At 64.0% G+C, this 55,356-nt stretch carries 54 protein-coding genes, 5 tRNA genes and 1 riboswitch (1 of these 60 running past the window's edge); of the genes, 31 read left to right on the plus strand and 28 right to left on the minus strand.

The window, feature by feature from the left end:
• The 6 genes from KUV26_RS20055 to KUV26_RS20080 form a co-directional block, all read right to left on the minus strand.
• Window positions 1-468 carry the 5' end (the start) of a UDP-N-acetylmuramoyl-L-alanyl-D-glutamate--2,6-diaminopimelate ligase gene (locus KUV26_RS20055; protein WP_222505474.1) on the minus strand. 1,020 nt of this gene lie to the left of the window's left edge, so only the first 468 of its 1,488 coding nucleotides appear in the window; the start codon lies at window positions 466-468; its stop codon lies off the left edge, out of view.
• A gap of 17 nt (window positions 469-485) precedes the next feature.
• Window positions 486-2,270 (minus strand): peptidoglycan D,D-transpeptidase FtsI family protein, encoded by a 1,785-nt coding sequence (locus tag KUV26_RS20060; protein ID WP_222509710.1) that lies wholly within the window; start codon window positions 2,268-2,270, stop codon window positions 486-488.
• Window positions 2,267-2,617 carry a cell division protein FtsL gene (locus tag KUV26_RS20065; RefSeq protein WP_222505472.1) on the minus strand — a complete coding sequence of 117 codons (351 nt, stop codon included), beginning with the start codon at window positions 2,615-2,617 and terminating at the stop codon, window positions 2,267-2,269. Before KUV26_RS20065 ends, KUV26_RS20060 begins: the two co-directional genes overlap by 4 nt.
• Window positions 2,614-3,606 (minus strand): 16S rRNA (cytosine(1402)-N(4))-methyltransferase RsmH, encoded by a 993-nt coding sequence (gene rsmH, locus KUV26_RS20070; protein WP_222505471.1) that lies wholly within the window; start codon window positions 3,604-3,606, stop codon window positions 2,614-2,616. The genes KUV26_RS20065 and rsmH overlap by 4 nt, the downstream gene beginning before the upstream one ends.
• A gap of 3 nt (window positions 3,607-3,609) precedes the next feature.
• Window positions 3,610-4,113: a division/cell wall cluster transcriptional repressor MraZ gene (gene mraZ, locus KUV26_RS20075; RefSeq protein WP_222509711.1), complete on the minus strand. Its 504-nt coding sequence runs from the start codon at window positions 4,111-4,113 to the stop codon at window positions 3,610-3,612.
• 906 nt (window positions 4,114-5,019) lie between these two features.
• The gene (locus tag KUV26_RS20080; RefSeq protein WP_222509712.1) at window positions 5,020-6,084 is read right to left on the minus strand and encodes an Mrp/NBP35 family ATP-binding protein; all 1,065 of its coding nucleotides are present in this window, start codon (window positions 6,082-6,084) and stop codon (window positions 5,020-5,022) included.
• Between the two features lie 341 nt (window positions 6,085-6,425).
• On the opposite strand from KUV26_RS20080, the gene KUV26_RS20085 reads away from it, so the two are divergent.
• Complete coding sequence (locus tag KUV26_RS20085) at window positions 6,426-6,635, plus strand: DUF1127 domain-containing protein (RefSeq protein ID WP_222509713.1); 210 nt, start codon at window positions 6,426-6,428, stop codon at window positions 6,633-6,635.
• 357 nt (window positions 6,636-6,992) lie between these two features.
• Here KUV26_RS20085 and KUV26_RS20090 read toward each other — a convergent pair whose 3' ends face one another.
• The gene (locus tag KUV26_RS20090) at window positions 6,993-9,350 is read right to left on the minus strand and encodes an ATP-dependent helicase (RefSeq protein ID WP_222509714.1); all 2,358 of its coding nucleotides are present in this window, start codon (window positions 9,348-9,350) and stop codon (window positions 6,993-6,995) included.
• A 205-nt stretch (window positions 9,351-9,555) separates the two neighbouring features.
• Here KUV26_RS20090 and KUV26_RS20095 point away from each other — a divergent pair, with 205 nt between their 5' ends.
• From KUV26_RS20095 to KUV26_RS20105, 3 genes are all read left to right on the plus strand, one after another.
• The gene (locus KUV26_RS20095; protein ID WP_222509715.1) at window positions 9,556-11,346 is read left to right on the plus strand and encodes a sensor domain-containing diguanylate cyclase; all 1,791 of its coding nucleotides are present in this window, start codon (window positions 9,556-9,558) and stop codon (window positions 11,344-11,346) included.
• A gap of 73 nt (window positions 11,347-11,419) precedes the next feature.
• Window positions 11,420-12,565 (plus strand): alpha-hydroxy acid oxidase, encoded by a 1,146-nt coding sequence (locus tag KUV26_RS20100; protein WP_222509716.1) that lies wholly within the window; start codon window positions 11,420-11,422, stop codon window positions 12,563-12,565.
• A 323-nt stretch (window positions 12,566-12,888) separates the two neighbouring features.
• Window positions 12,889-16,332 (plus strand): pyruvate carboxylase, encoded by a 3,444-nt coding sequence (locus KUV26_RS20105; protein ID WP_222509717.1) that lies wholly within the window; start codon window positions 12,889-12,891, stop codon window positions 16,330-16,332.
• Window positions 16,333-16,535: 203 nt separating this feature from the next.
• Here KUV26_RS20105 and KUV26_RS20110 read toward each other — a convergent pair whose 3' ends face one another.
• Entirely contained in the window at window positions 16,536-16,721 is a 186-nt protein-coding gene (locus KUV26_RS20110) for a hypothetical protein (protein WP_222509718.1), read from the minus strand.
• A gap of 156 nt (window positions 16,722-16,877) precedes the next feature.
• Here KUV26_RS20110 and KUV26_RS20115 point away from each other — a divergent pair.
• The 7 genes from KUV26_RS20115 (at window position 16,878) to KUV26_RS20145 (ending at window position 21,301) form a co-directional block, all read left to right on the plus strand.
• Window positions 16,878-16,952 (plus strand) — tRNA-Gly (locus KUV26_RS20115).
• 143 nt (window positions 16,953-17,095) lie between these two features.
• Window positions 17,096-18,055 carry a DNA cytosine methyltransferase gene (locus tag KUV26_RS20120; RefSeq protein WP_222509719.1) on the plus strand — a complete coding sequence of 320 codons (960 nt, stop codon included), beginning with the start codon at window positions 17,096-17,098 and terminating at the stop codon, window positions 18,053-18,055.
• A 57-nt stretch (window positions 18,056-18,112) separates the two neighbouring features.
• Entirely contained in the window at window positions 18,113-19,015 is a 903-nt protein-coding gene (locus KUV26_RS20125) for a NaeI family type II restriction endonuclease (RefSeq protein WP_222509720.1), read from the plus strand.
• Complete coding sequence (locus KUV26_RS20130) at window positions 19,000-19,413, plus strand: very short patch repair endonuclease (protein WP_222509721.1); 414 nt, start codon at window positions 19,000-19,002, stop codon at window positions 19,411-19,413. The genes KUV26_RS20125 and KUV26_RS20130 overlap by 16 nt, the downstream gene beginning before the upstream one ends.
• 90 nt (window positions 19,414-19,503) lie before the next feature.
• Window positions 19,504-19,578: transfer RNA gene (locus tag KUV26_RS20135), tRNA-Gly, on the plus strand.
• A 143-nt stretch (window positions 19,579-19,721) separates the two neighbouring features.
• A tRNA-Gly gene (locus tag KUV26_RS20140) sits at window positions 19,722-19,796 on the plus strand.
• Window positions 19,797-19,948: 152 nt separating this feature from the next.
• Window positions 19,949-21,301, plus strand: a complete 1,353-nt coding sequence (locus KUV26_RS20145) for an aminotransferase (RefSeq protein WP_222505459.1) — start codon at window positions 19,949-19,951, stop codon at window positions 21,299-21,301.
• Window positions 21,302-21,676: 375 nt separating this feature from the next.
• Here KUV26_RS20145 and KUV26_RS20150 read toward each other — a convergent pair whose 3' ends face one another.
• Window positions 21,677-21,916, minus strand: coding sequence for an Lrp/AsnC family transcriptional regulator (locus KUV26_RS20150; protein WP_222505458.1), 240 nt, complete (start codon window positions 21,914-21,916; stop codon window positions 21,677-21,679).
• A gap of 192 nt (window positions 21,917-22,108) precedes the next feature.
• Between KUV26_RS20150 and hisB the strand changes: the two genes are divergently transcribed.
• Together hisB and hisH are read left to right on the plus strand one after the other, a co-directional pair.
• Window positions 22,109-22,696, plus strand: a complete 588-nt coding sequence (gene hisB / locus KUV26_RS20155) for an imidazoleglycerol-phosphate dehydratase HisB (RefSeq protein ID WP_222509754.1) — start codon at window positions 22,109-22,111, stop codon at window positions 22,694-22,696.
• A 1-nt stretch (window position 22,697) separates the two neighbouring features.
• On the plus strand, window positions 22,698-23,336 hold the full coding sequence (gene hisH / locus KUV26_RS20160) for an imidazole glycerol phosphate synthase subunit HisH (protein WP_222509722.1): 639 nt from the start codon (window positions 22,698-22,700) through the stop codon (window positions 23,334-23,336).
• A 66-nt stretch (window positions 23,337-23,402) separates the two neighbouring features.
• Here hisH and KUV26_RS20165 read toward each other — a convergent pair whose 3' ends face one another.
• Complete coding sequence (locus KUV26_RS20165) at window positions 23,403-24,134, minus strand: AraC family transcriptional regulator (protein WP_222509723.1); 732 nt, start codon at window positions 24,132-24,134, stop codon at window positions 23,403-23,405.
• 112 nt (window positions 24,135-24,246) lie between these two features.
• On the opposite strand from KUV26_RS20165, the gene KUV26_RS20170 reads away from it, so the two are divergent.
• Both KUV26_RS20170 and KUV26_RS20175 read left to right on the plus strand, forming a co-directional pair.
• Window positions 24,247-24,783 (plus strand): peroxiredoxin-like family protein, encoded by a 537-nt coding sequence (locus KUV26_RS20170; protein WP_222509724.1) that lies wholly within the window; start codon window positions 24,247-24,249, stop codon window positions 24,781-24,783.
• A 107-nt stretch (window positions 24,784-24,890) separates the two neighbouring features.
• Window positions 24,891-25,142 carry a WGR domain-containing protein gene (locus KUV26_RS20175; protein ID WP_222509725.1) on the plus strand — a complete coding sequence of 84 codons (252 nt, stop codon included), beginning with the start codon at window positions 24,891-24,893 and terminating at the stop codon, window positions 25,140-25,142.
• Window positions 25,143-25,156: 14 nt separating this feature from the next.
• Here the strand turns inward: KUV26_RS20175 and KUV26_RS20180 are convergent, their stop codons facing one another.
• Complete coding sequence (locus KUV26_RS20180; protein ID WP_222505453.1) at window positions 25,157-25,543, minus strand: DUF2147 domain-containing protein; 387 nt, start codon at window positions 25,541-25,543, stop codon at window positions 25,157-25,159.
• 134 nt (window positions 25,544-25,677) lie between these two features.
• Between KUV26_RS20180 and hisA the strand changes: the two genes are divergently transcribed.
• On the plus strand, window positions 25,678-26,400 hold the full coding sequence (hisA, locus tag KUV26_RS20185) for a 1-(5-phosphoribosyl)-5-[(5-phosphoribosylamino)methylideneamino]imidazole-4-carboxamide isomerase (RefSeq protein ID WP_222505452.1): 723 nt from the start codon (window positions 25,678-25,680) through the stop codon (window positions 26,398-26,400).
• A gap of 33 nt (window positions 26,401-26,433) precedes the next feature.
• Window positions 26,434-26,724, plus strand: a complete 291-nt coding sequence (locus KUV26_RS20190) for a hypothetical protein (protein ID WP_222509726.1) — start codon at window positions 26,434-26,436, stop codon at window positions 26,722-26,724.
• A 32-nt stretch (window positions 26,725-26,756) separates the two neighbouring features.
• Here KUV26_RS20190 and KUV26_RS20195 read toward each other — a convergent pair whose 3' ends face one another.
• Window positions 26,757-27,203 (minus strand): DUF302 domain-containing protein, encoded by a 447-nt coding sequence (locus tag KUV26_RS20195; RefSeq protein WP_222509727.1) that lies wholly within the window; start codon window positions 27,201-27,203, stop codon window positions 26,757-26,759.
• A gap of 227 nt (window positions 27,204-27,430) precedes the next feature.
• On the opposite strand from KUV26_RS20195, the gene hisF reads away from it, so the two are divergent.
• Both hisF and KUV26_RS20205 read left to right on the plus strand, forming a co-directional pair.
• Window positions 27,431-28,192 (plus strand): imidazole glycerol phosphate synthase subunit HisF, encoded by a 762-nt coding sequence (hisF, locus tag KUV26_RS20200; RefSeq protein ID WP_222509728.1) that lies wholly within the window; start codon window positions 27,431-27,433, stop codon window positions 28,190-28,192.
• An 11-nt stretch (window positions 28,193-28,203) separates the two neighbouring features.
• Window positions 28,204-28,521, plus strand: coding sequence for a phosphoribosyl-ATP diphosphatase (locus KUV26_RS20205; RefSeq protein WP_222509729.1), 318 nt, complete (start codon window positions 28,204-28,206; stop codon window positions 28,519-28,521).
• 233 nt (window positions 28,522-28,754) lie between these two features.
• Here KUV26_RS20205 and KUV26_RS20210 read toward each other — a convergent pair whose 3' ends face one another.
• The 3 genes from KUV26_RS20210 to rlmB form a co-directional block, all read right to left on the minus strand.
• A complete protein-coding gene (locus KUV26_RS20210; RefSeq protein WP_222509730.1) occupies window positions 28,755-29,225 on the minus strand; it encodes a CoA-binding protein in 471 nt (156 codons plus the stop codon).
• A gap of 206 nt (window positions 29,226-29,431) precedes the next feature.
• The gene (locus KUV26_RS20215) at window positions 29,432-29,860 is read right to left on the minus strand and encodes a YHS domain-containing (seleno)protein (protein ID WP_261398954.1); all 429 of its coding nucleotides are present in this window, start codon (window positions 29,858-29,860) and stop codon (window positions 29,432-29,434) included.
• 134 nt (window positions 29,861-29,994) lie between these two features.
• Window positions 29,995-30,771 (minus strand): 23S rRNA (guanosine(2251)-2'-O)-methyltransferase RlmB, encoded by a 777-nt coding sequence (rlmB, locus tag KUV26_RS20220; protein WP_222509731.1) that lies wholly within the window; start codon window positions 30,769-30,771, stop codon window positions 29,995-29,997.
• A 120-nt stretch (window positions 30,772-30,891) separates the two neighbouring features.
• Here rlmB and KUV26_RS20225 point away from each other — a divergent pair.
• Window positions 30,892-30,975: transfer RNA gene (locus tag KUV26_RS20225), tRNA-Tyr, on the plus strand.
• Window positions 30,976-31,101: 126 nt separating this feature from the next.
• Here the strand turns inward: KUV26_RS20225 and KUV26_RS20230 are convergent.
• The 12 genes from KUV26_RS20230 to bioB form a co-directional block, all read right to left on the minus strand.
• Entirely contained in the window at window positions 31,102-31,626 is a 525-nt protein-coding gene (locus KUV26_RS20230; protein ID WP_222509732.1) for a DUF2478 domain-containing protein, read from the minus strand.
• A gap of 62 nt (window positions 31,627-31,688) precedes the next feature.
• Complete coding sequence (locus KUV26_RS20235) at window positions 31,689-32,351, minus strand: NnrU family protein (RefSeq protein WP_222509733.1); 663 nt, start codon at window positions 32,349-32,351, stop codon at window positions 31,689-31,691.
• Window positions 32,352-32,474: 123 nt separating this feature from the next.
• Window positions 32,475-34,511, minus strand: coding sequence for an ABC transporter permease (locus KUV26_RS20240; protein ID WP_222509734.1), 2,037 nt, complete (start codon window positions 34,509-34,511; stop codon window positions 32,475-32,477).
• Window positions 34,511-35,563 (minus strand): glycine betaine/L-proline ABC transporter ATP-binding protein, encoded by a 1,053-nt coding sequence (locus KUV26_RS20245; protein ID WP_222509735.1) that lies wholly within the window; start codon window positions 35,561-35,563, stop codon window positions 34,511-34,513. Before KUV26_RS20245 ends, KUV26_RS20240 begins: the two co-directional genes overlap by 1 nt.
• A 10-nt stretch (window positions 35,564-35,573) precedes the next feature.
• Window positions 35,574-36,539 (minus strand): ABC transporter substrate-binding protein, encoded by a 966-nt coding sequence (locus KUV26_RS20250; RefSeq protein ID WP_222509736.1) that lies wholly within the window; start codon window positions 36,537-36,539, stop codon window positions 35,574-35,576.
• A 385-nt stretch (window positions 36,540-36,924) separates the two neighbouring features.
• Window positions 36,925-37,893, minus strand: a complete 969-nt coding sequence (locus KUV26_RS20255) for an ABC transporter substrate-binding protein (protein WP_222509737.1) — start codon at window positions 37,891-37,893, stop codon at window positions 36,925-36,927.
• A 183-nt stretch (window positions 37,894-38,076) separates the two neighbouring features.
• Window positions 38,077-38,868 (minus strand): malonyl-ACP O-methyltransferase BioC, encoded by a 792-nt coding sequence (gene bioC / locus KUV26_RS20260; RefSeq protein WP_222509738.1) that lies wholly within the window; start codon window positions 38,866-38,868, stop codon window positions 38,077-38,079.
• A complete protein-coding gene (locus KUV26_RS20265; protein ID WP_222509739.1) occupies window positions 38,868-39,482 on the minus strand; it encodes a pimeloyl-ACP methyl esterase BioG family protein in 615 nt (204 codons plus the stop codon). The genes bioC and KUV26_RS20265 overlap by 1 nt, the downstream gene beginning before the upstream one ends.
• Before the next feature lie 2 nt (window positions 39,483-39,484).
• Entirely contained in the window at window positions 39,485-40,783 is a 1,299-nt protein-coding gene (bioA, locus tag KUV26_RS20270) for an adenosylmethionine--8-amino-7-oxononanoate transaminase (RefSeq protein WP_222509740.1), read from the minus strand.
• The gene (gene bioD / locus KUV26_RS20275) at window positions 40,780-41,406 is read right to left on the minus strand and encodes a dethiobiotin synthase (RefSeq protein ID WP_222509741.1); all 627 of its coding nucleotides are present in this window, start codon (window positions 41,404-41,406) and stop codon (window positions 40,780-40,782) included. The genes bioA and bioD overlap by 4 nt, the downstream gene beginning before the upstream one ends.
• Complete coding sequence (locus KUV26_RS20280; protein ID WP_222505435.1) at window positions 41,403-42,542, minus strand: 8-amino-7-oxononanoate synthase; 1,140 nt, start codon at window positions 42,540-42,542, stop codon at window positions 41,403-41,405. Before KUV26_RS20280 ends, bioD begins: the two co-directional genes overlap by 4 nt.
• Complete coding sequence (bioB, locus tag KUV26_RS20285) at window positions 42,542-43,519, minus strand: biotin synthase BioB (protein ID WP_008556688.1); 978 nt, start codon at window positions 43,517-43,519, stop codon at window positions 42,542-42,544. Before bioB ends, KUV26_RS20280 begins: the two co-directional genes overlap by 1 nt.
• A gap of 213 nt (window positions 43,520-43,732) precedes the next feature.
• Window positions 43,733-43,861: riboswitch (TPP riboswitch) on the plus strand.
• A 119-nt stretch (window positions 43,862-43,980) separates the two neighbouring features.
• On the opposite strand from bioB, the gene thiC reads away from it, so the two are divergent.
• From thiC to KUV26_RS20325, 8 genes are all read left to right on the plus strand, one after another.
• Entirely contained in the window at window positions 43,981-45,807 is a 1,827-nt protein-coding gene (gene thiC, locus KUV26_RS20290) for a phosphomethylpyrimidine synthase ThiC (RefSeq protein ID WP_222509742.1), read from the plus strand.
• The gene (locus tag KUV26_RS20295) at window positions 45,804-46,772 is read left to right on the plus strand and encodes an FAD-dependent oxidoreductase (RefSeq protein WP_222509743.1); all 969 of its coding nucleotides are present in this window, start codon (window positions 45,804-45,806) and stop codon (window positions 46,770-46,772) included. Before thiC ends, KUV26_RS20295 begins: the two co-directional genes overlap by 4 nt.
• Entirely contained in the window at window positions 46,741-46,938 is a 198-nt protein-coding gene (gene thiS, locus KUV26_RS20300) for a sulfur carrier protein ThiS (RefSeq protein WP_222509744.1), read from the plus strand. The genes KUV26_RS20295 and thiS overlap by 32 nt, the downstream gene beginning before the upstream one ends.
• A gap of 1 nt (window position 46,939) precedes the next feature.
• Window positions 46,940-47,707, plus strand: coding sequence for a thiazole synthase (locus KUV26_RS20305; protein ID WP_222509745.1), 768 nt, complete (start codon window positions 46,940-46,942; stop codon window positions 47,705-47,707).
• Entirely contained in the window at window positions 47,707-48,312 is a 606-nt protein-coding gene (locus tag KUV26_RS20310; protein ID WP_222509755.1) for a thiamine phosphate synthase, read from the plus strand. The genes KUV26_RS20305 and KUV26_RS20310 overlap by 1 nt, the downstream gene beginning before the upstream one ends.
• The gene (locus tag KUV26_RS20315; RefSeq protein ID WP_222509746.1) at window positions 48,309-49,277 is read left to right on the plus strand and encodes a HesA/MoeB/ThiF family protein; all 969 of its coding nucleotides are present in this window, start codon (window positions 48,309-48,311) and stop codon (window positions 49,275-49,277) included. Before KUV26_RS20310 ends, KUV26_RS20315 begins: the two co-directional genes overlap by 4 nt.
• Window positions 49,274-49,978, plus strand: coding sequence for a hydroxymethylpyrimidine/phosphomethylpyrimidine kinase (locus KUV26_RS20320; RefSeq protein ID WP_222509747.1), 705 nt, complete (start codon window positions 49,274-49,276; stop codon window positions 49,976-49,978). Before KUV26_RS20315 ends, KUV26_RS20320 begins: the two co-directional genes overlap by 4 nt.
• A gap of 115 nt (window positions 49,979-50,093) precedes the next feature.
• Window positions 50,094-51,452, plus strand: coding sequence for an amidase (locus KUV26_RS20325; RefSeq protein WP_222509748.1), 1,359 nt, complete (start codon window positions 50,094-50,096; stop codon window positions 51,450-51,452).
• Between the two features lie 6 nt (window positions 51,453-51,458).
• Here KUV26_RS20325 and KUV26_RS20330 read toward each other — a convergent pair whose 3' ends face one another.
• On the minus strand, window positions 51,459-52,448 hold the full coding sequence (locus KUV26_RS20330; RefSeq protein WP_222509749.1) for a hypothetical protein: 990 nt from the start codon (window positions 52,446-52,448) through the stop codon (window positions 51,459-51,461).
• A gap of 166 nt (window positions 52,449-52,614) precedes the next feature.
• On the opposite strand from KUV26_RS20330, the gene KUV26_RS20335 reads away from it, so the two are divergent.
• The 3 genes from KUV26_RS20335 to KUV26_RS23825 all read left to right on the plus strand — a co-directional run bounded on the left by KUV26_RS20335 (window position 52,615) and on the right by KUV26_RS23825 (window position 54,552).
• The gene (locus tag KUV26_RS20335) at window positions 52,615-53,118 is read left to right on the plus strand and encodes a hypothetical protein (protein WP_222509750.1); all 504 of its coding nucleotides are present in this window, start codon (window positions 52,615-52,617) and stop codon (window positions 53,116-53,118) included.
• 576 nt (window positions 53,119-53,694) lie between these two features.
• A tRNA-Thr gene (locus tag KUV26_RS20340) sits at window positions 53,695-53,770 on the plus strand.
• A 95-nt stretch (window positions 53,771-53,865) separates the two neighbouring features.
• Entirely contained in the window at window positions 53,866-54,552 is a 687-nt protein-coding gene (locus KUV26_RS23825; protein ID WP_315900152.1) for a DUF6538 domain-containing protein, read from the plus strand.
• Window positions 54,553-55,356 lie beyond the last annotated feature (804 nt).

Raw genomic sequence — 55,356 nt, forward strand, 5'->3', positions numbered from 1 at the left:
GGCCAGCGGATAGCTCCAGGCGCCTTCGATACCGGTGGTGCCCATGTTGACGGCTTCATGGCCCAGCTCGGTCCAAATCTGTCGCACGAAGGTCGCGACCGAGGTCTTGCCGTTGGTGCCGGTCACCGCCACCACGGTCTGCGGCTGGCGGCCGAACCACAGGGCGGAAGCATAGGCCAGCGTCTGGCGCGGGTCTTCAACCACGACCAAAGCGGCATGGCTGTCGTCCAGAACCTTGGCGGCGATCTCCGCCCCGGCAGCGTCTGTCAGGATGGCAGTTGCGCCTTTCTCCAGTGCGCCCGGGATGAACTTGGCGCCATGCACCTTGCTGCCCGGTAGCGCTGCGAAAAGATACCCGTCGCGCATCTCGCGGCTGTCCACCGCCAGCCCGCGGATCTGCGGGTCGGCACCGCCGCGGGCAGTAAGCCCCAATTGGCTGAGAGGCTGGTCTGGTCTACTGCTGCTCATGGCGGCCCTCACCTGGATTAGTTCGAGGTCAGGGTTATACCAGTCACCTCTGCGGGTTCAACTTGCGGACGGAGGCCCAGCAGCGGCGCGACCCGGCCGATCATTTCGGCGGCCACCGGGGTGGCGGTCCAGCCTGCGGTGCGGCGCTCCTCGCCATGGGCGATGATCGACGGCTCGTCCAGCGTCACGATCAGCACGTATTTCGGGTCATGTGCCGGGAAAATAGAGGCAAAAGTGGCAATCACCTTGTCCTCGTAGTACCCGCCGCGGGGCTTGGGCTTGTCGGCGGTGCCGGTCTTACCGCCCACCTGATAGCCTTCGACCTCGGCAAAAGAAGCTGTGCCTTCGCTGACCACCTTGCGCAACATCTTGCGCGCGGCGGCGGCGGTGGCCTCGCTCAACACCCGCTCCCCCGGCTGCGGCGCGGTCTGCTTCAGAATCGTCGGCGCCACATACCGCCCGCCGTTGGCAATCGCTGCATAGCCCGCGGCCAGGTGCATCGGCGTCGTGGAGATGCCGTGGCCGTAGGAGATGGTCATCGCCGACAGTTCCGACCAATTGCCGGGCAGCAGCGGCTTGCCGCCTGCGGCCTCGGTGATCTCGAACGGGGTCGGCTCCAGCATGCCCAGATCATTGAGGAAGCTTTTCTGCCGCTCCACCCCGATCTGCTGCGCCAGCCGCGCGGTGCCGATATTGGAGGATTTAACGATGATCTTGGTCACCGACATCTCGTTGCCGTAGTTGCGGAAATCGCGGATCGCAAAACGGCCCCAGCGCAGCGGCCCGCGGGTGTCGATCACGGTATCGGCGCCCACCAGCCCCAGCTCCATCGCCTGGGCGGCGGTGAAGATCTTGAAGGTGGAGCCCAGCTCATAAACCCCCTGCACCGCGCGATTGAACAGCGGGCTGTCGGAGGGATCGAAGCCGGAAGTCGGCGGCCGCGGCCGGTCATTGGGATCGAAATCCGGGAAGGAAACCACCGAAATCACTTCGCCGGTGTGCACATCCATCAGGATCGAGGTTGCGCCCTTGGCGTTCATCAGCTTCATGCCGCCATAGAGCACCTGCTCCGCCGCGGCCTGCACGGTAAGGTCCAGCGACAACTGCAAGGGCTTGCCCGCATTGGCCGGATCGCGCAGGTAATCGTCGAACTGGCGCTCGACGCCGGCGACGCCGATCACCTCGGCCGCGTTCACGCCCTCCTTGCCAAAACCGGCACCGCCCAGCACATGGGCGGCCAGGCTGCCATTGGGATACAGCCGCATCTCGCGCGGGCCGAACAGCAGGCCGGGATCACCGATGTCATGCACCGCCTGAAGCTGCTCCGGGCTGATTTTCTTTTTCACCCACAAGAACTTGCGCTTTCCGGTGAAGTCCTTGATCAAACGCTCGCGGTCGAGGTCGGGAAAGATCTCCACCAGCTTTTCCGCAGCACTGACCGGATCGATCATCTGCGGCGGCTGGGCGTAAAGCGAATGGGTCTCGAAATTGGTGGCCAGCAGGCTGCCGTTGCGGTCGACGATGTCGGCGCGCTGCGCGGCAATGGCTGCGCCGGGAACGCTGGCGACGGGCTCTTCCGGCTCCGACACCGCGGTCATGCCCATGCGGGCGATGATGGCGCCGAAAGCGCACACAAAAAACAGGCCCAGCACCAGAAGCCGCCCCTCGGCGCGCTGACGGGCCTGCACCTGCATTTCCTGATGGCGCAGGCTGATGTTTTCCTTCTCGATCACATCCGGATTCTCGCCGGAGGCGCGAGCGTGCAGGATGCGGGCCAGCGGGCGGAGCGGCGTGCGGATCATGGCTGGCTCCCTGCATTGAGGCCGGAGACCTCGATCTCATTGCTGATCTCCAGCTCCGGCGGTGCTGGGTAGGAGACCTCATCCACGCGGCCGAACTGATCCGGGCGCAGCGGCAGGAGGCCGAGGCTGTCAAAGTTGATGTCGGCCAGATCGCGCAGGCGCTGCGGGCGGTTCAAATAGGCCCATTCGGCGCGCAGCACGCTGAGGCGCACCTGGGCGGCGCCGATCTGGCGCTGCAAGGCGCGGGTGTCTTTCAGCACCTGCTGAGTGGCGTAGTTTTCGCGGTAGGCCCAGAAGGCGAGGCCGAAAACGGCCAGGCAGGTTGCGGCATACAGCAAAGTTTTCATTTACGCGCCTCTTTCAGCTGCGGCATTCCAAGCTCCTTGGCCGAGATCGGCCCCGGTGCGGCCCCGGTGCGGCGCCCCACCCGCAGGCGGGCGGACCGGGCGCGGGGGTTTTCGGCCAGTTCCTGCTCGTCCGGGCCCACCGCCTTGCGGGTGACCAGTTCGAACTGGGCGGGGGTTTCCTCCTGCTCCGGCGCATAGCGGTTGGCGCGGCCGGTCTTGCCCGCGCGGTGCTGGAAGAAGCGCTTGACCATGCGGTCCTCGACCGAGTGGAAGGTGACAACCGCCAGCAGGCCGCCGGGCTTCAGCGCCCGCTCGGCCGCCAGCAGGCCCTCGAACAGCTCGTCGTATTCGGCGTTCACCGCGATGCGCAGCCCTTGGAAGCTGCGGGTCGCCGGGTGCGACTGGCCGGGCTTGGGGCGCGGCAGGCAGCTCTCGATGATGCCCGCAAGGCGCAGGGTGGTGGTGATCGGCTCGATCGCGCGCTCCCGGACAATCGCCTTGGCGATGCGGCGGCTGGCGCGCTCCTCGCCGTAATGGAACAGGATGTCGGCGATCTGCGCCTCGGTGAGTTCGGCGATCAGATCAGCGGCCGAGGGGCCTGACTGCGACATCCGCATGTCCAGCGGGCCGTCCTTCATGAAGGAGAAGCCGCGCTCGGCCAGGTCCAGCTGCATCGAGGAGACGCCGAGGTCCAGCACCACGCCGTCGAGGTCCTGAGCGTATTCATCCATGCGGGAAAAGACGCCCGGCTGCAGGATCAGGCGGTCGCCGTACTCCCCTGCCCAGGGTTTTGCCAGTTCAAACGCCAGCGGATCGCGGTCGACGCCGGTCACCTGATCCGCGCCGGCCTCCAATAGGCCGCGGGTGTAGCCGCCGGCCCCGAAGGTGCCGTCCAGCCAGCGGCCCGCGACCGGGGCCACGGCCGCAAGCAGCGGGCGGAGAAGAACCGGGATATGGGGACCATTGGCAGCTTTTTGGTCCTGGGTCATGTCTTAAGCGCCCCCGGCGCCATCTAGGAATTCCATCGGATCGAAGTCCTCGGGCAGGTCTTCCATCCACTTCTCGGCCTGGGCCAGTTCCTCTGCCTCGTAGGTTTCCGGCTTCCAGATCTGAAAGGTGTCGCCTGCGGCGATGAAAAAAGCCTCTGCCTCAAGGTCGATCTTCTGGCGCAGCTTGGCCGGCAGCACCAGGCGGCCGGTCTCATCCACGTTGGTCGGGAAGGACTGGCCGTGGAACATGCGCTGCAGCATCTTGCGCTGCATCGAGCCGCGCGGCAGCTGGTCGATCTTGGCGTCGACCTCCTCGATCGCCTCTATAGTATAGCATTCCAGGAAGTTGCGGCGCTGATCGCCGTAGACGATTACCAGTTCGGGGTTCTGGCCGGGCTGCCAGTTCGGATCGGCAGCCTCCAGCACACGGCGAAAAGAGGCCGGGATTGACACCCGCCCCTTGCTGTCCACCTTGTGGTGGCTTTCGCCCCTGAACCTGCGGCCCAATTTCCCGTCCTTTTCGCGCGTCCCTCGCGTTAACCCGTCCCCCAGAATGAAAAGGGGCGGGTTGATCTGCTGCCACTGATCAACCCGCCGCCTTGGCCCGCTTTGCGGGATGTCCGACTGCACGCGCCACCTGGGGGGATGTCTGCTCGCCCGCGCGCCGGATCTCTTGGTTCGATGAAAGCGAAGGCCTGTATGAAACCTGCTTGTTTTGTTTTTGGCTCTGGGGTCGTTTGGCGCCCCGTCCCTCGTCTCATCTGATGAACTAGGGATACTATGGGAATTGATGGCCCTGCAACTCTTTTTTGCGGGAAACCGCCGAAGCCTTGACAAGTTATCCGCAGATTCGGGCCAGATTCGCGCCTGACTCAGGGAGGAAATCGGAACTTGTTGTAAAAAAATACAGGTCAGACACTAGATATAGATGCGAGTTGCGCAGGCCAATTTTTTCCCATAGTTTCCCGCGATTCCGCCCGCCGCACTCCAGGATTCCACAAAGTTCCCCCTACGTTCGCACAATCTATCGTACAGAAGCGCCGGAAATCCCCTTAAGCAGCGTTTGAACACCGAGTGATTCGCGTCATCAAGAGGGTTCGGACGGGAAAAGGGCCATGATTTCCCGTAGCACCCATGAATTCCCGCCAGTCCCGCGAATTCCCAGTCGTCCCATATGCTCCCAGCCATCCCGCGGCATCCCGCGCGGCACAGCAGGTGCCATACAGTCCCAATTCCGGCGGGCAATCCCATCCGCGCCCGAATTTCAGCGCGGAACAAGACCGGAGGCAGCGCGCACCGCCGCCGCTCTGCAGCCTTTCCCGGCCAGGCAAAAGGCAAAAAGCCCGCCGGAGCGGCGGGCCTTCAAGGCGCTCTTATATATAGAGGCCGGATTTCCAGGCGCCGCCGGGCGGCTCAGGCCATGCCGCCGCCGATCAGACCCTCGGCGATGCGGGCATAGGCCCGGGCCATCGGCCCCTCCCCCGCGGCGACGGGCGTGCCACTGTCGCCGGCCAGACGGGTTTCCAGATCAATCGGCAGCGCGCCCAAAAGCGGCAACCCAAGCGCCTCGGCCTCTGCCGCGACGCCGCCGTGGCCGAAGATGTGATGCTCGCCGCCGCAATCCGGGCAAGTGAAGAAAGACATGTTCTCGATCAGCCCCAGCACCGGGGTCTTCAGCGTGCTGAACATGTCCATCGCCTTGCGCGCATCCAGCAGCGCCACATCCTGCGGGGTGGAGACAACGATGGCGCCGGACAGCTCCGCCTTGGTGCAGAGCGTCAGCTGCACATCGCCGGTGCCGGGCGGCAGGTCGACGATCAGCACGTCCAGCTCGCCCCAATTCACCTGACCCAGCATCTGCTGCAGGGCGCCCATCAGCATCGGGCCGCGCCAGACCACTGCCTTGCCTTCCTCCAGCATGAAGCCGATCGACATCAGGGTGACGCCATGAGCGTGCAGCGGCTCGATGGTCTTGCCGTCGGGGCTGGCAGGCCGCCCTTTGGCGCCCATCATGCGGGGCTGAGAGGGGCCGTAGATGTCGGCATCCAGCAGGCCCACCTTGCGGCCCTGTTTCGCCAGCGCCACGGCGAGGTTGGAGGACACGGTGGATTTGCCCACCCCGCCCTTGCCGGAGGCGACCGCCAGGATGCGTTTGACGCCAGCCGGCTTCAGCGGCTCCGCCTGCGGTTTCGGGTGGCCGCCAACCTTGAGGCTGGGCGCGGGCTGCTGCGGCGCATGGGCGGTGAGCGCGGCGGAGACTTTCTCAACCCCTTCCAGCGACAGCACCGCGGCCTCGGCGGCTTTGCGCAGCGGCTCCATCAGCTTGGCGATTTCGGGGCTCGGCGCCTCGATCACGAAGCTCACCTTGCCGCCCTCGATGCGCAGCGCCCGCAGCATGTCGCGCGATACCAGGGTGCCGCCGTCCGGCAGCGCCAGCCGTTCCAGCACAGCGCGAATCTGTTCCTGTGTCACACCCATGGCTGCTCTCCTGCGTCAATTCCGGCTCATATATATGTGCCGGCCGCCGGACTGGAAACCCGCCCGGCGCGATTGCCGCAGGCGGGCTGCCGCATTTGTCAACTAGCCGCCCCGCCAGCCATGCGCTGCTCGCGGCGCTGCGCCCGGAAATTATACAGCCGCACAACGGCGTGCTGCAAAACTCAGCCAATAACAAAGGCATACCCCGCGTCACCCATGCGCTTGCCGCATAGCAGCAATGACGAAGCACGGGATTGTGCATCTGCAGCATATCCTTAAATTGTCATTCAAGAAACGCCACAGCGGCACACGACGAGACGGTTAGACGAAGGAACGGAACGATGGCAGCAGCACAACAGATCTCCGCGGTGAACATTGCATCCCCGGCAGGCTTCCTGGATGCCCTGCTGGTCAAGTTCGCCCGCTACCGCCTGTACCGCCAAACGGTCAATGAACTGTCGGCACTGACGAACCGCGACCTGGCCGACCTGGGCCTGGACCGGTCCGAAATCAAGCGCATCGCCTATCAGGCGGCCTACGAGAACAACTGATAGAGATCAGGTCCTTTCTCCTCCTCCCTTGAAGGACCTGTCTTTGGCGGTGGCATCCTCCTCCTCCCTGATGCCACCGCACCCTATACCGGCCAGGAAAAGCCGGGCTCAGATCACCGGGATCTCCTCCTCCCTGATTCCCGGTGTGCAACAGAACGGCGGTGCCCCTCCTCCTCCCTGGGCGCCGCCGTTTCTTGTTTTCCGGTCTTATTTTCCGGCCAGCCGGACAGCGCCCTCCCCGTGAACAAGCGCCCGCAGCCAGGCAAAAGCCCGGCCAGGGTAACGCTGCTTCAGTGGAAGGGGGGGGCGCGCCCAGCGCGATCCGATCCGCCGGCACAGCCGGCGAGACCGAATTCCTCAGAACGGAACGTCGTCCGTGGCCGAGACAAAGCGGGCAACCACCTTCTTGGTGCCGGCCTTCTCGAAGTCCACTTCCAGCTTGTCGCCTTCGATGCCGGTGATGGCGCCATAGCCGAACTTCTGGTGAAACACCCGCTCCCCCAGGGTGAAGCTGGAGGTGGCGGTGAGGTCAATCACCGTGTTCTTGCTCTCCTTCGGCTGCGACATGCCGTACTGGCCGGCGCGGGCCTGCATCCGTTTCCAGCCCGGGGAGTTGTAGCCGTCAGCCTGCGCCACCTTTTCTTCGATGGTGGACCGTACCTGCCCTGCCCCTGGTGCGGCAGCGCCATAGCCGCCGCCGTAGAGGCCCGGCGGGGTCAGAACCTCGACGTGGTCTTCGGGAAGTTCGTCAATGAATCGCGAGGGCAGCTGGGACTGCCACTGGCCGAACACCCGGCGGTTGCCGGCGAAGGAGATGGTGCAGATTTCCTCGGCGCGGGTGATGCCCACGTAAGCCAGGCGGCGCTCCTCCTCGAGGCCCTTCAGGCCGCTTTCATCCATCGAGCGCTGCGACGGAAACAACCCGTCCTCCCAGCCCGGCAGGAAGACGGCGGGGAATTCCAGACCCTTGGCCGCGTGCAGGGTCATGATCGAGACCTTTTCGTCCGCGTCCTGCTTGTCGTTGTCCATCACCAGGCTGACGTGCTCGAGGAAACCCTGAAGATTCTCGAAGTTTTCCAGCGCCTTCACCAGTTCCTTGAGGTTCTCAAGGCGGCCGGGCGAATCCGGGTTCTTGTCGTTCTGCCAATGAGCGGTATAGCCGCTCTCATCCAGGATGATCTCGGCCAGTTCCATATGGCTGATGTCACCATCCCCGGCCATGCGGCCCCAGCGCGCAATGCCCTCGACCAGTTCACGCAGCTTGCCTGCGCCCTTGCCCTTGATGTGGCCGCCTTCAACTGCCAGCGTGGCGCCTTCGATAAGCGAGACGCCGTTCTCGCGGGCAATCATCTGGATGGTCTGCTGTGCCTTGTCGCCGAGGCCGCGTTTTGGCGTGTTGACGATGCGTTCAAACGCCAGACCGTCATCAGGTGAGACCACGACACGGAAATAGGCCATGGCATCACGGATCTCCAGGCGCTCATAGAACCGCGGGCCGCCGATCACCCGGTACGGCAGGCCGATTGTCAGGAAGCGGTCCTCGAACGCGCGCATCTGGTGCGAGGCACGGACCAGGATCGCCATGCTGTTGAGACCGATCGGCGACTGGCCGCGGGTGCCGCGCTGCATGGCTTCGATTTCCTCGCCGATCCAGCGGGCCTCCTCCTCACCGTCCCAATGGCCGATCAGGCGGACCTTTTCGCCGTCGCCGGCATCGGTCCACAGCTCCTTGCCAAGACGGCCGGCATTGCCGCGGATGACGCCTGCGGCGGCGGCGAGGATATGGCCGGTAGAACGGTAATTCTGCTCCAGCCGCACCACCATGGCGCCGGGGAAATCCTTCTCGAACCGCAGGATGTTGCCGACCTCGGCACCGCGCCAGCCGTAGATCGACTGGTCGTCGTCGCCGACGCAGCAGACGTTCTTGTGCGCGCCAGCCAAGAGCCGCAGCCAGAGGTACTGGGCGACGTTGGTATCCTGGTATTCGTCCACCATGATGTAGCGGAACCAGCGCTGATACTGCTCCAGCACGTCAGGGTGGCTCTGGAAGATCGTCACCATGTGCAAGAGAAGGTCGCCGAAATCCACCGCGTTCAGCTCGCGCAGGCGGGTCTGGTACTGGGCGTAAAACTCGGTGCCGCGGCTGTTGTAGGCGCCGGCGTCCGCAACTGGAACCTTGTCCGGTGTCAGGGCGCGGTTTTTCCAGTCGTCGATGATGTTTGCCAGCATCCGCGCGGGCCAGCGCTTGTCGTCAATGCCTGCGGCCTGGATCAGCTGTTTCAACAGCCGGATCTGGTCGTCGGTGTCGAGAATGGTGAAGTTCGACTTCAGCCCCGCCAGTTCCGCATGGCGGCGCAGCTGCTTGACGCAGATGGAGTGAAAGGTGCCAAGCCAGGGCATGCCCTCGACCGCCTGGCCGAGCATGCCGCCGACGCGCTCCTTCATCTCGCGCGCGGCCTTGTTGGTGAAGGTCACTGACAGGATCTCGTTCGGGCGCGCCTTGCCGGTGCTGAGGAGGTGCACGATGCGGGTGGTCAGCGCCTTGGTCTTGCCGGTGCCGGCACCCGCCAGCATCAGAACCGGGCCGTCGAGGCATTCCACCGCCTCGCGCTGCGCCGGGTTCAGCGTGTCCAGATAGGGCATCGGCCGCGCCGCCATGGCGCGGGACGACAGCGATGCGCCCTCAAAGGCGTCCATTTCGTCAAAACTGCTCATGGGCGCGATCCTAGCCTGATTCATGCGCGGCGGAAAGAGGACGTTCACAGTCTGTTCACCCAGCCTGAGGCACCGGCCTGCGCCCCGTCACGGTCACTATTGGCGTGCAGGAAGCCCGTCGCGCACAAGTAAAAGCGGAGATTTTCATAATCTGTAAAGGCAACCGCGCAATTCTAGGCCAAATGCCCAAGTCCAGAGGACCATCATGACACAGCGGCCAGCCTGGAAACTGAGCGCCATGCTCAAAACCTTTTCGATGCTGCCGCTGCTGCTGGCCGCAGCGGTACTGTCGGCCTGGGCGGTCTATTCCGTACCGCCCCCGGTAGTGGACCGGATGCTGGAGGCGGATCTGCGCAAACAGGCCGACATCTGGCAGCGGGCGGTTCTGCTGCATCTTGCGAGCAGTGAGGATGCCTTTGTGCTGGGCGATCTGGATGAGCATGACGAGGAATACCTGAGCCTGGTGCCGGCAACCTCTGACGTCTACCGGCTGACGCTGCTTGAAGCGGATGGCACCATCTTCTGGTCGACGCGGCCGGAGAATATCGGAGAGCGCAACACCCAGCCCTATTTTCAGTCCGTCGTTTCGCAAGGACTGGTATATTACAAGCACGCGGAAAAGCCGGCGACCGTGGTGGACGGGCTTAGGATCGCAGCCAACGCCGACGGGTCCATTCCGAACCGCGAGGTGGCCGAAGTCTATTCCCCGGTCATGCATGACGGCATATTCATCGGTGCGATTCAGTTCTATTCGGACATCACGGATGTCCGGAACACCTTCATCACCCGTGTGCGGATCTCGCTGGCGCTCATTTCCCTGGTGACCGTCGCCGCGATGACCGTCGTGTCGGTTGTTGTCTTCAAGGCCAACCGGCGCAGCCTGCGCCAGGTCGAGGAACGTTCGGCCAAAGACCAGGAGATCATGGCGAACCAGCTGCAGCTGGCGCGGGAGGTGAAACTGCTGGGCGAGCTGAACGAATGGCTGCAATCCTGCCGCTCGCTGGAAGAGCTTTTCGGCATGGTGTCAGAGTTCATGAGCCATTTGCTGCCGGATTCCGAGGGCAGCATCTATGTATTCTCCAACTCCCGCGATGTGCTGGACGGCTGCTCGAGCTGGAACGGCGGCAGCCACAAGGACCACATCCAGCCGGGCGAATGCTGGGGCCTGCGCCGTGGCCGCACCTATGAGTTCGGCGCCTCGGAAGTGGAATTCACCTGCGCCCATGCGGAACCGCATGACGGGCGGCCCTATTTCTGCTTTCCGATTCTCGCGCATGGCGAGACGGTCGGACTGATGCACCTGCGGGCGCGGCCCAGCCGGGCCGGCGATTTTTCCGGCTGCAAGCAGCTGGCGCAGATGTGCGCCGAGCAGATCAGCATGGCGATTGCCAACGTGCGGATGCGCGACCAGCTGCATGACCAGTCGGTGCGCGATCCGCTGACCGGCCTGTTCAACCGCCGCCATATGACCGATTCCCTGCGCAAGTTCATCGCCTCCAGCCAGGAACGCGGCCAGGCGCTGAGCGTGGTGTCGATCGACGTGGACCATTTCAAGAAATTCAACGACAATCACGGCCACGATGCCGGCGACATGGTGCTGCGCGCGGTCGGCACCGCGCTGGAGCAGGCCTGCGACGGCGACGAGGTGGCCTGCCGCCCCGGCGGCGAGGAATTTGCGCTGCTTCTGCCGAACGTGAGCCCGGAGGATGCCGTCACCAAGGCCGAGTTGCTGCGCCAGGCGATCGAGGATGTCGTGGTGCGCTATGGCGAGAAGGCGCTGCCGCGGATCTCCATTTCCCTGGGGGTTGCCCATTACCCGGCGCATGGCACCATGCCCCAGGATCTGTTGCGCGCCTCCGACGAGGCGCTGTATGAGGCCAAGGCCAAGGGCCGCAACCAGGTCTGCGTCGCGGAAGGCGCCAGCCCCCTGCCCCGCAATCCCGCCGCCCTGCCGGAGGCCGGCAGCGCGCAGGAGCAGAAGAAAGGCGCGGCATAAGCCGACCCGGCGCGGCTCGGCGGCAGCCGCGCTTTCTCTTGCACAATTCCTGTCTCCGCGTACCAATGCCCGCATGGATCTGCATCAGAGATACCCGGGGCTTGACGACCTGAAACAGCGCGCGCGGCAGCGGCTTCCCAAGTTCGTCTGGGACTATCTGGACAGCGGCACCGGTGCCGAGGCCGCCAAGGCGCGGAACCGCGCCGGGCTGGACCGGATCGGCATGCTGCCGTCAGTGCTCCACGGGCCGCTGAAGACGGAGATTGCGGCTGATTTGATGGGCACCGCTTATGCCTGCCCCTTCGGCGTGGCGCCGGTGGGCATGTCCGGGCTGATCTGGCCGGATGCGGAAGGCATCCTGGCCCGCAGCGCCAGAGAAGCCGGCATCCCCTATTGCCTGTCCACCGTGGCCAGCCGGATGCCGGAGGATCTGGCCCCGGATCTGGGTTCCGATGCCTGGTTTCAGCTGTATCCGCCCAAGGATGAAAGCATCCGCAGCGACCTGCTGGAGCGGGCGCGGGGTGCGGGCTTCCGCACGCTCGTGCTGACGGTTGATGTGCCGGTGGCTTCGCGACGGGAGCGGCAGACGCGGTCGGGTCTGACGCAGCCGCCGCGGCTGACCCCTCGGCTCCTGGCGCAGATCGCTCTGCGGCCCGCCTGGTCGCTGGGGATGGCGCGGCAGGGGATGCCGCATATGCGGACGCTGGACAAATACATCAGCGGCGAACAGGCCAACCTGCCGCCGACCGCGCATGTCGGCTATCTTCTGCGGACGTCGCCGGACTGGGCCTATGTCGATTGGCTGCGGCGCAACTGGGACGGGCCGTTCATCATCAAGGGCGTGCAGCGGGCAGAAGACGCCCGGCGGCTGCAGGAGGCCGGCGCCGACGCGGTCTGGCTGTCCAACCATGGCGGCCGCCAGTTCGACGGCTGCCCGGCCGCCATCAGCCTGCTGCCGGAAGTGCGCGCTGCAGTCACCGTGCCAGTGATCTTCGACAGCGGCATCGAAAGCGGGCTGGACATCCTGCGGGCGCTGGCGCTGGGGGCGGATTTCATCATGCTGGGGCGCGCCTTCCACTATGCTCTGGCAGCGCTGGGGCCAGCCGGCCCGGCGCATCTGATCAGCATCCTGTGCAAGGACCTGGAAGCCAACATGGGCCAGCTGGGCCTGTCCAGCCTGGCCGGGGCACGCGGATTGCAAACCCGCCAACTCGGCTGATTGCGCACCCCGTCGGCGCTTTTCGCGCAAATTCGGGAAAATTGCGCCAAAATGACGCATCCGCAGCGTCAGTTTTACGCTGCGGCGCGGCAAAAATAGTTACAAAATCATGCCGCAGATGCAAAATTTCAGCGGATTCTGTAAATGTTAGCACGACACGGCACAGCGCCCGCCGGGCGCCTGAACAGGCAGAAGGCGGAACAGGAATGAAAAAACAGGCCGCTTGAGAGCGCAATCATGCCGGAAATACCCAGAACTACTGTTGTGCGGTTCGATATTATCCGCCTAACACTGCACCAACTTGCACGGACCCCGAGGGTGACATGACCGACTTCAAAAAAATCCTGATTGCCAACCGTGGCGAGATCGCGATCCGCGTGATGCGCGCTGCCAACGAAATGGGCAAACGCACCGTCGCCGTCTATGCCGAGGAGGACAAGCTCGGCCTGCACCGGTTCAAGGCGGATGAAGCCTACCGGATCGGCGAAGGCATGGGGCCGGTGGCGGCCTATCTGTCGATCGACGAAATCATCCGCGTCGCCAAGGAAAGCGGCGCCGATGCGATCCATCCCGGCTACGGCCTGCTGTCGGAAAATCCGGAATTCGTGGATGCCTGCGCCCGCAATGGCATCACCTTCATCGGCCCCAAGGCCGAAACCATGCGCGCGCTGGGTGACAAGGCTTCGGCCCGGAAAGTGGCGATTGCCGCCGGCGTGCCGGTCATTCCGGCCACCGAGGTGCTGGGCGACGACATGGACGCGATCCGCAAGGAAGCGGCCGAGATCGGCTATCCGCTGATGCTGAAGGCCTCCTGGGGCGGCGGCGGCCGCGGCATGCGACCGATCTACGGCGAGAAAGAGCTGGAAGAGAAGGTCCTGGAAGGCCGCCGCGAGGCGGAAGCCGCCTTTGGCAACGGCGAAGGCTACCTGGAGAAGATGATCACCCGTGCCCGCCACGTCGAGGTTCAGATCCTCGGCGACAAGGAGGGCAACATCTATCACCTCTACGAGCGGGACTGCTCGGTGCAGCGCCGCAACCAGAAAGTGGTGGAGCGCGCCCCTGCCCCGTATCTGACCGAGGAGCAGCGTGCCGAGATCTGCGACCTGGGCCGAAAGATCTGCCAGCATGTGAACTATGAATGCGCGGGCACCGTCGAATTCCTGATGGATATGGAATCCGGCAACTTCTACTTCATTGAGGTGAACCCGCGGGTGCAGGTGGAGCATACCGTGACCGAAGAGGTCACCGGCATCGACATCGTGCAGGCGCAGATCCTGATCGCCGAAGGCAAGAGCATTGCCGAGGCGACCGGCAAGGCCAGCCAGGATGAAATCCGCCTGCACGGCCACGCGCTGCAGACCCGGGTGACCACCGAGGACCCGCTGAACAATTTCATCCCGGATTACGGCCGCATCACCGCCTACCGCTCGGCCACCGGCATGGGCATCCGCCTGGACGGCGGCACCGCATATGCGGGCGGCGTGATCACCCGCTACTACGACTCGCTCCTGACCAAGGTGACCGCCTGGGCGCCAACTCCGGAAAAGGCGATCGCCCGCATGGACCGCGCGCTGCGCGAGTTCCGGGTCCGCGGCGTCAGCACCAACATCGCCTTTGTCGAGAACCTGCTGAAGCACCCGACCTTCCTGTCGAATGAATACACCACCAAGTTCATCGACGAGACCCCGGACCTGTTCCAGTTCAAGAAGCGGCGCGACCGCGGCACCAAGGTACTGACCTACATCGCCGACATCACCGTGAACGGCCACCCGGAGACAGAAGGCCGCGCGGCCCCCGCCGCCGACCTGAAGGAGCCGCGTGCACCGCATGCGGAACCGGGCAACCTGCCCTATGGCACCCGCAATCTGCTGGAGCAGAAGGGCGCGCAGGCGGTGGCCGACTGGATGAAGGCGCAGCGCCAGCTGCTGCTGACCGACACCACCATGCGCGACGGCCACCAGTCGCTGCTGGCGACCCGGATGCGCTCGATCGACATGATCAAGGTGGCACCGGCCTATGCGCAGAACCTCAGCCAGCTGTTCTCGGTCGAGTGTTGGGGCGGCGCGACCTTCGACGTTGCCTACCGCTTCCTGCAGGAATGCCCGTGGCAGCGCCTGCGCGATCTGCGCGAGCGGATGCCGAACCTGATGACCCAGATGCTGCTGCGCGCCTCCAACGGCGTCGGCTACACCAACTATCCGGACAACGTGGTGCAGGAATTCGTGCGCCAGGCGGCGAAAACCGGCGTTGACGTGTTCCGCGTTTTCGACTCCCTGAACTGGGTCGAGAACATGCGCGTCGCGATGGACGCGGTGGTTGAAAGCGGCAAGGTTTGCGAAGGCACCATCTGCTACACCGGCGACATCCTGGACCCGAACCGTGCCAAGTACGACCTGAAGTATTACGTCGGCATGGCCAAGGAGATGGAAGCAGCAGGCGCCCATATCCTGGGTCTGAAGGACATGGCGGGCCTCTTGAAGCCCGCCGCCGCCCGCCAGCTGATCAAGGCGCTGAAGGAAGAAGTCGGGCTGCCGGTCCACTTCCACACCCATGACACCTCGGGCGTGGCCGGCGCCACCATCCTGGCGGCGGCCGATGCCGGTGTGGACGCAGTTGATGCGGCGATGGACGCCTTCTCCGGCGGCACCTCGCAGCCCTGCCTGGGCTCTATTGTCGAGGCATTGCGCAACACCGACCGCGACACCGGCATCGATATCGCCAAGGTGCGCGAGATCTCCGGTTACTGGGAGCAGGTGCGGGCGCAGTACGCGGCGTTCGAGAGCGGCCTGCAGGCCCCTGCCTCGGAGGTCTACCTGCACGAGATGCCGGGCGGCCAGTTCACCAACCTGAAGGCGCAGGCGCGCTCCTTGGGCCTGGAAGAGAAATGGGCCGACGTGGCGCAGACCTATGCCGACGTGAACCAGATGTTCGGCGACATCGTCAAGGTGACCCCCTCCTCCAAGGTGGTCGGCGACATGGCGCTGATGATGGTGAGCCAGGGTCTGACCCGCGCGCAGGTCGAGGATCCCAAGACCGATGTGGCCTTCCCCGACTCGGTGGTCGACATGATGCGCGGCAACCTGGGCCAGCCCCCGGGCGGCTTCCCGGAAGGCATCGTGTCCAAGGTGCTGAAGGGCGAAGCGCCCAACACCGAGCGCCCCGGCGCGCATCTGGAGCCGGTCGATCTGGAAGCGGTCCGTGCCGATCTGTCCAAGCAGCTGGAAGGCTTCACCGTCGATGACGAGGACCTGAACGGCTACCTGATGTATCCCAAGGTGTTCCTGGATTACATGGGCCGCCACCGCCAGTACGGCCCGGTGCGCACGCTGCCGACCAAGACTTTCTTCTACGGCATGGAGCCGGGCGAGGAAATCACCGCCGAGATCGATCCGGGCAAGACCCTGGAAATCCGCCTGCAGGCGATTTCAGAGACCGACGAGAAGGGCGAAGTAAAGGTCTTCTTCGAGCTGAACGGCCAGCCCCGCGTGATCCGGGTGCCGAACCGGCTGGTCAAGGCCTCGACCCAGGCCAACCCCAAGGCGGAAGCGGGCAACCCCAACCACATCGGCGCGCCGATGCCGGGTGTTGTCGCCTCGGTCGCGGTGCAGGTCGGCCAGCAGGTGCATGAGGGCGACATGCTGCTGACCATCGAGGCGATGAAGATGGAAACCGGCATCCACGCCGAGCGCGATGCGGTGGTGAAAGCCGTCCACGTCCAGGCTGGCGGCCAGATCGACGCCAAGGATCTGCTGGTCGAGCTGGAATAAGCCGCACCGCCCCTGGCGGAAAATTCAGGGCGTCCCGCCGGCTGGCGGGGCGCCCTTTTCCTTTACCCGGCAGAACCGGAATTCCGCGGGAATTCCGGCCAGTTTTCCGGCGCGGAGAACCGGGCCCGCCTGCCGGATGGCGCCCGATAATCCTCGCAGGATTCTTGGCCGTTTCCAGCGCCGGGAAACGGATTGCCGTTCTGTCAGGCGCTGAAGGCTGCGGCGGCCGGCAGTTTCACCGTGTCCACCTGCACCGGGGTGATCTCCTCGATCTGCTGTATCCAACCGCCGCCCTGCGTTGTGCCCGGCTGTTGCGCGCCCGGCAGGACACAGGCCAGGGCGATTGCCGCCGCGAGGCCGCCGATCCGCACATAATCTTTCCACAGCATGGCTCCAAACTCCCTCTGAAATCCGGCGGTGTGCCAGTGACACGCAGCCCTGTGTCTGTTCCGTCGGAGCGCAGGAACTTTTTTTCGGTTGCAGGCTGATTTTTTGCTTGCAGCCCGGCGCCGGAATACCTATTTCACCGCTCACCGGATGGCAGCGCGGGCGTAGCTCAGGGGTAGAGCATTACCTTGCCAAGGTAAGGGTCGTGAGTTCGAATCTCATCGCCCGCTCCATCGGGAAACGGATAGGCCGCCCTCGGGGCGGCCTTTCGCTTTTGAGGATTTCCGCATAGTCTGGCCGGGTGCAGAATACCTTGTGCGGAATCGCTTTCCCGCATAGGAACAGAGCAAGAACAGGAACAGGCGGACAGAGCAGAATGCTGACATCGGTAGAACTATGCGCAGGTGCGGGCGGCCAGGCCCTCGGTCTCGAGGCGGCGGGCTTTGACCACACGGCGCTGGTTGAGATCGACAAGCACTGCTGCGCCACGCTGCGCCACAACCGTCCCCAGTGGAACGTGCTGGAAGAGGACGTGCGCAAGTTCAAGGAGGTTGCGGGCGATTATAAGGGAATCGACCTGCTGGCAGGCGGCCTGCCCTGCCCGCCGTTCTCGGTGGCAGGCAAGCAGCTGGGCGAGAAGGACGAGCGCAACCTGTTCGATGACGCGATCGAAATTGTCGATTCCACCCGCCCCCGCGCGGTGATGATTGAGAACGTGCGCGGCTTTCTGGATGCTGTATTCCATGACTACCGCGAGAAGCTGAAGAAACAGCTGTCGAAGCTGGGGTACGAGACAGACTGGCGGCTGCTGAACGCTTCCGACTTCGGGGTGCCGCAGCTGCGGCCGCGGGTGGCGATCGTTGCCTTGCGCAAGGAATTCGCAGGCCAGTTCAACTGGCCCGAGCCGCTGCCGCACAATCCGCCGACCGTGGGCGCCACACTGATCGACCTGATGAAGGAGCGCGGCTGGCGCGGGGCGGAGGATTGGGCGGCCAAGGCGGATGAGATCGCGCCGACCATCGTCGGCGGCTCCAAGAAACACGGCGGCCCCGATTTGGGCCCGACCCGCGCGCGGCGCGCCTGGGCGGCCTTGGGGGTTGAGGGGCGCACCATCGCCAATGAGGCGCCGGATCCGTTCCACAATGACATGCCGCGCCTCACGGTGCGGATGGTGGCGCGTATCCAAGGCTTCCCGGATGCCTGGCATTTCACCGGTGCCAAGACAAACGCCTACCGCCAGGTCGGCAATGCCTTTCCGCCGCCAGTGGCGGAGGCTGTGGCGCGGGAGCTGAAGGCGGCGATTGCCAAGCCGAAACTGCATGCCGCGCGGGCCTGACGCCGTGCCTGGGCTAGCGCCCGGCGTGCAGGGTTTTGCCGGGAAGGCCGGAGTGCGATGAAGCAGAACATTCCGGACAGCGTGTTTGGTTTCGACCACCCGGATTTCAACGTTCTCATACACCTCGAAATGGAGATCACCCAGCGGGCCGGCGGGTTGCTGGCGCTGGAGCATGACGTGGCCTTCATGCTGCGCGACTGCATCGACGATGTGATCATGACACCCAAGACCGGGCGGCGGTCCTACGAGGAGCTGGAGAAAACCGAGAAGACCTATATCGGCACCCGGGTCGAGATTGAGCTGCGGTCGCTGCTGCGCCTGAGCAAGGGGCGGCTGGACACCAGGATCCTGGGCCATGATGTGGACATCAAGCACACCATGGGCAGCAACTGGATGATCCCGACCGAGGCGGTGGGCTGTGCCTGCCTGCTGGTGGCCGCCGATGAAGCGCGGGCGCGCTGTTACCTGGGGCTGATCGTGGCCCGGCCCGAATATCTGACCAAAGGCCAGAACAAGGACGCCAAGCGCAGCATCTCTGCCGAAGGGTTCAAGCACATCCTGTGGCTACTGAAGGACCACCCTTACCCGGCCAATTTCTGGCGCACCGCGGATGCGGAGGCGGTTCAGGAGATCTTTGCCTGCGACACCGGCAATGCGCGCATGGCCACATTGTTCCGGCAGCTGCAGCGCCGCCCGATTCCCCGCACTGCAGTCGAGGCCGTGGCGCAGCAGAAGGATTTCATGCGTCGCATCCGCGCTGACGGCGGCCACGGCACCCGCGACATCCTGGGGCGCGAACAGATCGTGGTTCTGGAAGGGCGCAAGGACAGCCAGCTGATCAAGGCGCTGGAACTGCCGTCCTGCGGGGCAAGCGAATTCATTTCCTGCCGGATTGAATCGGATTACCATGCCCGCATGGCCGAACAATCAGGGCATCCCGTCGCGTGGCCGACAAGCTGACACCGCAACAGCGCAGCGCCAATATGGCGAGGATCCGCGCCAAGGACACCAAGCCGGAAATGCTGGTGCGGCGGATGGTGCACGGGATGGGTTTCCGCTACCGGCTTCACCGCAAGGACCTGCCCGGCAAGCCCGATCTTGTATTCGGGCCGCGCCGCAAGGTGATCTTCGTGCATGGCTGCTTCTGGCATCTGCATGCGTGCCGCGACGGGCGCATTCCGGCAAGCCGCCGCGACTACTGGGCGCCGAAGCTGCAGCGCAATGCCGAGCGCGACGCGGAACACCTGGCCGCCCTGCGGGCAGCGGGCTGGCAGGTGCTGATCGTCTGGGAATGCGAAACCAAGGACCTTGCCGCCTTGCAATCCCGCCTTGCGGAGTTCCTTGAAACCGAAGAATAACGCTTATCCACAGGTACTTGCGGAGTTCTGAAAATTTTCTCTTGCAGCCCGTTTGGGAAAACCCTAAACACCCCCTCACCGGATGGCAGCGCGGGCGTAGCTCAGGGGTAGAGCATTACCTTGCCAAGGTAAGGGTCGTGAGTTCGAATCTCATCGCCCGCTCCACCGGGAACCGAAAAGGCCGTCCTCCGGGGCGGCCTTTCGCTTTTCCGGAGCGCAGCACCGGCCGGACTTTCTTCACCTTCCTGTCATTTTCCGCTTGCGGCCTGCCCGCGGATTTCCTATTCACCGCCTCACCGGATGGCAGCGCGGGCGTAGCTCAGGGGTAGAGCATTACCTTGCCAAGGTAAGGGTCGTGAGTTCGAATCTCATCGCCCGCTCCATCGGGAACCGAAAAGGCCGTCCTCCGGGGCGGCCTTTCGCTTTTTCAGACGCCTCTGATGAATTTGATCAAATTCCTTTGACGCGGACTGAAAAACAGGCCAATGCTACTGCCGAACAATGCTCACGGGCAGATCATCGCAGGAGTTTGGCCATGGCCCCAGTCATCTACCCCACCACCAATTTCACCGCCACCGAGCAGCTGTGCCTGGACCGCGGCGAAGGCATCTATGTCTATGATACGGACGGCAACAAATACATCGAGGGGCTGGCGGGCCTGTGGTGCACCTCGCTGGGCTACAGCAACACCGAGGTGATGGATGCGATCACCGAGCAGCTGCACAAGCTGCCGTTTTCGCACACGTTTGGCGGCAAGACCCACAAACCGATCATGGAGCTGGCCGAGAAGCTGAAGGCGATGGTGCCGGTGGAGGATGCCTATATCTTCTTCGGAAACTCCGGCTCAGACGCCAATGACACCCACTACAAGATGCTGCGCTACTACTTCAACGCCATCGGCAAGCCGGAGAAGCGCAAGATCATCACCCGCGAGCGCGGTTATCACGGGGTGACTGTGGCGGCGGGCTCGCTGACCTCGCTGCCCGCGAATCTGGCGCATTTCGACGCGCCGCTGGAGGCGCTGCACATCTTGCGCTCGGACGCGCCGCACTATTACACCGGCCGTCAGGGCAATGAGACCGAGGAACAGTTCGTCGACCGGATCATCAATAACCTGGAAGAGCAGATCCTGGCCGAAGACCCCGACACCATCGCCGCGATGATCGTCGAACCGATCACCGGCGCGTCGGGCGTGATCGTGCCGCCGGAAGGCTATTACGAGAAACTGCAGGCGCTGCTGCGCAAGCACGGCATCCTGGTCTGGGCCGACGAGGTGATCTGCGGATTCGGGCGCACCGGCGCCGATTTCGGCTGCACCACCATGGGCATCAAGCCTGACCTGATGACCTTTGCCAAACAGCTGTCCTCGGCCTATTTCCCGATCTCGGCCTCGGTTATTCCCGGCTGGATGTATGAGGCGATGATCGACCAGACCAATGAAGTCGGCGTGTTCGGGCACGGCTATACCTATTCGGGCCACCCGGCGGCATGTGCCGCTGCGCTGAAGACGCTGGAGATCTACGAGCGCGACAACCTGTTTGAGCACGCCGCCGAAGTGGGCACCTATATGCAGGCGCAGCTGCGGGAGATCTTCACCGACCACCCGCTGGTCGGCGAGGTTCGCGGCAAAGGGCTGATTGCGGCGCTGGAGCTGGTGTCGAACAAGACCACTGGCGCGAGCTTTGCCAAGGGCGCAGCAGGCGCTGCCGCGCAGAAGGCCTGTCAGGACAACGGGCTGATCCTGCGGGCAGTGGCCGGCAATGCGCTGGCGCTGTGCCCGCCGATCATCATCACTAAGGATGAGGTCAACGACATGCTGGCGCGGATGAAGACCGCCGTCGACGCCGCCTATGCAGAGCTGAAGGCACAAGGGCTGATCGCAGGCTGAACCGGCTTGCAGCCTTGGCAACTTTCCATGGAGCGCCCCGGTCTGTCCGGGGCGTTTTCCTGTAAGCATCTGTGGCGCAAATGAGTTTCGCGCTCCGGCAAGCAGGTCGATTTTTCCGCGGAAATCGTGTACACTGCGCGCAGTTTGTTTCAGACCGAGATTTTATGATGACGCGCCGTACCGGCATTGCCGGTCCATCTTCCAGACATACCGCCACCAGGGTCCACTTCGTGACCCGCTGAGCGCTTAGCGCCGAATCTCAGTCTGCTGACACGCAGACCGGGCGCCTGTTCCGGTCACGAGTTCCGTTGGGGACCGGGGACCCTCAATGCCCCTCGCAGCCCGGGCAGCTGCGGGGGGCTTTCACTGGGTGCTTCAGAAAACCTTGTAGGTCATTGTGGTCAGCGACCGTTCGATCCCGTCGATCTGCAGCAGCTTGTCGTTGATGTATTTGCCGACATCCTCGCCTGAGGGAATGTAGAGCTTCATCAGCAGGTCGAAGTTGCCGCTGGTGGAGTAAAGCTCGGAATGGATTTCCCGCAGCGCAATCTCCTCGGCGACCTTGTAGGTGGTGCCGGGCTTGCAACGGATCTGGACAAAGACGCAGGTGGACATGAGCGGCCCTTTTGAATGGTCACGGATTTGCGCCCAAGCTCGCATGCGGCGCATCCGGGCGCAATAGGCCGGGACTGCTGCAACAGGTTGGCCCCCATGCACAATGCCGCACTTGAGCCATACCCCCTGCCCGCCCTATAAGCGCCCAGGCAGGATTGGAATTTCTGCAGCATGACGAAGGACAAGCCGCTGATGCGTACCGCCAAAGTGACCCGCAAGACCGCGGAGACCGATATCTCGGTCGAGATCAACCTCGACGGCACCGGGGTTTATGACAACCAGACCGGGGTTGGCTTTTTCGACCACATGCTGGACCAGCTGGCGCGCCATTCGCTGATCGACATGACCATCCGTGCCAAAGGCGACTACCACATCGACGACCACCACACGGTGGAGGACACCGGCATCGCGCTGGGTCAGGCGCTGGTGCAGGCGCTGGGGGACAAGAAGGGCATCCGCCGCTATGGCGAGTGCCACCTGCCAATGGATGACGCTTTGGTGCGCTGCGCGCTGGACCTGTCGGCGCGCCCCTTCCTGATCTGGAACGTTGCGCTGCCGACCCAGAAGATCGGCGCCTTTGACACCGAGCTGGTGCGGGAGTTCTTTCAAGCCCTGAGCACCCATGGCGGCATCACCCTGCACATCGACCAGCTGCACGGGTTCAACAGCCACCATATCGCCGAGGCGGCTTTCAAGGCCGTCGCCCGCGCGCTGCGGCTGGCGGTGGAGACCGATCCGCGAAAGGCGGATGCGATTCCGTCGACCAAAGGCGCGCTGTGACATGCTGACCGCAATCATCGATTACGAATCCGGCAACCTGCACTCTGCCGAGAAGGCGTTTCAGCGCATGGCGAGGGAAATGGACGCGGGCGAAGTCGTGGTGACCTCGGACGCTGACGTAGTGGCCAAGGCCGACCGGCTGGTGTTGCCCGGTGACGGCGCTTTCCCCGCCTGCGCGGCGGAACTGCGCGGCCATAAGGGCATCTATGATGCCATGGTCGAGGCGGTGGAGCAGAAGGGCCGGCCGTTCCTGGGCATCTGCGTCGGCATGCAGCTGATGGCGGCCACCGGGCATGAGTATGAAGAAACGCCGGGCCTCGGCTGGGTCGGCGGCGACGTGGTGAAAATCACGCCGGCGGATCCGGCGCTGAAGGTGCCGCACATGGGCTGGAACGATCTAGTGATCGATCATGCGCACCCGGTGTTTGACGGCATCCAGAGCGGCGATCACGTGTATTTCGTGCACTCCTACCATTTCCGCGTCGCCAACCCGGCGGAGCGGCTGGCGCATGTGGATTATGCCGGCGACGTGACCGCGGTCATCGGCAGGGATACGATGGTGGGCATGCAGTTCCATCCGGAGAAAAGCCAGGCCACAGGGCTGCGAATGATTGGAAACTTCCTGACCTGGAAACCGTAAAGGGACGGCGCTGGCGCGCCGTGGCCTCCGGCGGGAGTATTTGGGGAAAGATGAAAGCCGCGGTGTTCAGGCGGCAGCGGAGCGCAGCGACACCGGCGCGACGCCATAGGCCTTGCGGAAAGCGCGGGTGAAGCCTTCGGGGCTGGTGTAGGCATAGCGGCGCGCCACCGCCTCTACCCGGTCGCCGCGTGCGAGGTCCTGATGCGCCAGGATCAGCCGCCAGCGGCGCAGGTAGCCCATCGGGGTTTCGCCCACTTCCGCCGCAAAGAGTTCCGCAAAGCGCGACAGCGACAGCCCCGCCTCCTGCGCCAGATCGGCGTTCCCCCAAAGGCGGCCGGGATGATCATGCATCGCCACGATGGCCCGGCTGAGGCGCGGATCGGCAAGGCCTGCCAGCAGCCCAGGCTCGGTCGCACCCTTTTTGATCTGGTCGCGCAACAGGCGCACCATCAGCACCTCGCCCAGCCGGTTGATCACCGACTGCGCACCGCAGTGCCGGCCCTCCGCCTCGTCCCGCATCAGCCGCACCAGCCCCTGCGCCTCGGCATTGCCGGAAACGTCATAGTCCACCACCGGCGGCAAGGCGGCCAGGAAGGGGTTGCTGCGGCCTGACCATTCCACCCGCGCTGCCCACATGACGTTGAAGGCAGGCGCGTCCGGCGGCGTGCCACGGGTGCAATAGAGGATCCGCACCGGATCCCCTGCCGCATCCGCAAGCGCAATCAGATTGGCCTCCCCTGGCATTGCCGCCTGCACGGCGAGCTGGAATCGGTCCATCAAAGTGGTCAGGCGGTCCATGCTTCCGGTGTTTCCATCAGGTTTTTCGGATTTATGTGACACTAAACTGCGCAATACAGCTAGGCAAGCACCACCACTCACACCATGCACAACATTCAAAAGGACCCTGCCCATGCTGATCCCCCGCCGGAAGACCCCGGACCTGACCCTGCCGACGCTGGACCACGGCCAGTTCGACCTGTCCGCGGAAACGGCCGAACGCGGCACCGTGATCTGCTTTTACCGCGGCCTGCACTGCCCGATCTGCGCCACCTATCTGAAGGAGTTCGAGAAGAAGGTCGCCGCCTTTGCCGAGCGCGGCGTCAACTGCATCGCGATCAGCTCCGACGGCGAGGAGCGCACCCGCGCGATGGCCGACAAGATCGAGGCCAAGGAGCTGCGGTTCGGTTACGACCTGCCGCTGGCCGTTGCCAAGGAATGGGGGCTTTATATCTCCACCTCCCGCGGCAAGACCTCGATCGGGATCGAGGAGCCCGCGCTGTTCTCCGAGCCTGGCCTGTTCATGGTGACGCCGGAACAGACGCTTTATTACGGCTCGGTGCAGACCATGCCGTTTGTGCGCCCGCACTTTGCGGAATTGGTGGCGGCGCTCGATTTTGCCATCCCCAACAACTACCCGGCGCGCGGTGAATATACCGGTGATGTGTGACCGTCACAGCTGCCGCGGGGACCGGTGCAATTCACCGGTTTGAGCAATAGACAAGAGGCCCGCTTCGAGGCATACGGGGCAGACCTTTTGTCACTGCGGCACCCCCCTTGCACATCCGTTTCGAGAAATATGATCACGCCGACGGCAAGCACCGGTATTGCCTGCTGAGCCTGACGCCAACCCTGCTCGGCGACTGGTGTGTTGAACGTGTCTCGGGGCCTCTGAATGCTCCGGGCGGTGCGCAGAAGCGGGCCTATTTCGCAGGCCACGCCGAAGCGCTGGCGATCTTTGAAGGGTTCCGGGACCGGCAGCTGAAGCGCGGCTATGCGCCGATCCCGGTGCAGCTGGGGCTGCTGTAGAACCCCAGCCGGTTTTACTTGACCCGGGTCCAGGTCTGTTTGGAGCAGATCAGCCCGCCCGCCACGCAGCCGCGCAAGGCCAGGCTGTTGCCCGCAACATCCATCTTGCCGATGTAGATCTTGTCATTCGACGGCCGCCAGACCTTGCCCTCGTAAGAGCCATTGCCGTTCGGCACCATGTCGATCACCAGCGTTTTGCCGATGTTCGGGGACTGGTATTCACCGCCGCCGTTGAAGGTGCGGGCGATCTTGCCGCAGACGGCAGCACCGCACTTAGCCATCTGGATATGCGCGTAGGAGCCATCATCCGGTTCCGTCTTCCAGACACCCAGCACCGGATCCGCCGCCGCAGCGCCCGCCAGTCCCAGAGCCAGGGCCATGCCTGCCAAAAGATGTTTCATTCCATTTCCTCCCTGTTTTCAGGCAGCCTGTCCCTGATGCGCCGCTTCTGGCAAGGTTGACTTCGGGTCGCGTTGCAATCTGCGCGTCCGTTGTGCAAAACACCGCCAGCTTGATTTCACGAAGGACCGCCCGGATGATCCTCTACCCCGCGATTGACCTCAAAGACGGCCAGGCCGTGCGCCTGCTGCATGGCGAGATGGACAAGACCACCGTGTTCAACGACAACCCCGCCGCCCAGGCGCTGGAGTTTGTCGAGGCCGGCTGCGAGTGGCTGCATCTGGTGGACCTCAATGGCGCCTTCGCCGGCGAGCCGGTCAACGCTGCACCGGTCGAGGAGATCCTGAAGCAGACCAAGGTGCCTGCCCAGCTGGGCGGCGGCATCCGTGACATGGCGACCATCGAGCGCTGGATCGGCAGGGGGCTGGCCCGCGTCATCCTGGGCACCGTGGCGGTGGAGAATCCGGGCCTGGTGCGCGAAGCGGCGCGGGAGTTCCCTGGCAAGGTCGCTGTCGGCATTGACGCCCGCAACGGCAAGGTGGCGACCAAGGGCTGGGCCGAGGAGACTGACGTCATGGTCACCGACCTCGCCAAATCCTTTGAGGACGCGGGCGTTGCTGCGATCATCTATACCGACATCCTGCGCGACGGCGCGATGAAAGGCCCGAATGTGGAGGCAACCGCAGATCTGGCCAACGCCGTCAGCATCCCGGTGATTGCCTCCGGCGGCGTCTCCTCGCTGGACGATCTCAGGGCACTGAAATCCTGCGGGGCACCGCTGAACGGTGCGATTTCGGGCCGTGCGCTCTATGATGGCGCCATTGACCTGAAGGAGGCGCTGGCGGTTCTGAAAGCCTGACGCCCCCGGCCAGTCCCGGCAAAGGGAGAGCCTATGCGCCTTGTCCGCCGAATCCTTGCAACGCTGACCATAGGGCCGGTTGTCCTGTGGCTGCTGAGCATTGCTTTCGTAATACTGCTGGGGTTCGGCTTTGACTGCGAGATCCACGAGGGGTTTACCAACCCCTGCGTGGTGCTGGGCCGCGACCTCGGCGAGACCGCCTATACGATGGGGATCTTAGCCGCCTGGGGGCCGCTGATCTTCGGCCCGGTCACAATGGGCGCAGGGCTGCTTTGGGCAATTGCGGTCATGATCGACCGCTACAGGTCCCGCCCGCGCCGATAAGGCGCAGGGCCGCCCGCAAGGGATGTCCGGGATTATTGCACGGCTGCGGCTGTCAGCTTGCCCAGCGCGCCCTGCATCTTGGCAACGAACTCCGCATCTGCGGGGATCTCCAGGCCCGAGAGCATCTCAGCCGGGTCCTCGTAAGTCAGCCAGACCTGGCCATCCGCATCCTCATAGGCCAGCACCTTGAGCGGCAGAAAAAGCCCTGCCCGCATATCGGCCTGCATCACAGGGGTGCCAAGCTTGGGATTGCCGAAGATCAGTAATTGGGACGGGCTCAGCTCCAGCGCCGCGTTCTGCGCACCTGCAGCGTGGTCCACCCGGGCAAAGACGGTAGCGCCTGCGCCTTCAACCGCGGCCTCCAGCGCGTCCATGGTTTCACCGACGGGTTTCTGGCTCTGCACCGTCACCAGCTCCGCCGCGGCGGGCAGTGCGGTGGCGAGAGCGAGGGCTCCGGCAAGGAAAACGGTCTTGGTCATAACAGCTGCTCCAAATCCAGGGACGTCCGGTCATGATCGGGTCAACTGCTCCGGGCTGGCAATTCACATCTGCGGTACCGCCCGGTTGCGGCGGTTCTGCGCGCATCAAGCTCGAAAACGGCGCGGCCGCTTGCACGGACCAAAACGCGCAGCAGTTGCCATATCTGTTGCGCTTCAGGCGGTGTTTGCGTACCCACGGGCGCAAGCAGCTCGAAAGGCACGGCATCATGCTGAAGACCCGTATTATTCCCTGTCTCGACGTCGCCGACGGCCGCGTGGTCAAGGGCGTCAACTTTGTCGGCCTGCGCGATGCGGGCGATCCGGTGGAATGCGCCAAGGCCTATGATGCCGCCGGCGCGGATGAGATCTGCTTTCTCGACATTCACGCCACGCATGAAAACCGCGGCACCATGTTCGACATGGTGCGCCGCACCGCCGAGCAGTGCTTTGTGCCGCTGACTGTGGGCGGCGGGGTGCGCACCAAGGACGACGTGCGTGCGCTGCTTTTGGCGGGGGCCGACAAGGTTTCCTTCAACTCGGCAGCCGTCGCCAACCCCGATGTCATCGCCGAGGCCGCGGACCAATTCGGCAGCCAGTGCATCGTCTGCGCCATCGACGCCAAGACCGTGGAGCCGGGCCGGTGGGAGATTTTCACCCATGGCGGCCGCAAGCCCACCGGCATCGACGCCGTGGAATTTGCCCGGCTGGTCACCGCCAAGGGCGCGGGCGAGATCCTGCTCACCTCGATGGATCGCGACGGCACCAAATCGGGCTTCAACCTGCCGCTGACCCGGGCCATCTCCAAAGCGGTGGACGTGCCGGTGATCGCCTCCGGCGGCGTCGGCAACCTGGACCACCTGGTCGAAGGCGTGACCAAGGGCGGCGCAAGCGCGGTGCTGGCGGCCTCGATCTTCCACTTCGGCGAATTCACCGTGCAAGAGGCCAAGCAGCACATGGCTGCCGCCGGAATTCCGATGCGGCTGAACTGAGGGAACACGTGATGAGTATTCTGCACGATCTCGAAGCCACCATCCTGTCCCGTAAAGGCGCTGACCCGGACAGCAGCTGGACCGCAAAACTGCTGGCCAAAGGCCCGGAAAAATGCGCCGAGAAGTTCGGCGAAGAGGCCATCGAGGCCATCATCGAAGCGGTCAAGGACAACAAGGCGAGCCTCGCCTCCGAAGGCGCGGATGTGCTGTATCACTTCCTGGTGATGCTGGCCGCGCGCGGCGTGGCGCTGGACGATGTCCTGAACGTGCTCGCCGCGCGCCAGGGCCTCAGCGGCATCGCTGAGAAAGCCGCCCGTCCCAAGGGCTGACCGGCACTCCTTTCCCCGTCCGCGGGTCAAGGGAGGCGCAGCCTCCGCGCGCCAGCGCGGCTTGCCCCTGAGGCGCGTCAGACAGCACAATCAGCAAGGCCCTGTCGGGCAAACCTGCCCATCAGGGCTTCTGAGCAAAGAAATGGTGCCGCGCAGAGGCGTCAAGCCCAACCGTGTATGCCGTCCGGCAAGACGGCTGGAAAGTGCGCGCGCCCCCTGCCGTGCCGCAGGCGTCAGAGTTTCGAGGAAATGATCCCTGTGGCAAAGCCGCCCATTCGCAGCTCTCCGAACAGCCGCTGGAATTCGATTTTGGGGCAGCGGTTCTGGATCACGGTGACGCCGCGCGCTTCAGCCTTGGCCGCCGCGGCGGCATGTTCCACCCCGATCTGCATCCAGATGGTTTGCAGCTTGGGAAACGCCTCCAGCGCCTCGTCCACGATCGGCGGCACCGCTTCGGAGCGGCGGAAGATGTCGACCATGTCCACTGGCAGTTCAATTTCCGACAGGCTGGCACGCACTGTTTCGCCAAACAGCATCTTGCCCGCATGGCCCGGGTTGACCGGGATCACCCGGTAGCCCTTGAGGCCCAGATATCGCGCCACATAGTAGCTGGGGCGCACCGGATTCATCGACACGCCCACCACAGCCACAATCTTGGCGCGCTGGAGGACTTTTTTCAGATGCTCGTCACTGTAGTCTGTCATGCCGCGCACCCTAGCCTTGCCACTGACCGCCGCATAGACGGATTCGGCGCAGTGCAAACAAAAATGCGCCCGGACGAACCGGGCGCAAGGTATGGAACGAGGGACAGTGAAAAAGATCTGCGGTGGTTCCACTCCGCAGTCTGTATTGAATATGGGCCACAGTATGAAAAATAAAAGTGCCCATCACGCAATTGTGAGGTGACAGGTTATTTCCGCAAAGCCGCAGGCCAATGGAGCCGCGCGGCGGCGATCATCTGCGCCGTGTCAGCCCGCCAGAGAACATGTACCTGCTTGTTATTCAACAGAAAAAGTTCTCCATCCACTATCGCCCAAAGCAGCGGATTGCCTTCGTGCAGCATTCCCTTGGACATCGCATAGGCGCAATATCCTCCAAAGGCAGGCGCATAGGCACGGGGATTGGCCTCGAACTGGGCCCGGTTGCGGGCAGAGGCAAAGCGCCAGACAACGCCTTTCCACATCACCGCATGGGTGCGCCGGCCGTGTTCGGCGGCGCCATGTTTAAAAAACGCAACCGCGTCATAACCGCCGATGGCCACTCCCGAGCGGGACGAAAACACAGCAGTCTCCGCCCCTGCCGCATCCGGCCGGGACAGGAACAGTACTGCTACAGCCATCAAGACCAGGCGCAGGATCACGTTACACTCCATACTCTATTCGCAACAGCCTATCGACTCTGCCGCACCGCACCGCCTTTGCAAAGACGGCATACGCAGATGTGAACAGGCTGTGACGCCGGGCGCTTGCGGGCCTATCGGGCAATAGAGGCGTACAGCGCGATGGCCGCCGCGTTGGAGACGTTGAGCGAGCCGAAACCGCCCGCGGCATCGATCTTGACCAAGCCGTCGACGGTTTCCTTGGTCTTCTGACGCAGCCCCGGCCCCTCGGCCCCGAGCACCAGCGCCACCGGCAGGTGCTGTTTGCCTTCCAGCGCGGATTCGATGGTCTGCTCCGCTTCGCCATCCAGGCCCAGCACGATGAAGCCCATGCCCTGCAGTTCGGTGATGGAGTCGGCGAGGTTTCGCATCCGCAGGTAGGGCTGGCGCTCCAGCGCGCCGCTGGCGGTTTTGGCCAGCGCGCCGGTCTCCGGGGCTGAGTGGTGGCGGGTGCCGATCACCGCACTGGCACCCAGCACCTCGGCGGAACGCAGAATGGCACCGACATTGTGCGGATCGGTCACCCGGTCCAGCAGCAGCACCCGCGGGGCTTCCCGGCCGATGCAGTTCTCGGCCAATCCGCCCCAGTTCAGAGGCTTCACCTCCAGCGCGGCCCCTTGGTGCACGGACTGCGGGTCGATCGGCGGGTTGAACTTGCGCGGGTCGATAACCTCTGCCCCGATGCCGGACTCTTCGATTGCGTCTGCCAGTTTTGCCTGCGCGTTCATGGTCACCATCAGGCGCAGTTTTTCGCGCTTGGGATTGAGCAGCGCATCGCGCACCGCATGCAGCCCGAACAGCCACACGGTTTCCGCAGCGGCGGCCCGTTTGGCCTGCTCTTTTTCGACGACCCACTTGGGTTTCTTGGACATTTTGCTCTCCGGCAGAAAGAATTTGCGAGGCGCGCGAAAAACTTGCGTTTTTCCGGTTGACGCCCCTTTGGCCTGCTTGTAATCACGCCTCCACATCAGGTGCAACACGCAACTGACAGTGGGCGACAGGCCGCAAGGTGTGGCAGGGGACTGTAACTCCCTCGCGGAGACGCACGCCTGGTTCGATTCCAGGGTCGCCCACCATCTTCTCTCATTTAAACGACTGATGATGGTGGTTCAGCAGCAGGCTGGACAGGCCGAGTGCTGTGCGGCACAGCAAAAAGCCCGCGTGATCTAAGCGGGCTTTCCTTTTGATTTAAAACAGGAATCTTAAGGTCGGGCGGTTTCGGCGACGGCCTGCTGCGCCCATTCGACCAGCGCGTCCAGCTCCGGGCCTGCCGCGACGGCCATACCGTCGGCAAAGGCCTGGAACGGTTCCACGTTCATCTTGTTGACGCCGGAAATCACCGGAATGCCCAGGGCCAGAGCTTCGCCAATGATGGGGCGCATGCCGCGCCCGTCGGCCTCATGCTTGCCGAATTTGTTGACGATCATCAACTGCGGCGCCGGGTCGCCATGCAGCGTCGCAGAGACCCGCCCGACAGCCTGCTCCAGCGCCTCGGGGTTGAGGCGGCAGCCGCGGGCGCCCGCGCCCAGCGATTGCGAAATGCGGATGGTCTCGCCCTCGGGCAGCACCCGCACATCCATGTCGCACAACTCTTTGTCGTAGCATTCCACATTGGTCTGCACGATGCCGGCCAGGCGTAGGCCTTGGGCCTGCAGCCGTTCGGCCAGCTCACTCAGCAGGCGGTCGGTGGCGCCGCGCTCTTCGGTCATCACATAGGCCAGGTGCATTTCTTGGTCTCTCCAGTCTCATGTTATTTCATAGGTGGTCATGCGGCCGCCGGGGTCAAGCCCTACCAGGGCATTGGGCTGTAGCCGATGACGGGCGCGTGCAGGACCAGCAGCGCCAGGAACACGGCCGCTGCAAGCCCGGCCTCACCGGCCGAGAGCCGCAGGCGGGCGAGGTTCAGCCGCGCGGTGTTGCGGCTGAGGCGGCGCCATTCACCCTGCCCCATCTGGCGCTGCTTGCGCTTGTCGATCAGCGCCATGCCCATCCAGGCAAAGCCTGCAAAGAGGCCAAACTGGATCACATGCGCCAAGTCGCCATTGGCCAGCAGATGCGCTCCGGCCCAGAGCGCCATCGCCGCCAGCAGCGGGTGGCGGCTGACGGCCAGAACGCCCGGATCCTCAGGATCGAAGGCGCGCAAGCCCAGCCCGCCAAAGCCGAACGGATTCTGCCGCATCATCCCCGCCACCGCCAGCAGGCAGGCCAGCGGCATCACCAGAAGCGGCACCCAGCGGAAACCCTCCCAATAGGGCAGCACGCCCACGTAGGGCGCGCGGGCGGCTGCCACCACAAGCCACGCCAGGATTGCCAGCGACAGCACACTGTAGGCGACGATATAGCCGCGCAGCCCCAGGCGGCTGACCAGCCAGAGCCGCACCGGCGGGCGCACGGGGATCGCGTGGCTGGCCAGGAACAGCAGCAGCGCGGCGGTGAATTCAAGCCAGCCCATCGGGGTCTCTCCGGGTATAGATCAGTCTTCTGTGCAGCTATAGGCGGGCAGCCAGTGTATAACGTTGCCCCAGATCAAAAAAGGGCGCTGCTGGGCGCCCTTCTCTGTTGGATTTGAGGATCGCTACAGACCCAGGGCCTTGCGCCGCTCCTCGGCAAAACCCTGCACCATGCGGTCGGCGATCAGGGCGAGGATCGCCATCGCTGCGCCGGCAGAGATGCCCAGCCCCACATCCGCCTGCCCCAGCGCCAGGTAGATCGACTGGCCGAGGCCGGTGGTGCCGATCAGCGCCGCAATGACCAGCATTGCAAAGGCATAGAGGATGGTCTGGTTGAGGCCCAGGAGGATCGAGGGTGCCGCATATGGCGCGCGGATATCCTTGAGCATCTGCCACTTGGTGGCGCCGGAGGCGGTAGCGGCCTCGATCATCTCCTCCGGCGTCGAGACCAGCCCGTGCCGCGTATAGCGGATCATCGGCACGATGGCATAGGCGATGATCGCCAGAAAGGCCGAGAACTCGCCGATCTGGAATACCATCAGCACCGGGATCAGGAACACGAACAGCGGAATCGTCTGCAGCATGTCGCAGACCGGGCGCACCACCCGCCAGACGCCGGGCGATACCGCTGAGGCCAAGCCGATGGCGCCGCCCATCACCGCACAGGCGAACACCGCAGCGCCAGAAAGGTAGAGCGACAGCAGCGCCCGCTCCCACAGACCGGACAGCAGGATGGTGCCCAGCAGCACCACGGTGAGGATCGCCAGCCCGCGGCCGCCTGCGACCCAGGCCAGCGCGCCTGCGCCCACCAGCACAAAGGGCCAGGGCAGCTGCGAAATGCCGGTTTCCAGCATCCCCGCCGCGATCAGCAGCATCACGCCCAGCACCAGTTGGCCGCGCAGGGCAAAGCCTACAGCGGCGGCGGCTCCTGCTGCAAACAACCCTAGGCTCATCGCCGGGGTCCAGGTAAAGCCCCAAGTGAAAGGCAGCACCGCCTGATCCAATCCAATCCGCAGCGGCAGCAGCACGTAGAACAGCACATTGTTTTTGAGCGCCGTCAGGAACTCGGCATTGGCGCTTGTGAACGCCGAAAGGCCCCGGTCGACGCTGTCCGCCACCGGATTGAACAGCGCATAGGTGCCGGGCTGCTGAACGCTGCCCCAGAACGCCGCGCTCACCGCCACCCCCAGTGCCAGAATGCCCCAGGCAACGCGCACATCGTGCTTGTCGCGGCGGTCCTGGGTCAGGGTACCGCTCATCCGGTCGATCAGGATCGCAAAGATCACGATCACCAGACCCGCCAAGAGGCTTTGTCCGAACTGCGCCTTGCGCATGGTCAGCAGCACCTCCCAGCCGATGTCGTCAAAGCCGCCGATCACCGCGGCGATAATCACCATCGACAGCGCCGCCATCAGGCACTGGTTGACGCCTACCATGATCTGCTGCCCGGCGGAGGGGATCTCGCACTGGAACAGCTGCTGCAGGCGGGTGCCGCCGGACATGATGGCGGCTTCCTTGATCTCCGGCTCCACACGTTCAAGGCCCAGCAGCACGTTGCGCGCCATCGGCGGCGCAGCGTAGATGGCGGAGGCGATGAGGCCGACAACGGGACCAAAGCCGAACAGCACCAGCAAAGGTGTGAGATAGGCAAAGGTCGGCACCGTCTGCATGATGTCCAGCACCGCCTGCACCGGCTGGCGGATGCGCGGGTATTCATTAGCAAGGATACCGATGCCGCCCCCGATGATCAGCGCCAGCGGCACCGAGACAGCGACCAGCGCTAGGGTGTTCATGCTTTCGGGCCAATAGCCAGAGGCCAGCACAAAGCCGAGGCCTACCACCGCCATCAGCGCCATCCGCACGCCGCCCAGAATCCAGGCCAGCGCCGTGGTGGCACAGATGACCAGCGGCCAAGGCGTGTGGCTCAGCACATAGTTTGCAGCTTCCATCGGATAGAACATCAGCGCCGAGAAGCTGCGGGCCGCGGGCTTGATCAGCGCTAGGAACCACTCCATGGCGGTCCCAACCCAGTCGGTTGTGGGCAGCACCCAGACGGCGGGGAATTTCACCAGCCACGGCAGGCTGCTTTCCAGCAGAAGGCACAGCGCACCCACCGCCGCCGCAATCAGCGCCGCAATCGCGCCTTTCGAAAGACTTGCCATCAGCCCTGCTCCACCTGCAGCGCGGCAGCAAGGTCTGCAGGGTTGACCACGCCGACCAGCTTGCCGTCCGGCGCGCGGACCGGAACGGGCTCGTAAAGCTCCATGCAGCGCGCCAGGGCTGCATCCAGCGTCATGTCCTGGCGCAGGCCGGGATCGTCGGCACCGTATACATGGCGCTCGCCCGCCTGCATCACCGAGGCAACGCGCGCGTGGCGGCCTTTGGCCACGTCCTTGGAGAACTCGCGCACGTAGTCGTCGGCCGGGCGCAGCACGATATCGGCGGGGGTCCCGATCTGCACCACTTTGCCGTCGCGCATGATGGCGATGCGGTCGGCGAGCTTCAGCGCCTCGTTGATGTCATGGGTGATGAAAACGATGGTGGTCTTCAGCTTGGCCTGGATCTCCAGGAACTCATCCTGAAGCTGCCGCCGGATCAGCGGGTCGAGCGCCGAGAACGGCTCATCCAGGAACCAGACCGAGCAATCGGCCACCAGAGAGCGGGCAATGCCGACACGCTGGCGCTGGCCGCCGGACAATTCGCGCGGGTAATTGCTTTCGCGCCCGCCAAGGCCGACCAGCTCGATCACTTCCTGCGCCTTGGCCAGGCGCTGCTTCTTCTTCACCCCCTGCACCCGCAGCGGGTAGGCGACGTTTTCGGCAACAGTCATATGCGGAAACAGTCCGAAGTGCTGGAACACCATACCCAGCTTCTTGCGGCGCAGCTCGATCAGCCGCTTGGGGCTGGCCTCCACGATGTTCTCGCCGTCGATGCGGATTTCGCCGCCGGTGGCATGCAGCAAGTGAGAGATGCAGCGGATCAGGGTGGATTTGCCGGAGCCCGACAGCCCCATGATCACAAAGAGCTCCCCCTCCTTCACGTCAAAGGAGGCGTCCTGCACCGCCGGGATCAACCCCTTGCCGCGCAGCTCCTGGGCTGCAGCTTCGGGTGTTTCGTGCCGCGACAGCGCCTCTTTCAGGGCGCTGTCTGCGTTGTTGCCAAACACCTGCCAGACATTCCGGCAGGTGATGGCAGGCGTGTCAGAGCCGCTCACCGTGCGCAGCTCAGTTGATGGCGGCGTCAACAACCGGGCGCCACTTGCCCTCGTTGGCGGCCATCCATTCGGCAACCACCTCTTCGACCTTGCCGCCATCCACGTCAATCGCGCCCATCATCGGCTGCTGATCTTCCACAGCCAGCGTATAGTTGGACAGGATCTCATAAGCGGCAGGCCAGGTTTCCTCCATCCCGGACCAGGCCGCCTTGAAGATGCGCGAGGGTGCGAAGTCGCAGTCGTTGACCGCGTCCGGGTTCGGCCCCCAGGCCGGGTCGTTGAAACAGGCCTCTTCGCCTGCCGGCAGGTCGACAAACTGCACGTCATAGGCCGACATCGCCCAATGCGGCTGCCAGAAGGTGATCAGCAGCGGCGTCTTGCGCTCGGTGGCGGCGCGCAGCTCGACGATCAGCGCGGCCTCGGATCCCGCAGGCACGGCCTTGAACGGCAAACCCAGTCCGGTCATGCGGTCGGCACCGGGCGTGCCCCAATCGGCGGGGTAATCCACCAGGCGGCCTTCGGGCAGAGTCTCGGCAGTGGCGAACTGCATCGCACAATCCTTTAACGCCTCCCAGGCCGGCAGGCCGGGGCAGATCTCGGCCACATGCGCCGGATAGGCGATGCCTTCACGCGCATTCAGTTCCAGATCACCCAGCTCAACGACGGTGCCCTCTTCAACTTTCTTGGCGTATTCGTCGGAAACGTTGGAGGACCAGATTTCCAGTGTCGCGTGGATGTCGCCGTCGGCAATCGCCTGGAACTGGTTCATCATGCCCGCGGAGACATATTCCACGTCATAGCCTGCGGCCTTGAGCATTTCACCGGCGATATGGGTGGTCACATGCTGGCCGGTCCATTCGTTGACCGCCAGCTTGATCGGCTTGCCGGTGTCGCCCAGCTCGGCAGCGGAGGCGATGCCCGCGACAACCGTCATCGTTGCAGCGCCCAGCGCCAGCGCATATCCTTTGAATTTCATATCAGTACTCCCTGTCAGTGTTGTTGCGCCGCCGGTTGTCCGGCTTGCCGCATCTTTGGAACCCGGCGGTTCATGGCTCCTTCCCGGCATTTTGGCTTGCCTTCGTTTGCCTGCAGGTGCCAGTGACTCAAGTGTGGCCGGGGATATTGCAAGTATTGGAACATATTGCGACACTTTGTCGAGAAATAGCGTCGCAAATGGTGAAATATTCTGATTGACGGTTTAAGTTTTTGTGCCAATGGACAAGTTTCGGAATCGCCCGCCATGCCGTCCGGGCGGGAGCGCCTTTGCTGCTCAGGCGGCTTTTATCCAGCCGCCGGAAACTAAAAAAACAGCGCCCCGATTGACCGTGGCGCTGTTTCAGACTTCCTACCTCAACCCTGGTTCAGGAGCGGCCCTTGCCGGTTGCCTCTTCGACAACCGGCATCCATTTGGCGCGGTTCACCGCCAGCCAGCCGCGGGCTGCCCCCTGCGGAGTTTCGCCGCGCACATCCACCAGCCCGATGAGGGGCTGCTGATCCCAAATGCTCAGCTGAAAATTTTCCAGGATCTCATGAGCGGCGGGCCAGCGCTCCTTGAGCCCGGGCCAGGCCGCCTTCATCACCCCGCCGCGGTAGAAATCACAGTCGCCGGTCTCTTTGGGGTTCGGCCCCCAGGACGGATCGGTGTAGCAGGCCGGCTCGGGCTTGGGCAGGCGCACAAATTGCAGCGCGTAGGAGGACATCGCCCAGTGCGGCGCCCAGAAGGTGGCGATCACCGGGCGCTTTTCCCGGTAGGCGTTCTGGAATTCCTCGATCATCGAGGCCTCGGAATCGGCTGCGACCACGTCAAACGGCAGGTCCAGCGCGCGAATCCGGTCCGCCCCCGGCGATCCCCAGGATTCCGGGTAAGCCAGATAAATTCCCCTCTCGCCCTTGCCATCCGCGGAGAAAATTCCCGCACAATCGCGCAGCGCCTCCCAATTGGGCAGACCCGGGCACATCTGTGCCACATAGGGAGGGAACACCACGCCGTTACGCGCATCCAGCCCCATATCGCCCAGTTCCTCCACGCTTCCGCTGTCACGGGCGGCGTAGTAGTCCTCCGGGCTGGTGGTGGTCCAGACTTCCATCATGGCATGGGTCTCGCCCCTGCCTAACTGCTCATAAATAGCTGCCTGGTCCCCCTCGACGTATTCAACCTTGTAACCGGCGTGTTCCAGCATGCCGCCAGCGATATAGGTCGCCAAGTGCTGGCCGGTCCAGTTGTCCAGCGACAGCCTGATCGGTGCGGCCACATCCCCCATGTCAGCTGCTTCGGCGGCCCCTGCCGCCGCCAACGCCGCCAGTGCCGCGGCAAAGGCTTTGATTTTCATTGACGTCACTCCCGTTCTGCCAGTCATCCCACATGCTGCGCGCAGGCGCAGCGCCGGGATCCGGACTATCAGGCGGGAGTTGAAAAAGATTAACGCGCAGCGGGAAGCGCGGCACAGGCAGTCCGGAAAACATCTAAAACTTATGCTAAGCGTGCGCATACGCCGCCCTCACGGCGGGCCCGTTCACCCGGACTTGCGAGCGACAATTAGGACCGGGTCGTAGGTCAGCGGCAGCTTGCCATTGCGGCCAAAGCGCTCACGGTAGGCATTCTCGAACTCCTGCAGGCGCCTGCGGCTCCAGCTTTGCTGAGCGTGCCCGTTCACGCCGGTCTGGCGGAGGTGCTTCAGAAGCTCGAGCGCAGTGCCGAACTCCAGTTTAACCGGGCGCTGTGCGACCTGAAGGATTTCAGTATCTTTCGGCAGGACAGCCATCCATTCATCCGCATCCAGATAGCTGGGCGCCGCGGCGGCAGACCCCAGAGCCGCCAGCTCGTGGAACTGGCCACGGCCAAATCCGGACAGCGCCAGCCAGCCGCCCGGCTTCAGCCGGTCTGCCAGGCGGCAGAACAAGGCTTGCAGATCAGGGATCCATTGCACGGTCGAGGCGGAAGCGATCAGATCCAGGTCTTGCGGCAAAGGCAGATTCTCAATGGGGCCGCCCGCGAACCGGGCTTGCTCCGGAGCAATGCCCTCGAGCGCCTTAAGCACCTGCGCAGCCTCCGGCACCAGATCGTTGAGGACCAGGCTGCCCGCCTCGAAACGCTGCAGCAGCTGCCGGGTCAGATGGCCGGTGCCGCAGCCAAACTCCAGCACGGAGGTGAAGCGGCGCGGCGCCCCCTCGGCTTGCAGCATCTCTGCCAGCCGACTGGCAATATCCGCCTGCACAGAGGCGGCGCCATGATAGCTGCCGAGTCCGCGGCAGAAGCTTTTACGCACGCGGGCCTGGTCCAGATGCGGGGGCTGAATGTCCTTCATCAGAACAATTCCTCCCAAAGCGAAAACCGGTCAAAGGGCGCATGCGACGCCTCCAGATGGGAGACATTCTGCCCCGCCCAGGCACGAACCAGATTTGCGGGCGGGAAGATCTTGTCGCCAGAGCTGATCCAGACGCGGCCGAAGCGCATTTGCGGGGCATCCCCGCGTCGCTCCACTGCCAGTAATTCGGCCCGGCGCGCCTCAACGTCCAGCACCTCGGCTTCTTGTGAAGCCCCGAACACGCGGCCTAGGAACTGCTGGTAGCTTTCCAGGCTCAAGGTTTCCACGGTGCGGCGGAACACGGCTGGCGGAATGCCTGCACCGCGGTTCACCGGCTGTAAGCTACCGTTCACCGCCGCCTTGTGCAGGAACGGATCGGGCCGGCCGGTCTGCCAGTGGGCGTAGGCAGCCACGCCGAAAGACCAGGCCAGCAGGCTGACCTGCCCGTAGCCGGACAGATCCGGCAAGTCTGCCCCCAGATCGGTGTAATCGCTGGCAAACAGGATGTCCTGAGGACCGTCCAGGTGCCAGAAAACCTCCGGCCCCACAGCCCAGCCGCCGAAGACCACGATAGCCTCGGCTGCACTGTCCTGTTTGAGCCAGCGGAACTCCACGGTTAGAGCTCCCGCGCCAGCCGCAGCATGCCTGCGGTGATTTCGCTCAGCTGATCCGGCGTCGTGATGAAGGGCGGCATGGTGTAGATATTGGTGCCGAAGGGGCGCAGGAAAACGCCCATTTCATGGGCCCGGGCATGGGCTTCATCCGCCGAGACGCGATGCTTCATCTCGATTACGCCAATGGCGCCCAGCACCCGCACACCTGCCACGTTGGGCAGCTCGCGGGCCGGGGCCAATTCGGCCTGCATCTGCTCGCCGAGTGCGGCCACCGTGCCGCGCCAGTCCTGCCCGGTCAGCAGGTCCAGCGAAGCCTTCGCGGCCGCACAGGCCAGCGGGTTGCCCATGTAGGTCGGCCCGTGCATGAACAGGCCAGGATTGCCGCCCCCGATACCTTCGGCCACGCGGTCATTGGTCATGGTGCAGGCGAATGAGATATGGCCGCCGGTCAGTCCCTTGCCGAGGCAAATGATATCCGGCTCGACAGTGCAGAAATTGGTGGCAAACAACTCGCCGGTGCGGCCGAAGCCGGTGGCGATTTCGTCGAAGATCAAGAGGATACCCAGTTCGTCGCACAGGGCGCGGGCCTGGTTCAGATATTCCGGGTGGTAGAAATACATACCGCCGGTACCCTGCACCACGGGTTCCAGAATAAAGGCAGCGATCTTGCTGGCATTGGCTTCCAGTACGGCGCGCAGCTCGCCCAGGCCATTCTGCGCCGGATCGTCCACCCACTCCTCATTGATGCGGATCGGCGGGCGGGAGACGAAATGCTGCACGCTCAGCGCGCCCTGGAACAGGTGGTGCATGCCGGTGTCCGGATCGCAGACGCTCATCGCTTTCCAGGTGTCGCCGTGATAGCCGGAGCGGATGGTGGCGAACTCCTGCCGCTGCGGCTGGCCGATTGCGTGCTGGTACTGCACCGCCATCTTCATTGCCACCTCGACCGAAACCGAGCCGCTGTCGCAATAGAAGATGCGGGTTAAGCTTTGTGGGGTGATCTCCAAGAGCTTGCGGCCCAGGTCGATGGCCGGATCGTGGGTCAGCCCGCCGAACATCACATGTGGCAGGGTGTCAAGCTGGTCATGAATGGCTTTGGTGATCGCCGGGTTCTTATGCCCGTGCATCATGCACCACCACGACGACATGGCGTCGATCAACCGGGTACCGTCGTCCAGGGTGATATGGACGCCAGCGCTCTCCTTCACCACGAAGGTCGGGCCAGGTTTGGCAACATTGGTGTAGGGATGCCAGAGGTGCTGCTGGTCGAACTCCAGCTGAGTGAGGTCGGATGCGCTCATGCCAAGGCCTCCTTGATCAGGTCCACCCGGATGCTGGCCTGAAAGGCCACAGCGAGGGCATCAGAGGTCAGCTCCCCCAGCAGCGGCAAGCGGCCCAGATGCGCCACCTGGCCGAACTGGCAGATAGTTTCCTCCACCGCAGGCTCCGGATCGCCGATGAAAGCAACGCCCACCACCGGACAGCCCGCATCGCGCAGCGCTTTCAGCGACAGGAGCGTGTGGTTGATCGTCCCCAGCTGCGTCCGCGCGCATAGGATCACCGGCGCGTCCCAGCGGGTGAAGAGGTCGAGATACAGCAACTTGCGATTCAGCGGCACCATCAGCCCGCCTGCGCCTTCTGCCACCAGCATGCCGTCAACTTCGGGCAAGGACAGCGCGTCCGGGTCGATCTCCACACCCTCGGCTTCCGCCGACAGATGCGGCGAGGCGGGCAGTTGCAGCAGATACCCCTCAGCCAGCGCCGGGCGGCCCGACAGGCGGGAGACGATCTGGCTGTCGGTCTCTTCCTCCAGCCCCGATTGCACCGGCTTCCAATAGGTTGCGCCCAGCGCCTGCACCAGGCCGGCCGAGAAAATAGTCTTGCCGATGCCGGTATCGGTTCCGGTCACGATCAGCGCGCTCATGCTGCACTCTCCATTTCCCGGGCGAGGTCTTCGAACATCCGGGTGATAACCCCTGCCCCCGTGTTCAGCGTGATCGACAGCCGCAGCCGCGAGGTGCCGCGGGGCACCGTCGGCGGGCGGATGCCGCGAATGTCATAGCCGCGGGTTTGCATGGCGGAAGCCAGCGACATGGTGCGCTTGTCATCGCCAATCACCACCGGCAGGATCTGGCTCTGGAACCCGTCCAGCCCGCACAGGCGCTTGGCTTCGCCTTGGGCGTGGGTAATCCCCTGCCACGCCTGTTCGCGGCGGCCTGGGTTCTGTTGCAGCTCCTGCAAGGCAGCCCGCACCAGTGCCGCGTTCAGCGGCGACGGGGCAGTCGCAAAGATAAACCCGCGCGCCTTGTTGATCAGCGTCTCGATCAGCACCCGCTGGCCGCAAATCAGAGCGCCGGAGGCACCCAAAGCCTTGCCGCAGGTGTGCAGGGACAGGACATTCGAACGGTGGGCAATTTCATGCGCCAGCCCGCGGCCCAGATCGCCGAACACACCCGTCGAATGCGCTTCATCCACCACCAGCACGGCGCCCTCGGCATCGGCCAGCGCCATCAGCGCGTCCAGAGGGGCGAGATCGCCGTCCATGGAATAGACCGCCTCAACCGCGATCCAGACCTGACCCTGACCGCCGTCAGTACGCCAGGCCTTCAGCACCCGTGCGGCGTCCTCCGCATCGCTGTGGGCGAAGCTGAGCGTCTCTGCCCGGCCCAACCGCATCCCGTCATGGGTACTGGCATGGATCAGCGCGTCATACAGCACCAGATCGCCCTGCTGCGGGAGGGTGGAGAAAATCGCCTGATTGGCGTTGAACCCGCCGCCCATGAACAGCGCAGCCTCGGTGCCGAAAAACTCCGCAGCCTCGGCCTCCAGCAGCTGATGTTCTGCATCATTGCCGCGCAGCAGGCGCGAACCGCCTGCCCCCACCGGCACCCCGCGCGCCAGCGCATCTGCGGCAGCGGTGCGCAGCACATCACTGCCCGCCAGCCCAAGGTAGTCGTTGGAGGCAAAGTCATGCCCGTCCCGCGGCATCAATTGCCGGTAACGCCCGCGCGTGCGCAGCGCTTCCAGCGATTTCTCATGCCTCGGGAAGGCGCCCGCCATCAGCGGCTGCCGTCGCAGCCCGCGGCCATGGCGGTGATGCCCAGACGGTCAAACAGCTGCTGGTCCTTGTCCTCTTCGGGGTTATCCGCGGTCAGCAGCGTGTCGCCCACAAAGATCGAGTTGGCACCGGCAAAGAAGCACATCGCCTGCATCTCGTCCGACATGTCGGTGCGGCCTGCGGACAGGCGCACGTGGGATTTCGGCATCAGGATGCGGGCCAGCGCCACCGAGCGGACGAATTCGATCGGGTCCAGCTTCTCAACATTGGCCAGCGGCGTGTCAGCGATCGGGATCAGCATGTTCACAGGCACCGAATCCGGGTGCACCTCCAGCGTTGCCAGTGCCAGCATCATGTCGATGCGGTCCAGCTGCTGCTCGCCCATGCCAACGATGCCGCCGGAGCAGACCTTGATGCCCGCCTCGCGCACCCGGTTCAGCGTGTCGATCCGGTCGGCAAAGGTGCGGGTGGTGATGATTTCGGAGTAGTAACGCTCCGAGGTGTCGATGTTGTGGTTATAGTAGTCCAGGCCGGCATCGCGCAGGCGGAACACCTGTTCCTCGTCCAGCATGCCGAGCGTCATGCAGGTTTCCATGCCCAGGTCCTTCACGCCCTGCACCATCGCCTCCAGCGCCGCCATGTCGCGGTCCTTGGGCGAGCGCCAGGCGGCCCCCATGCAATAGCGCGTCGCGCCGCCTTCCTTGGCTTTCTTGGCCTCGGCGATCACCCGCTGCACCTCGATCAGCTTGGACGCCGACAGCTGCGCGCCGTTGCGCGCCGACTGGGAGCAATAGGCGCAATCCTCGGCGCAGCCGCCGGTCTTGATGCTGAGAAGCTTGGATTTCTGCACCTGGTTGGGGTCGAAATACTGCCGGTGCACGGTGTGCGCCTGGAACAGCAAGTCCATGAAAGGTTTGTTGTAAATCGCTTCCGCTTCCTCGCGGGTCCAGTCGGTGCGGATGGGTGCAGCGTCCAGCATGCTGTCTCCTGTTCTCTATACCTGTTGGCCATGCGCGGATGGCGTTGCGGGTTTTTATAGATAATTCCCCCGCCTCGGATCAAGCACCAAAGCTGCAATGCAGCGTTTTGCCTCGGACCGGCTGCCATAAGTCCAGTAGGCACCTGTTTCTGATGCCAAAAAATAATCTACAAAGATTCCGGTTGACGCGGGCCCCGTGCCTCCCCTAGCCCTATTGGCACGCAGGGGAGTCCCGCCAAGGGGACTGAGAGGCGTTTAGGTGCGGGGCAACCCAAGCCGGCGGCGCGACCCTTTGAACCTGACCCAGTTGATACTGGCGTAGGAAGCTAGGTTTGCACCGCTACGGGACCTGTACATCCCCCAGCCGTGCAGAACTGAACAAGGGGCCCGTACAGCCTCTGTTTCCCGAGCCAAACCTCATCTGGTGTCTTTTCCGAGTTTAGGCTTCGAGGAGCACCAAAATGAACGTCCCCAATCCCAAGATCACAACAGGCGCCCTGCCTGCGTCGAAAAAGATCTATGTCGCAGGCGAGGTCCACAAGGACATCCGCGTGCCGATGCGGGAGATTTCTACCCATCCGACTGCCGGCGAGTCGCCGCTTCCGGTCTATGACAGCTCTGGCCCCTATACCGATCCGGACGTGCTGACCGATATCCGCCAAGGTCTTCCTGCCCTGCGCCGCCAGTGGATTGAGGCGCGCGGCGACGTCGAAAGCTACCAGGGCCGCGACGTGAAGCCGGAAGACAACGGATTTGTCGAGGGCGACCGGCTGACGCCGGAGTTCCCGGTGAAGCCCGCTCCGCTGCGCGGCAAGGATGGCAAAGCGCCGACCCAGCTGGCCTATGCACGTGCGGGCATCATCACACCCGAAATGGAGTTCGTGGCGATCCGCGAAAACCAGCTGCGCGAGCTGTCGCCCTGCCACGGCAATCGCGACGGCAATGACTTCGGCGCCAATATCCCTGATTACGTGACGCCGGAATTCGTGCGCCAGGAAATCGCCGCCGGCCGCGCCATCATTCCCGCCAACATCAACCATCCGGAAATCGAGCCGATGATCATCGGCCGCAATTTCAAGGTGAAGATCAACGCCAATATGGGCACCTCTGCCGTGACCTCCTCGATGGAGGAAGAGGTGGACAAGCTGGTCTGGGCGATCCGCTGGGGCGCCGACACGGTGATGGACCTGTCGACCGGCCGCAACATCCACAACACCCGCGAATGGATCGTGCGCAACTCGCCGGTTCCGATCGGCACCGTGCCGATCTATCAGGCGCTGGAGAAGGTGAACGGCATCGCCGAGGACCTGACCTGGGAAGTGTTCCGCGACACGCTGATCGAGCAGGCGGAACAGGGCGTCGACTACTTCACCATCCACGCGGGCGTGCGGCTGCACATGGTGCCGATGACGGTGAACCGGGTGACGGGGATCGTCTCGCGCGGCGGCTCGATCATGGCCAAGTGGTGCCTGCATCACCACAAGGAATCGTTCCTCTATGAGCACTTCGAGGAAATCTGCGACATCTGCCGCCAGTACGATGTCTCCTTCTCGCTGGGCGACGGCCTGCGCCCCGGCTCGATTGCAGACGCCAATGACGAGGCCCAGTTTGCCGAGCTGGAGACCCTGGGCGAGCTGACCAAGATCGCCTGGGCCAAGGACTGCCAGGTGATGATCGAAGGGCCGGGCCATGTCGCCATGCACAAGATCAAGGAAAATATGGACAAGCAGCTGGAGTGCTGCCACGAGGCGCCCTTCTATACGCTTGGCCCGCTGACCACCGACATCGCGCCGGGCTACGACCACATCACTTCCGGCATCGGGGCGGCGATGATCGGCTGGTTCGGCTGCGCGATGCTGTGCTACGTGACGCCCAAGGAACACCTTGGCCTGCCCGACCGCGACGATGTGAAGACCGGGGTGATCACCTACAAGATCGCGGCCCATGCTGCCGACCTCGCCAAGGGGCTGCCGGGGGCGCAGCGCCGCGACGATGCGCTGTCCCGTGCGCGCTTCGAATTCCGCTGGGAGGATCAGTTCAATCTCTCGCTGGACCCGGATACGGCGCGCGAGTTCCACGACCAGACGCTGCCGAAACAGGCGCATAAGGTGGCGCATTTCTGCTCCATGTGCGGGCCGAAGTTCTGCTCGATGCGGATCAGCCACGACATCCGTGCCGAAGCGCAGAAAGAAGGGATGGAGGCCATGGCGGCGAAGTTCCGCGAAGGCGGCGAGCTCTATGTGCCTGCGGCCGAGGCGGCGGCTGCCAAGACGGAACCGGCGGAATGATCACCATCGCAGGCGCGGGCCTTGTCGGCCTCGCCTGTGCCTATGAGCTGGCGCAGCGCGGCGCGGCGGTCACCGTGTACGAACGGGGGGAAACCCCGGGCGACAGCAGCGTTGCGCGCTATGCGGGCGGCATGCTGGCGCCCTGGTGCGAACGGGAAAGCGCCGAGGAGGAGGTCATCACCCTCGGCAGCCGTGCCTTCGACTGGTGGGCCAGGGTCACAACCGTCCACCGGCGCGGCACGCTGGTGGTGGCGCCATCCCGCGACCGGGCAGAGCTCACCCGCTTTGCCCGCCGCACCACCGGCCATCGCGGCGTGGACGGGTCGGCAATTGCCAACCTGGAACCGGCCTTAGCCGGGCGGTTTACGCAAGGGCTGCTGTTTGAGCAGGAAGCGCATCTGGACCCGCGGCGGGCACTGCGGGACCTGACCGCGAAGGTACAGGAAATGGGGGTGGGTATCCGCTATGGCGCCCCGGCCCCTGCAGGCGTGATGCTGGATTGCACTGGCATGGCCGCTCCCCTTGCCGGTCTGCGCCCGGTGCGCGGCGAGATGGCGATCCTGCATTGCCCGGAAGTGGAGATCCGCCGAACCCTGCGCCTACTGCATCCGCGGATGCCGCTGTACCTTGTCCCCCGCGGTGACGGGCATTTCATGATTGGCGGCACCATGATCGAAAGCAGTTCGGACCGCCCCGTGACCCTGCGCTCGCTCAGCGAATTGCTGAGTGCCGCCTTTGCCCTGCATCCTGCCTTTGCGGAGGCCAGCGTCGTTGAGACCGGCGCAGGTCTGCGACCCGCTTTCCCCGACAACCTGCCACGGCTGACCAAACAGGACGGCAAGCTGTACCTCAATGGCCTGTACCGCCACGGCTTCCTGCTGGCGCCTGCGATGGCGCAGCAGGCTGCGGACCGTTTGATACCGGAGACATCAGATGAAGATCATCGTGAACGCCAAACCGCATGAGGTCGCGGCAACTGACCTCCAGTCCGCCCTGCAGGAGCTTGGCTTTGCCGGCTCCTCGGTTGCGACCGCACTGAACGGCTCTTTTGTGTCGCGCAGCCAGCGGGCGGAAGTGCCGTTGGCTGAGGGCGACCGGCTGGAAGTGCTTGCCCCGATGCAAGGAGGCTGAGATGCATTTCTACGGAACAGAAATCAAGTCGCGGCTGCTGTTGGGCACTGCGCAATATCCCTCTCCAGCCATTCTAGCCGAGGCAGTGCAGGCCAGCGGGACGGAAATCATCACCGTCAGCTTGCGCAGGGAAACCGCAGATGGCTCGGGTGCCGGGTTTTGGGGCAGCTTGCAGGATACCGGCTGCCGTATCCTGCCCAATACAGCGGGCTGCCATACAGTTCAGGAAGCTGTCACCACCGCCCGTATGGCACGGGAGCTGTTCGGCACACCCTGGATCAAGCTGGAGGTGATCGGCCATTCCGACACGTTGCAGCCGGATGTGTTCGGTCTGGTTGAGGCGGCGCGCATTCTCAGCGGCGAGGGCTTCCAAGTCTTTCCCTACACCACCGACGATCTGGTTGTCGGGGAAAAGCTGCTGGACGCGGGCTGCGAGGTGCTGATGCCATGGGGGGCGCCGATCGGCTCAGGCCAGGGTCTGCGCAATCCGGATGCCTTGCGGGCAATGAGAGCGCATTTTCCGGAGGTGCCGCTGATTGTCGATGCCGGGATAGGCCGGCCCTCGGATGCGGCCCAGGCGATGGAGCTGGGCATGGACGCGGTGCTGCTTAACACCGCTGTGGCCAAGGCCGGCGACCCTGCGGGGATGGCCCGCGCGATGGCACAGGCGGTCGAGGCCGGGCGTCTCGGCTATAAGGCCGATCCAATGGAGCGTCGCGACATGGCGGTGCCTTCGACCCCGGTTCTCGGCATGGCGGAGTTTGCATGATGGAACGTTTTTACCTGATCGTCAGTCATGTGGGTCGGCTGGAACTGCTGGTGCCGCACGGGGCCCGGCTGGTGCAGCTGCGCATCAAGGACGAGCCGGAAGCAGAAGTCCGCCGCCAGATTGCCCGCGCCCGCGACTTCTGCGCAGTGCATGACGCGCAGCTGGTGGTAAATGACTACTGGCAAGTGGCCCTGGACCTGAACTGCAGCTTCGTCCACCTGGGGCAGGAGGACATGGACACAGCAGATTTTGCCGCATTGCGCCGCAAGGGAGTGCGGTTCGGCCTGTCCACTCATGACGAGGATGAACTCGAGCGAGCGCTATCATTCGGACCGGAGTATGTGGCCTTGGGACCGGTCTATCCAACATTGCTGAAGAAGATGAAATGGGAGCCTCAGGGATTGGAGCGGGTGACGCGCTGGAAGCAGATGGCGGGAAAAACGCCGCTGGTTGCCATCGGCGGGCTGACACCGGAGCGGCTGCCGGGGATCTTTGCCGCGGGCGCCGACAGCGCGGCTGTGGTGACGGACATCCAGCTGGCGGAGGATCCCGAGGCCCGCACCCGTGAGTGGGTTCAGGCGTGCCGGGTCAGGGAAGAGGCATGAGCCGCTATGCGCGCCAGATGATCCTGCCGGAAGTGGGTGCGGAAGGGCAGGACCTGCTCGCCCGCGCCCATGTGCTGGTGGTTGGCGCCGGGGGGCTCGGCTGTCCGGTGCTGCAATACCTGGGCGGCGCCGGTATCGGCCGGATCACGGTGATGGACGGTGACGTGGTGGAGGAGAGCAACCTGCACCGGCAGGTGCTTTACACTGTGGCGGACATTGGACACTCCAAGGCGGAGGCGGCCCGGCAGCACCTGCTGGCGGCCAATCCGGGTTTGCAGGTGACGGCACGGGTTCTGCGCCTTGATGCAGCCAACGCGGAGCGGATGGTGGCGGAAGCCGATCTGGTGGTGGATGCGGCAGACAGTTTTGCGGTGTCCTATATCCTCTCGGATGAATGCCTGCGGCAGGGCAAGACGCTGATTTCCGCCTCGGCGCTGGGGCAGTCCGGCTATGCCGGCGGTTTCTGCGGCGGCGCGCCGTCGCTGCGCGCCGTTTTCCCGGACCTGCCTGCCCAGGCAGCGACCTGTGCAACCGCCGGGGTGATGGGGCCGCTGGTGGGCATGATCGGTGCCCTGCAGGCGCAACTGGCGCTGAAGGCGCTGCTGGGGCATCAGCCCTCCCCGCTGGGGCAGCTGTTTGTCTTGCGGCTGGAGGAACTGCAGGTGAGCTCCTTCCGCTTTGACGGGGCGGAAGAACCTGAGGACGCCCTGCCCTTCATCGCGGCCTCGCACATTTCGGACCGGGACACCGTAATTGAGTTGCGCGACGCGGATGAGGCGCCGCAACCGGCGATGCCACAGGCGCGGCGGATGTCCCGCACCGATCTGCCAGCCGCAAAGCTGCCGCGTGACACACGGATCGTGCTGTGCTGCCGCAGCGGGCTGCGCGCCTGGGGCGCGGCGCAGGATCTTCGGCAGGCGGGGTTTGGAGATCTGGCCCTGCTGGCGGCGGGAGATGGCAGGTGACGGTCATTCTGGCCATTGGCGGCACCGACAGCAGCGGCGGTGCGGGGCTGACGCGGGACACGGTGATGGCAGCGGAACTGGGCGCCACCCTGCGCCCTGTGGTGACAGCCGTCACCGTGCAGACAGATGAGGCGGTTCTGGCTGTCCACCCCAGCCCGCCCGAGGCTGTTGCTGATCAGGCGCGCGCTGCCCTGGCAACGCCGCCGGCGCCGCGCGCGGTGAAGATCGGCATGCTTGGCTCTGCCGCCGCGGCAGAGGCTGTTGAGACCGCCCTGCCCGCCAGCCTCCCGTTTGTGCTGGATCCGGTGCTGAAGGCGACCTCCGGCGGAACGCTGATGGCCGCCGGCGGGTTTGGCGCCCTGCTGCGCCGTGCGGCGCTGATCACGCCGAACCTGGCAGAACTGGAAGTCCTGTCCAGCGCGGGCGGCCCGGTCGAGGCGCAAGCGGCGGCGCTGCTGACCCACGGCGTGCAAGCTGTACTGGTCAAGGGCGGGCACGGCACCGGCCCCTGGAGCACCGACCTTCTGTTCACAGCGGATGGCGCGGTCACGCCCTTTTCCGCGCCGCGGCTGGCAGTCTCCAAACGCGGCACGGGATGCAGCCTGGCCACGGCTATTGCCTGCCAGCTGGCCAAGGGGGCTTCGCTGGCGGAGGCCTGCCGCCACGGCAAAGACGCGGTGCATCGCTGGCTGCGCCGCTGACCGCGGCAAGGTCGCTAGCGAACGGTTTTCAGGCCGGTTTCAGGACTGAGTGAAGCGTTCAGTCTCCCTAGGGTCGCGGCAGCACTGCTGCCACATGGACTCGGAGACCCGCCGCATGACCGATATCACTGCGCTCAGCGCCGAGGAGATGGCTGCCAAGCTGCGCGCGCGTGAACTGAGCGCCCGCGAGGTGCTGGCAGCACATAGGACGCAAACCGAAGCGCAGGAAAGCACTGTGAACGCCTTTGTCACTCTGGACTGGGAGGCGGCAGAGGCACGCGCGGCAGAACTGGATGCGCTGGCCGCACGCGGCGAGTTTGCCGGCCCGCTGCACGGGTTGCCGGTTGCCATCAAGGATTGCTTTGAAACCAAGGGACTGCGCACCACTTGGGGCTCAAAGAGCTTTGAGACCCATGTGCCGGACTATGATGCGTTGCATGTAGTGCGGCTGCGTGCTGCGGGCGCGGTGATCACCGGCAAGACAAACACGCCAGAATTCACCCTGTCCGGCCAGACAAGCAATCTGGTGGCCGGGACCACCCGCAACCCGCTGAACCCGGAAAAATCCGTAGCAGGCAGCTCCGGCGGCGCGGCGGCGGTGCTGGCCGCACACATGGCGGCGCTGGCCGATGGATCGGATCTGGGCGGCAGCACCCGCACACCTGCGGCCTGGTGCGGGGTTGTGGGGATGCGCCCGACCTCCGGGCTGATCCCCTATGGCCCCAACCCGTCGCCCTTCGACGGGCTGTCGGTGCCGGGACCGATGGCACGGAACGTTCGGGACTTGGTGCTAATGCTGGAGGTGATGCAGGGCAACGCGGCCTGCCAGCCGCTAGGGTACTGGCAGGAGCTGCCGCGGCTGGCGGACCTGGAAGAGGCCCCGGCCCGGCGCACAGGCCGGGCGGCGCTGTCACTGACGCCGTTTGGTGCAAGCGTGGAGCCGTCGGTGCAAGCGGCGGTTGCCCCGATTGAAAGGCTTTGCCGCGAGATGGGCTGGCAGGTGGCGGAGGACGCCCCGTCCCTGGAGCCGCTCATGGCGCATGGCGACATCATCCGGGGCCAATGCGCGCTGCAGCTGCGCGCGGCGCTGGCGCCGGACATGGCGCTGGCAGGCGAAAGCTACCGCACCGCCTGCGCCCAGGCCGAGGGGCGCGGCCTGGCGGAGCTGATCGCCTATCAGACTACCCGCGCCAAGGTATGGGCTGATGTCTGCACCTTCTTTGAGCGCTATGACTTTGCGCTTTGGCCCACCGCGACGGGGATGCCGTTTTCCGCTGACCTGCGCGACGGGGAGATCACCGAGGACTGGCGCACGGTCACCCTGACCCCGCCCATGGAGCTGCCCTCAATCTCGATCCCCTTCGGTCTGTCGGCTGACGGGATGCCGGTTGGGCTGCACATCACCGGACCAAGAGGGTCGGACGCACTGCTTCTGCAATTTGCCCGCAGTATCGAGCGGGCAATCCAGGGCTGACCCGCTTCAGCGCATCCAGAAGCCTTCGGACTTGATCCTGTTGCGGATCGCCTGCTCGCGCCGGGGCAGGTTTTCGCGGTCAAACAGCGCCCGCACTTTCTCGCCGCGCCCCTGGTAGACCATGCGCTTGATCGGCTCGTAGCCCTTCAGCACCTTCTTGATCCGGTTCGGCGCGGCGGCCTCGTGCAGCACCTCCACCACGCGGTCGCTTTCGCGCGCATAAAGCAGCGGGAACAACCGGTAGTGGCAGCTGGTTTCGCCGTCCAAAAAGCCTGCGGGAAGCGCATCGCGGCCGCCGCCGAAAGAGTGGATCACCAAGGGCAGCATGATCTGGTCCAGCCAGGGTTCCAAGCTCTGGCCCGCCAGCTCAAGCGGCGGATCGTCCCTGACCGACTGTGCATAGACCAGGAACCGCTTGCCGAAGGCCCGCGGACAGGCGCCGTAGAAGAAGCCTGCATTGAAGTACAGGTAGCGCTTCCAGAACTCATCCGGCTGGCTGAGGTCGAGGCTGGACAGGTAGTCGAGGCCGAAGCGGGTATAGAGCGACTGCCAGATGCCCGCATAGCCGGGCCCGTAGAGCGTAGGCTTGGGCCAGGTTCCCTCGACCCGCAGCGAGGCCGAGGGGCGGGAGAAATCAAACGGCACCTCTGCCAGCTCGCCAGTGATCAGCGTGTCGGTGTCGAAGAACACAAACGGCTCGCCCTCGGGCAGCACCTGCAGCGCCTCGATCTTGTTGCCATAGGGGTATGCGGCGCCGAACACCTTGCTTTCAAACGGCAGGATCTCTGCGCCCTGATCCGCCAGCGCCTGCAGGACGTCCTGATCGCGGATTCCGGGGTCCTTGTCCCACAGCGGGCCCGGCTGAGGCACCGCCACAAACAGGCGCCCGGCAAATCCCGGGGAACAATGGCGCAATGAGGCGGCAAACAGCAGCGCCTCATACTGCAACCGGCCCGCCTGGCCGACGATCATCACGTTGAAGGGGGCATTTGCCATCGTTTTCCCCGTTTTCCGCCGCTGCCGGGCGGTTAGGACTGCGCGTTAAGGCCGCGCAGAGAATTGTTTGTTAAGGTAGCTATAAGCCGGCAAGGAACCGCGCAACCTGCCAAAGGTAAAATCAGGCAGTCCTGTGACGCAAAGGCGCCGTAAGTGGAGTACGACGATGATTGATGTGATCCTGGCCATTCTTGCGGCCTCCGCCCAGCCAGGGACAGAGAGAGGTGCCGCAGGCAGCACGGCCGCTGCGCCTGTCCCGGCAGCGGCGCAAACCGCCCTGGCGGCCGAACCGCAGGAAGCAACCGGCCGTTTCACCACCGCGCAGGAGGTCAAGCCGATCCTGGCGGCAACACAGGCCAACTGGATCCACGTTCGCGAGTTTGACGGCCAGGATCTGCTCTACGTGACCCACTTGTGGTCCTGGCGCTGCGGACTGGCCCAATTCAAGCTGGGGGTGAACGGCGAGGAGCCGGAGATCTGGCCGCTGCCGGATTGCCACTTGGAGGAAGGCTTTCCCAACATGATCAAGGAAGAAGACGGCCTGCCCTACCGCAGCTATCCGCTGGGCTCGATCCAGCAAATAGCTGTCGAGGTAACTTATGACGACCTGACGACAGAAAACCTGACCTTCAGCCGCAGTGGCCAGCCGCTGCAAAAGTCCGCAGATTAAGGCGCCGGGCGGGCGCCACGGCGAAACGAGGGGGACACCGGGTATCCGCGAAGGGGCTTCGAGCTCCTCTGCGCGGTTCCCGCTGATCGCCTCCATCAGTGCCGGGGCACCGCCAGGTGAAACACTCTCCTCCTCCAGCGTGTCTGCGCGAGAACTAACCAAGAAACGCCGCATAGACACGGCGCCTGCTAGGCACCGTCATGACTGTGTGCGCGTCCAGTCAGGCGCTAGGTCCCGGCCGGCAGCATCGAAGACGCTAGCAGGTCCAGCCCGTCCGTCCGCGGCGCGGCGGATCCCGCCCCGGCCGGATCGAGCTGGCCTTGCCCCAAGGCGGTGGCAAGGCCTCACCACTCCAGAGGATGATTAGCATCATCCGAACGTCCTGCCTCTGCCGCAACCTGCCTTCCATCTGCGGGTATCCGACCATGCCGCGGACGGACTGCCAGTCTCGTGTAAGCCGGTTCCCAAGTACGCTCCCCGGAGCGCACACTGATTTTCAGACGGTAAGTTCATTTGTTCAAAAGACCTCTTGCGACGGACCCGCGAAGAATGGTAAGCGCCTTTTCACAGCGAGGCGCCCCTATAGCTCAGCTGGTAGAGCAACTGATTTGTAATCAGTAGGTCCGCGGTTCGAGTCCGTGTGGGGGCACCACCAACTTTCCTAAGGCACTGTTCTGCATCAGCTTTTGCATATGGCAAGGCGAGGCGTAGAACAAATTGGAGAACATTTCGCGCAGCTATGTCTTCGTGAAGGAAGGCATCTATTACTTCGTTCGCAGGATTCCGGCGGATCTTCGGCAGCACTATTCTTCAAGCAAGATTTCGTACTCGCTGAGGACTAGATCCCGTGCCGTCGCTATCTCGAGAGCAAACAGAACTGCCTGCAAGCTGGACGAATACTGGTATCACCTGCGGACCCAGGACGCGGAACTTCCAGGCAAGCATCTACTTCGGCATGGATTGAGCAGACCGTCTCCCCGTCAGGAAAATGACGCGGCTGTCACATCTGACGCTTTGACCCTGTCGGAGGCTGTGTTGACATACCTCCGTCTCAAGGGTCAGGGACGACCTGAAACCTTTCACCGTGCAGCACATCGGTCCTGCGGCTATGTAATCGACGTCTGCGGGGACAAGCCCCTGCCGGACTATACCAAGGCAGATGCTAATAACTTTCGGGATGCGCTGATAAAGCGTGGTCTCGCTGGGAGTAGCATCACCCGAATCTTCGGCACCGTCCGTGCGGTGTTCAATTTTGCTGTGGCTGAGGAAGGACTGTCGATTACGTCTCCCTTTCCGGATTTCCAGAAATGCTTCCTGCTCCCGCATCTCGATGAGCGCTGCAGGGGGAATGCTCCCGAGCCATTCCATATCGGTTTCCGCAGCCCGCTGAGACAAGAGAGCCCCCTCAGAGAGAACAGCGTCCCGCTGGCCTGACTAATTCTGCGGCCTGCTAAGCCATTTCCTATTCCTGCTCATAGCAGAAGGAGCCGTTTTACTGCCGGGGGAACGCCAGAAGTTTCCTCAATGAAATTAGCTTATTGGGCGCTCTATGACCGGCGTTCGGTGATGCTTTTGTGGTGCTGGAGCCCTGGTCTAGAGGGGTGGTTTTCGCGGTCGCGCATGGCGCGCAAGTTTGGATTTTCAACTAATTTCTTGAAAATTTCGGAAATTTAACTTATGCTGATACTGTCGCGCAACAGTGAGCGGCTGAATTATTCCAACATGGTAATCCCGTGAGCTTGATGAATTCATCTGGGGTCGCGGACGTTGAAGAATAGCAATTTGCTATTCTTCAATTTTGCTATTGGAGAAACTAGGGGGATATTAAAAGGGGGGGTATCAAATGATTGTTCGGCCAGATGTGCGTTGCGACGCTTCGAGCAGCGCAGGGGACAGTTCTGCTCCGGAACGCCGGTTTTCTTCTCGCGAGGACCGGACGGCTTTCCGCATGGAAGCCGCCACCCGGCGTGCCGAGAGTTCTCAGAGAGTTGAGAGTTCCAGGAAGGCAGACCTGAAGTTCCAGCTCGCGAGGACAAAAACCGGCTTATGGCAAGTTCTGGACGCCAGCTTCGCCTGCGGCGGGGTTTTTCAGGATCGCGTGTCGGCCACGCGCTTTATCCGTCAGGAGCTAGCCGGCTGCAGCGCCCCGATTGTTTACGTGCTCATAGGCTCTGCGGAATGAGCGGGATGTTTGCACGGACACCTTAATCGGGCCGCCGCGCTCCCTTAAATCCAAAC

Source organism: Leisingera daeponensis, assembly GCF_019801465.1.
GTDB classification, from domain to species: domain Bacteria; phylum Pseudomonadota; class Alphaproteobacteria; order Rhodobacterales; family Rhodobacteraceae; genus Leisingera; species Leisingera daeponensis_A.

Excerpts from the sequence above, each read along its gene's own strand:
- bioD (WP_222509741.1), bottom strand. The coding sequence starts at position 41,406 with ATGAGCGCGCTGATCGTGACCGGAACCGATACCGGCATCGGCAAGACT.
- bioC (WP_222509738.1), bottom strand. The coding sequence starts at position 38,868 with ATGAAGGACATTCAGCCCCCGCATCTGGACCAGGCCCGCGTGCGTAAA.
- KUV26_RS20195 (WP_222509727.1), bottom strand. The coding sequence starts at position 27,203 with ATGACCAAGACCGTTTTCCTTGCCGGAGCCCTCGCTCTCGCCACCGCA.
- KUV26_RS20105 (WP_222509717.1), top strand. The coding sequence starts at position 12,889 with ATGACCGACTTCAAAAAAATCCTGATTGCCAACCGTGGCGAGATCGCG.
- KUV26_RS20110 (WP_222509718.1), bottom strand. The coding sequence starts at position 16,721 with ATGCTGTGGAAAGATTATGTGCGGATCGGCGGCCTCGCGGCGGCAATC.
- KUV26_RS20085 (WP_222509713.1), top strand. The coding sequence starts at position 6,426 with ATGGCAGCAGCACAACAGATCTCCGCGGTGAACATTGCATCCCCGGCA.
- rsmH (WP_222505471.1), bottom strand. The coding sequence starts at position 3,606 with ATGACCCAGGACCAAAAAGCTGCCAATGGTCCCCATATCCCGGTTCTT.
- KUV26_RS20095 (WP_222509715.1), top strand. The coding sequence starts at position 9,556 with ATGACACAGCGGCCAGCCTGGAAACTGAGCGCCATGCTCAAAACCTTT.
- KUV26_RS20295 (WP_222509743.1), top strand. The coding sequence starts at position 45,804 with ATGATCACCATCGCAGGCGCGGGCCTTGTCGGCCTCGCCTGTGCCTAT.
- KUV26_RS20145 (WP_222505459.1), top strand. The coding sequence starts at position 19,949 with ATGGCCCCAGTCATCTACCCCACCACCAATTTCACCGCCACCGAGCAG.
- KUV26_RS20125 (WP_222509720.1), top strand. The coding sequence starts at position 18,113 with ATGAAGCAGAACATTCCGGACAGCGTGTTTGGTTTCGACCACCCGGAT.
- hisH (WP_222509722.1), top strand. The coding sequence starts at position 22,698 with ATGCTGACCGCAATCATCGATTACGAATCCGGCAACCTGCACTCTGCC.
- KUV26_RS20150 (WP_222505458.1), bottom strand. The coding sequence starts at position 21,916 with ATGTCCACCTGCGTCTTTGTCCAGATCCGTTGCAAGCCCGGCACCACC.
- KUV26_RS20080 (WP_222509712.1), bottom strand. The coding sequence starts at position 6,084 with ATGGGTGTGACACAGGAACAGATTCGCGCTGTGCTGGAACGGCTGGCG.
- hisA (WP_222505452.1), top strand. The coding sequence starts at position 25,678 with ATGATCCTCTACCCCGCGATTGACCTCAAAGACGGCCAGGCCGTGCGC.
- KUV26_RS20190 (WP_222509726.1), top strand. The coding sequence starts at position 26,434 with ATGCGCCTTGTCCGCCGAATCCTTGCAACGCTGACCATAGGGCCGGTT.
- KUV26_RS20120 (WP_222509719.1), top strand. The coding sequence starts at position 17,096 with ATGCTGACATCGGTAGAACTATGCGCAGGTGCGGGCGGCCAGGCCCTC.
- KUV26_RS20250 (WP_222509736.1), bottom strand. The coding sequence starts at position 36,539 with ATGAAATTCAAAGGATATGCGCTGGCGCTGGGCGCTGCAACGATGACG.
- bioA (WP_222509740.1), bottom strand. The coding sequence starts at position 40,783 with ATGAGCGCATCCGACCTCACTCAGCTGGAGTTCGACCAGCAGCACCTC.
- KUV26_RS20090 (WP_222509714.1), bottom strand. The coding sequence starts at position 9,350 with ATGAGCAGTTTTGACGAAATGGACGCCTTTGAGGGCGCATCGCTGTCG.
- KUV26_RS20315 (WP_222509746.1), top strand. The coding sequence starts at position 48,309 with ATGAGCCGCTATGCGCGCCAGATGATCCTGCCGGAAGTGGGTGCGGAA.
- KUV26_RS20255 (WP_222509737.1), bottom strand. The coding sequence starts at position 37,893 with ATGAAAATCAAAGCCTTTGCCGCGGCACTGGCGGCGTTGGCGGCGGCA.
- KUV26_RS20060 (WP_222509710.1), bottom strand. The coding sequence starts at position 2,270 with ATGATCCGCACGCCGCTCCGCCCGCTGGCCCGCATCCTGCACGCTCGC.
- KUV26_RS20330 (WP_222509749.1), bottom strand. The coding sequence starts at position 52,448 with ATGGCAAATGCCCCCTTCAACGTGATGATCGTCGGCCAGGCGGGCCGG.
- thiS (WP_222509744.1), top strand. The coding sequence starts at position 46,741 with ATGAAGATCATCGTGAACGCCAAACCGCATGAGGTCGCGGCAACTGAC.
- thiC (WP_222509742.1), top strand. The coding sequence starts at position 43,981 with ATGAACGTCCCCAATCCCAAGATCACAACAGGCGCCCTGCCTGCGTCG.
- KUV26_RS20230 (WP_222509732.1), bottom strand. The coding sequence starts at position 31,626 with ATGCACCTGGCCTATGTGATGACCGAAGAGCGCGGCGCCACCGACCGC.
- KUV26_RS20215 (WP_261398954.1), bottom strand. The coding sequence starts at position 29,860 with ATGGCTGTAGCAGTACTGTTCCTGTCCCGGCCGGATGCGGCAGGGGCG.
- KUV26_RS20240 (WP_222509734.1), bottom strand. The coding sequence starts at position 34,511 with ATGGCAAGTCTTTCGAAAGGCGCGATTGCGGCGCTGATTGCGGCGGCG.
- KUV26_RS20235 (WP_222509733.1), bottom strand. The coding sequence starts at position 32,351 with ATGGGCTGGCTTGAATTCACCGCCGCGCTGCTGCTGTTCCTGGCCAGC.
- KUV26_RS20280 (WP_222505435.1), bottom strand. The coding sequence starts at position 42,542 with ATGGCGGGCGCCTTCCCGAGGCATGAGAAATCGCTGGAAGCGCTGCGC.
- KUV26_RS20210 (WP_222509730.1), bottom strand. The coding sequence starts at position 29,225 with ATGACAGACTACAGTGACGAGCATCTGAAAAAAGTCCTCCAGCGCGCC.
- KUV26_RS20305 (WP_222509745.1), top strand. The coding sequence starts at position 46,940 with ATGCATTTCTACGGAACAGAAATCAAGTCGCGGCTGCTGTTGGGCACT.
- hisF (WP_222509728.1), top strand. The coding sequence starts at position 27,431 with ATGCTGAAGACCCGTATTATTCCCTGTCTCGACGTCGCCGACGGCCGC.
- KUV26_RS20165 (WP_222509723.1), bottom strand. The coding sequence starts at position 24,134 with ATGGACCGCCTGACCACTTTGATGGACCGATTCCAGCTCGCCGTGCAG.
- bioB (WP_008556688.1), bottom strand. The coding sequence starts at position 43,519 with ATGCTGGACGCTGCACCCATCCGCACCGACTGGACCCGCGAGGAAGCG.
- KUV26_RS20065 (WP_222505472.1), bottom strand. The coding sequence starts at position 2,617 with ATGAAAACTTTGCTGTATGCCGCAACCTGCCTGGCCGTTTTCGGCCTC.
- KUV26_RS20325 (WP_222509748.1), top strand. The coding sequence starts at position 50,094 with ATGACCGATATCACTGCGCTCAGCGCCGAGGAGATGGCTGCCAAGCTG.
- rlmB (WP_222509731.1), bottom strand. The coding sequence starts at position 30,771 with ATGTCCAAGAAACCCAAGTGGGTCGTCGAAAAAGAGCAGGCCAAACGG.
- KUV26_RS20205 (WP_222509729.1), top strand. The coding sequence starts at position 28,204 with ATGAGTATTCTGCACGATCTCGAAGCCACCATCCTGTCCCGTAAAGGC.
- KUV26_RS20170 (WP_222509724.1), top strand. The coding sequence starts at position 24,247 with ATGCTGATCCCCCGCCGGAAGACCCCGGACCTGACCCTGCCGACGCTG.
- hisB (WP_222509754.1), top strand. The coding sequence starts at position 22,109 with ATGCGTACCGCCAAAGTGACCCGCAAGACCGCGGAGACCGATATCTCG.
- KUV26_RS20100 (WP_222509716.1), top strand. The coding sequence starts at position 11,420 with ATGGATCTGCATCAGAGATACCCGGGGCTTGACGACCTGAAACAGCGC.
- KUV26_RS20180 (WP_222505453.1), bottom strand. The coding sequence starts at position 25,543 with ATGAAACATCTTTTGGCAGGCATGGCCCTGGCTCTGGGACTGGCGGGC.
- KUV26_RS20310 (WP_222509755.1), top strand. The coding sequence starts at position 47,707 with ATGGAACGTTTTTACCTGATCGTCAGTCATGTGGGTCGGCTGGAACTG.
- KUV26_RS20335 (WP_222509750.1), top strand. The coding sequence starts at position 52,615 with ATGATTGATGTGATCCTGGCCATTCTTGCGGCCTCCGCCCAGCCAGGG.